Consider the following 49,920-nt stretch of genomic DNA (forward strand, 5'->3'; position numbering starts at 1 on the left):
TACTGCAGGGGGGACCCTGTGGGAGAGTAGGACGCCGCCGAACAATCATTGTGGGGGAGCCCCGCACCTTATGGTGCGGGGCTTTTCTGCGTTTAGGGTCGGGGCATGACCTATGACCTCGTCATCTTCGACAACGACGGTGTGCTCGTGGACAGCGAGCCCGTTGCGAACACCATCCTCGCGGCCTACCTCACCGAACTGGGCCACCCCACCAGCTACGAGGACTCCCTGCGGGACTACATGGGGGCCGCCGTCCACCGCGTCCACGACCTCATCGGCGAACGCACCGGACAACGACTGCCGGCGGACTTCGACGCCACCCTGCACGCCCGCACCGCCGCCGCCTTCGCGCGGGAGCTGCGGCCCGTGGAAGGCGTGGTCGAGGTCCTCGAAGAACTCCGCGCCCGCGGCGTCCCCTACTGCCTGGCCTCCTCCGGCAGCCACGCGCGGATCCGCGTCGGACACCGCAGTGCCGGACTCACCCCCTGGTTCCCGGAGGCCCTCATCCACAGCGCCGAGGACGTCGGCAAGGGCAAGCCCGCCCCCGACCTGTTCCTGTACGCGGCAGAGCGGATGGGCGTGGAGCCCGCCCGCTGCCTCGTCGTCGAGGACAGCGCCCTCGGGGTGCGGGCCGCCGTCGCCGCCGGCATGGACGTCGTCGGCTACACCGGCATGACCCCGCCGGCCGAACTGGCCGGTGCCACCCACCTCTTCGGGCACATGAAGGAACTGCCCGCGCTGATCCGAGGCTGACCCGCACCCGGCTCCGGCCCGCCCCCGGGCCCACCCGGGACCGGCGGCCGAACCCGCCGGATCCGGCCACGTCCGGGACCTACCCACCGGTAGTGGCGGGGCCTACGCTGTGCGGCCATGACAGACGTGCGCCTGCGGCGCGGCCGGGCAGCCCTGGCGTTCAGCTTCTTCGTGCAAGGGGTCACCTTCGCCCTGCTCGTCACCAGGATCCCGGCCATCCAGGACCGGTACGGGATATCCGACGGGCTGCTGCCCGTCTTCCTGGCGGCCGTGCCCGTCCTCGCCGGGGTGGCGAGCGTCGCCACCGAGAGGCTCGTCCGCAGGACCCCGCCCAGCGTCGTCCTGCGCTGGTCCCAGCCGGTCGTCCTGCTGTCCCTCCTGGCCGTCGGCGCGGGCGGGCGGCTCTGGCAGGCCGCGGCGGCCCTGGCCGCCTTCGGCCTGGCCGTGGGCGCCCTCGACGCCTCCATGAACATGCTCGGCGTCAGCCTCCAACGGCAGTACGGGCGCAGCATCATGCTGGGCTTCCACGCCGCCTACAGCCTCGGCGGGATCGCGGGAGCCTCCGCGGCCTGGGCGGGGGCGCACTGGAAGCTGCCGCTGTTCACCGGGTACCTGCCCGCCGTGGCCCTGCTGCTGCCGCTGGCCCTCCTGGCCAGTCGGCGCTACGCGGACGCCCCCGGCACGGTCCCCGCCCCCGGGGGGAAGGCCGGAGACCCCGAGGGGGTCGGAGGGGCCGGGAGGGCGCCGGAGGCCGCCGCGCGGCCGTCCGGGGGTCCCGCGGTCCCCGGGCCGGGCTCCGCCGGGTTCTTCCGGCCGCTGCTGCCGCTCTGCCTGGTGATGGCCTGCGCGTACATCGGGGACTCCACCGTGGCCAACTGGAGCGCCAAGTACCTCCAGGACGTGCTGGGCAGCTCCGAGCAGCTCGCCACCGTCCCCTACACCGTGTACATGGTCACCACGCTGCTCGGTCGGGCCGTCGGCGACCGCGGGGTGCGGCGCTTCGGGGCGGTCGCCGTCGTGCGGGCCGGCACCCTGCTCGCGGCCGCCGGGTTCGGGGTGGTGGCCGCCGCCCGGGGGCCGTGGTCCGGGATGCTCGGCTTCACGCTGCTGGGCTTCGGGCTGTGCGTGATCGTGCCGCAGACCTTCGCGGCCGCGGGCCGGCTCTTCCCCGGGCACTCGGACGCCGCCGTGGCCCGGCTCAACATCTTCAACTACGTCGGCTTCCTGATCGGTTCCCCGCTCGTCGGCGCCCTCGGCGACGCCTTCGACTACCGGCTCGCGATGCTCGTCCCCATGGCGCTCGTACTTGGGACTCTCGTCCATGCCCCCTCGTTCGCCGCGGAAGGCGACCGCTACCGTGGCGGGCATGAGCGGGCGCGGACTGTTGATGTGGGACGAGGCGGTCACGGGGTATGACTTCGGACCGAGCCATCCGATGGACCCGGTGCGACTGGCACTGACCATGGGGCTGGTGCGGGCCTTCGGCCTGGACCGGGAGATCGAGGTGCGCGCCGCGCCGCCGGCCGGGGACTCCACCCTGCGGCTCGTCCACCGCGAGGACTACGTGGCCGCCGTCCGGGCCGTCTCCGCCGACCCGGATTCCGCCGACGGCTCCTACGGACTCGGTACCCCCGACGACCCGGCGTTCGCCGGGATGCACGAGGCCTCCGCGCTGATCGCCGGGCAGTCCGTGGCCGCCGCCGAAGCCGTCTGGCGGGGCGAGGCCCGGCACGCGGTGAACTTCGCGGGCGGACTGCACCACGCGATGCCCGGCGGCGCCGCCGGGTTCTGCGTGTACAACGACGCCTCCCTCGCCATCGCCCGTCTCCTCGAACTCGGCGCCGAACGCGTGGCGTACGTGGACGTGGACGTCCACCACGGGGACGGGGTGCAGGCCGCCTTCTGGGACGACCCCCGCGTCCTCACCGTTTCCCTGCACGAACACCCCCGCACCCTCTTCCCGCAGACCGGCTGGCCCGAGGAGACCGGCGGGCCGGGGGCCGAGGGCACCGCCGTCAACGTGGCCCTGCCGGCCGGCACGGGCGACGAGGGCTGGCTGCGGGCCTTCCACGCCACCGTGCCCGAACTCCTCGCCGAGTTCCGGCCGCAGGTGCTGGTGACCCAGCACGGGGCCGACACCCACATCGAGGACCCGCTGGCCCACCTCGCCGTGACCGTGGACGCCCAGAGGCTCGTCCAGGAGGCCTGCCACGAGCTGGCCCACGAGCACGCCGACGGGCGCTGGCTGGCCCTCGGCGGGGGCGGGTACGCCGTCGTGGACGTGGTGCCGCGCTCCTGGACCCACCTGGTGGGGATCGCCGCCCACCGGCCGGTGGACCCGGCCGCGGAGACCCCGGACAGCTGGCGGCACGAGGTGTACGCCCGGACCCGGCAGCCCGCCCCCGCCCGTATGACGGACGGCCGGACCCCCGCCTGGCGGGACTGGGAGGCCGGGTACGACCCCGCCGACCGCACCGACCAGGCCGTCCTCGCCACCCGCCGCTCGGTGTTCCCGCTCCTCGGCCTGTTGGCCTGAGGCCCGCCCGGACCGGGGCGCCGGCCGTCCGCCGAACGCGCCGGTATTAGCCCGACGGTGGGGAGTGCGGGCGGATGCCGGGCCGTACCGGCGGGGATGCGTCAGCATCGGAGGGTGTTGAGCACCGGCGCCCTCCGCGCCCATCTGCTGGCCGCCCGGTTGGCCGGTCCCGTGGCCACCACCCGGGAGGAAAGCCTGCGCAGCTACCGGCTGTTCGCCGCCCGCGACCCGCGGGTGCTCCTCGGGCTCGACCCCGACCGGCCGTGGACGGAACGGGACCTGCTGCTGCTGATGGCCGACAAGTGCGGGGTGCCCCCCGAGCCGGACCGGGTCACCGGCCCCGACCTCATCGACCCCGGGCGGACCCTGGACCGGCTCGACGCCTTCGCCGCCCGGTTACGGGACGTGGTCGCCCGGCGGGCGCCCGTTCTGATCGGCACCGGCCACCCGCACCGGCTGCTCGGCTTTTACGCCGGGTTGGCAGACGCGTTGTCGGCGGCGGGATGTGAAGTGCTCACCCCCGCGCAGGGTGTCGCACTCGACGTGACGGCCCGGTTCGGCGTACGCCGGTACACCCTCGATTACGTACGGGGCGTCGCACTGGTGCGAGAACCCGGCGCCCGGCCTCCAGGAGGCGCCACCGGCGCACACTCCCATTCCCCGCTCCCGGTTCGGCTCGCGCTGGACGCCCTCGCGGCGGCCGGAGGGCCCCTGCCGGAGCTGGTCATCGGGGACCACGGCTGGGTCTGCGGTGCAGGTCAGCTGGGCTTTGAGGCCATCGGGCTGGCAGATGCGGATGATCCCGCCCTGTTCGTGGGAGAGGCCGAGGGGCGGGTGTCGGTGGCCGTTCCGCTTGATGATGCCGTGCGCGCCGATCACTACCTGCCCCTGGTGCGCTTTGTCCTCAATAGGGCATGTATGCCGGGGTAATTCCTGTGGAATTCGATGTCCGCTGCTCCTCTTCCCCACTCGTACCACCCGCCCCTACTCTGGGGAGTGAGCGTGCGACGACGGGGAGTAACCGGAGGGGAAGCCGGTTGCCCGTCATGCGCGGAAGGTCAAGGTGTGACATGGCTGCTGGCGAGAGGCCTCTCAGTGAGGTCGTGTTCCTGACCGTGGCGGAGGTCGCCTCGGTGATGCGAGTGTCGAAGATGACCGTGTACCGACTGGTGCACAACGGTCATCTGCCCGCGATCCGGGTGGGCCGGTCCTTCCGGGTGCCCGAGAACGCGGTCCACGAGTACCTCCGAGAGTCCTATGTGGGGGTGGAGTCGGCCTGACCGTGACCCCCCGGGGCACCCCCGGTGGCACTCGGATTACAAGCACGGCTCCGCGGCGGGTAGGCTAGGCCGACGTAGGTCGTGTGGGCCCAGACAGCCCCGCACCGAGATGTCCCCGCCAACGCGGGGGTTGACCAAGTGAGCGAGGGTAGTCGTGGGCTCTGTTATCAAGAAGCGGCGTAAGCGGATGGCCAAGAAGAAGCACCGCAAGCTGCTGAAGCGCACCCGCGTCCAGCGTCGTAACAAGAAGTAAACGGCAGCTGTACGTGTTCTCCGCAGCCCCTCCGCCATTCTGTGGTGGGGGGGCTGCGGTGTATCCAGGACCGTGTGCGGGGTACCGCGGACGGCCGGCAGTGAAGGGGAGGCGCTGATCGTGGGGAAGGTCGTGCTGGTGACCGGGGCCGCCCGGCCGCTCGGCAGCCGCTTCGTGCGGAAGGTCGTGCAGGATCCGGGGGTGGACCGGGTCATCGCCGTGGACCTCGTGGAACCGCCCCGTCCGCTGGAGGGGGCCACCTTCCTCCGCGCGGACATCCGACAGCCGTCCATCGGCCGGATCCTCGCCGAGCACGCCGTGGACACGGTGGTGCACCTGGCCGTCACGGCCACCCCGGTCTCCGGCGGCGGACGGACCTCCGTGAAGGAGGCCAACGTCATCGGGACCATGCAGCTGCTCGGAGCCTGCCAGAAGTCCCCGACCGTCCGCCGGTTCGTGGTGAAGTCCTCCACCCACGTGTACGGGGCCGCGGCCCGGGACCCCGCCGTGTACACCGAATCCACCCAGCCCAAGACCCTGCCCTCCGGCGGCTTCGCCAAGGACGTGGCCGAGGTCGAGGGGTACGTGCGCGGGTTCGCGCGGCGCCGCCCGGACGTGGCGGTCTGCGTGCTGCGCTTCGCGAACATCCTCGGACCGCGCGCCGACTCCCCGCTGGCGGCGTACTTCTCGCTCCCGGTGCTGCCCACCGTGCTGGGCTACGACCCGCGCCTGCAGTTCGTCCACGAGGACGACGTGGTCGACGTGGTGGCCCTGGCCGCCGCGGAACCCCGGCGCGGCACCCTCAACAGCGGCACCTTCAACATCGCGGGGGACGGGGTCCTCACCCTCTCGCAGTGCTCGCGGCGGCTGGGACGGCCCACGGCCCCGCTGCTGCTGCCCGCCCTCACCTGGGTCGGGGCGGCCCTGCGGACCGTCCGGGCCCTGGACTTCTCCCCGGAGCAGATCCGGCTCCTCACGCACGGGCGGGTCGTGCAGACCACCCAGATGCGGGAGGTGCTGGGCTTCACCCCCCGCTACACCACCGCCGGGACCTTCGCGGACTTCGCCGCGAGCCGCGGCACCGGGCTGCTGCCGCCCGCCGCGCTGGCGCGGACCGTGGACCGGTTCGCGGAACTGCTGGACACCGATGCCCCGGCGGCCGGGTCCGCCGCCGGCACCCGCCGGGCCGACGAGGGAGCGCACAGATAATGGCCGACGCCAAGGTCATCCCGTTCGACGAGGACCGGGACCGCAGCCGCGGCGCGGCCGCCCCCCGGGTGCCCCGGCGGCGCACCGGCACCGGCCGGCGGCCCGCGGCGGAGACCCCGCCCGTGGCGGCCGTCCCGGACGGGCCCGCTCCCGAGGAGACCTCCCCGGAGTCGGCGGGGTCCGCGGAGCCGGGCGGAACGCCCGCCGCCGGTCCGGCCGGGGCCTCCTGGGACCGCCGGCTCGCGGGCGGCCTGGCCTTCCTGCGGCGCCGGGTCACCGGCGAGTACCCGGTGGACGAGTTCGGGTACGACGAGGAACTGACCGACCAGGTCCTGATGACCCTGATGCGGCCCCTGTACGAGAAGTACTTCCGGGTCGAGGTGAAGGGGATCGAGAACATCCCGACCGAGGGCGGGGCGCTGATCGTGGCGAACCACTCGGGGACCCTGCCCCTGGACGGGCTGATGCTTCAGGTCGCCGTGCACGACGAGCACCCGGCGCAGCGGCACCTGCGCCTGCTGGCGGCGGACCTGGTGTTCATGCTGCCGGTGGTGAACGAGCTGGCGCGGAAGGCCGGGCACACCCTGGCCTGCGCGGAGGACGCGCAGCGGCTCCTGGAGGCGGGGGAGCTGGTGGGCGTGATGCCGGAGGGCTTCAAGGGGATAGGGAAGCCGTTCGGGGACCGGTACCGGCTGCAGCGCTTCGGTCGGGGCGGGTTCGTCTCCACGGCCCTGCGGGCGGGGACGCCGATCGTGCCGTGCTCCATCGTGGGCGCGGAGGAGATCTATCCGATGGTCGGGAACGCGAAGACCCTGGCGAGGCTGTTGGGGCTGCCGTACTTCCCGGTGACGCCGACCTTCCCGTGGCTGGGTCCGCTGGGCATGCTGCCGCTGCCGACGAAGTGGACGATCCAGTTCGGGGAGCCGATCGTGACGGACACCTATCCGCCGGAGGCGGCGGAGGATCCGATGCTGATGTTCAACCTGACCGATCAGGTGCGGGAGCAGATCCAGCACACCCTGTACAAGCTGCTGGTACAGCGGCGGTCGGTCTTCTTCTGAAGTCCGACCGCCGCCGCCGCACCAGCGGGGTCAGCCCACGTCCTCCGACTTGAGCCCCAGTCCGGGCAGGATGCCCGGGAGGAGCGGGGGGAGCGTGATCTCGGGTGCCGCCGGCTCCGGGCTGGGAGAGGCGGGGTTGCTCGGTCCGGGCTTCGGCGGGTCGAGGATGTCGCCGAGACCGCCGTCCTCCTCGCCGTCGTCCTCGCCCTGGTCCGGGGCGCCGTTGTCCGGAGGCGTGCTCGGTTCCGGACGTCCGGGGGCCGGTTGGCCGCCGGGGGCGGGGGTGGCGCTGGGCTTCGGGGCCCGGTCGTCCCCGCCGGTACCGCCCGGGTGGGCGTCGGAGGGGCTGCCGGAGCCGGACCCGTTGCGGCTCTGTTGGGGAGCCTTCGGGAACAGCGACTCCAGCGGGGCCACTTCTTCGTCTATGGCGTCGAAGACCGAGTTCACCTGGTCGCCCACGTCGGTGAGCTGGGCGGGCAGTCGCTCGCGCAGCTTGCCCCAGGCGTCCCGGTGGGAGCGGGAGAAGGAGGACAGGGTCTGGATCGGCCCGAGCGAGCCGTCCCTCTCGTAGGCCGTGTGGAGGAGCCGGTGGCCCTCCTCGGCATCGTGTTTCACGCTGGACAGCGCGCGCCTGATCTCGCCCAGGGATTCGTGGTCGAGGGCCCCGGCCCGGTCCCGTTCCATGAGGCGACGGGCCTCGTGGAGCCGGGTGGAGGCCTGGTCGAGGTACAGCTCCCCGCGGTCGCCCTCGTCGTCGGCCATGGTGAGCCGGATGTCCTCCATGCCCCGTTTCACGGGGTAGAGGGAGTCACCCGGCAGGGCGTCCGTGCTGGCAGCGGCCACTCCGCTGAAGGCCCCGGCCGCCACACCCACGGTGAGGCCGCCCGCTGCGATGCCCTTGGACCAGCGGGAGCGGGGCCGCAGTTTCCGGAGCGAGGTCGCCCGGTGGGCGCCGCGGCCGGTCCGCTGTTCGGGCAATTGAGGGTCCGCCGGGGCACCGCCCAACGATCCCTCCATCACCATGGCCTCCATGGCGGCCACGAGCTGTGCTCGCTGCACCACTTTGACCTCGGGGTCCAGCATCGGGCGCGGCAGCTCGCCGAGTCCGTTCGCCAGGGCCAACAGCCGGTCGTGCTCGCCCGGTTCGGCAGCTCCGGCCGGGGCCTCGGGCTGTTCGGCCGCCGTCTCCGCAGGGTCGGACGGGGTCCGATCCTCCAGGGCCTGGGCGAAGGCGTTCGCCCGCCGGTGCGTCGGAACGTTCGCGATCACTGGCGGCACCTCCTCTCGTCATGACGATCGACTCCGCTATGTGCCCGGAAGGTTGCCTTCCAAGAGCGCATGCACTCTTTCGAGTGAGTTGCTGCGGGCATGGCGTGTCCACAGGGAGTCTGCAATCCGCACAACGAGCGGCGCGGCAGTTGGGTTACGGACGAAGGATGATCGGACCACAGCGTCATGGGTTGGGGTATCGCTACTTGTCGGTCGTGGGTCAGCGGGCGTCGTCCGGGAGCAGCCGGGCCAGGGTGCGTACGGCCCGGTACTGGAGGGTCTTGATGGCGCCCTCGTTCTTGCCCATCACCCGGGCGGTCTCGGCCACCGAGAGGCCCTGCAGGAAGCGCAGGGTCACGCATTCCTGCTGTTGGGGATTGAGCTTGCGGACTGCCTCCAGCAGGGCGGCGTTGGAGAGGGACTCCAGGACGGAGTCCTCGGGACTCCGTTCGACCTCGTTGGCGTCGAGCATCTCGCCCGTGGTCACCTCCAGCCGGAACCGGCTGGATTTGAAGTGGTCGGCGACCAGGTTGCGGGCGATGGTGACGAGCCAGGCGCCGAAGTCACGGCCCTGCCAGGTGAAGGTGGAGATGCGTCGGAGGGCGCGCAGGAAGGTCTCACTGGTGAGGTCCTCCGCGGTGGCCTTTCCGCCGACGCGGTAATAGATGTAGCGGTAGACCGTGTCGCTGTACTGGTCGTACAGCCGACCGAAGGCCTCGGCCTCGCCGGCCTGGGCCCGCTCGACGAGGTCCATCATGCGGGCGCTGTCGCTGTCCGCGGTGGGGCGGCGGGCGGTGGACGTGGCTGCGGTCCCTCCGGACTCGGTCCGGTGGGACCCGGAACCTCCGCCGCGGCCGCGTCTGCCCACCGTCGCGCCCCCGTCGGTCAGGGCGTAGCAAGGACCGGCAGGACCGAGGCCGGCAGGGACCGCGGCGGCGAAGGCGGGGACGGCGTACGCGGTGGGGACGAAACCGCGCAGGTGGTCGATGACCACCGCGCGGAGCGTAGCCAGGCCCGAGGCGTCAACCCCGACAGGTGGGTACACGGGACTCCCAGAGGCAGAGCTTCCATCACGTGCAGTGCGGGACCGTTGCCTCGTCCGCCGGTTCGGTGCCGGGGAGGAGGGGTGCCCGTATGCGTTTGAGGAGAATAACGCTTCGTACAGGCAGCGCTACACCCAGTTGCTCAAATCATCGCTTCCGACACTTCTGTTGCGTGTCGAGGGCATATTCAGTCGCTGTTCGTGATCGCTTGCTGATCACTTCTGCGTGCGGAATGGCTGGTTCCGATGTGGGAACTGGCCGAGTGGAGGCATGCCGAGTGGCCCGCCCGGAGGGCGGGTAGAGCTCGGAGAATGTGCGGCGGGAGCCGGGCCGCGGTTACTTGCGGCGGCGGTGCAGGGCCACTGCGGCGGCCGTACCGCCTGCCAGGGCGCCCACCCCGGCGGCCGCGGGGATGCCGACCTTCGCGGCCTTGCGGCCGGTGCGGTAGTCGCGCAGCCGCCAGTCGTGGGCCCGGGCGTGCTTGCGCAGTTTCGTGTCGGGATTGATCGCGTACGGATGTCCGACCAGTGACAGCATCGGGATGTCGTTGTGCGAATCGCTGTAGGCCGCGCAGCGGTCGAGGTCCAGGCCCTCGGCGGCGGCCAGGGCGCGGACCGCCTCCGCCTTCGCGGGGCCGTGCAGCGGCTCGCCGACCAGTCGCCCGGTGTACACCCCGTCCACGGATTCGGCGACGGTGCCCAGAGCGCCGGTCAGGCCGAGCCGGCGGGCGATGATCGTGGCGGTCTCCACCGGGGCGGCGGTCACCAGCCAGACCTTCTGTCCGGCGTCGAGGTGGGCCTGGGCCAGGGCGCGGGTGCCGGGCCAGATCCGCTCGGCCATGTACTCGTCGTAGATCTCCTCGCCGATGTCCATCAGTTCGGAGACCCGGTGGCCCTTGACGATGGACAGGGCGCTGTCGCGCGCGTCCTGCATGTGCTCCGGGTCCTCGACCCCGGCCAGGCGGAACCACGCCTGTTGCCAGGCGAAGCGGGCCAGTTCGCGGCGGCGGAAGAACTCGCGCTTGTACAGGCCCCGGCCGAAGTGGAAGATCGCGGCGCCCTGCATGACGGTGTTGTCGAGGTCGAAGAAGGCGGCGGCGAGGTCGTCCCCGGCCACCGGGAACTCCGGTTCGACGGGGGCTTCGGGCGCGTCGGCGGCGGGTGCGTGCTCCGCTTCGGCGGGGCCGGGTGGGGTGTCCGTCCCGGCCGTCGTCTTGCGGGCGGCTTCGGCCGAAGCCTCGCCTGCCAGCACGCTCCGGGCGGTCGCCGGGCGCTTACCGGGTGTGAGCCATCGCAGAGCGGCCATGGGGCGAGCATAGTCAACCTGTTCGGAAGGTTCCGAACCGCGCGGATGCCGGGGCGTGAACTCTGCGGGGCGGCGGTGTTACGCGCCCGGCGCGGGAGAATGGGGGCATGAGCCCCCTGCTGCGTCGCAAGGAAAAGCGGAACCCCGCCGAGCGGGTCGTCACCTTGATCGGGAAGCCGGGCTGTCACCTCTGTGACGAAGCCCGGGAAGTCGTCGGGAAGGTGTGCGCGGAGACCGGTTCCGCATGGGAGGAGAAGGACATCTCCCGGGACGAGGAGTTGTATGCCCGGTATTGGGAGCAGATCCCGGTGGTGCTCGTGGACGGGGAGCAGCACACCTTCTGGAGGGTGAACCCGGAGCGGCTCCGTCGGGCATTGGTCGGCTGACCGGCCGCCCGGTTACCATCGTGGGCGTTTTGAGCGGTATCGGGGGCCTATGACAGAGGAGTGTGTTCCGCTTTGCCCCCTTCGGCACGTGGACGCGCGCGGCGCGCCGGCAGTTCCCGCGCCGCGGGCCCGCAACGCGTGACCCCGGTCACTTTGGTCGGACAAAGCGGACACAATCTTTGTGCACACGTTCACAAAGGCATAGCCTGCACTCGACGGGGCGGTCCTGGGACATGTGGCCGCCTGCAGCCCCGCTCATCCCGCAGGAGCATCGTGGCAACTGGCCGAACCCACCGACCGGCGACCCGCAGCCGAGGCATTCCCGAGGCCACCGTCGCCCGGCTCCCGCTGTACCTGCGGGCCCTCACCGCGCTGTCCGAGCGCTCGGTGCCGACCGTCTCCTCCGAGGAACTGGCCGCCGCCGCCGGCGTCAACTCGGCCAAGCTGCGCAAGGACTTCTCCTACCTCGGCTCCTACGGCACCCGCGGGGTCGGCTACGACGTCGAGTACCTCGTCTACCAGATCTCCCGCGAGCTGGGCCTCACGCAGGACTGGCCCGTCGTCATCGTCGGCATCGGCAACCTGGGCGCCGCCCTGGCCAATTACGGGGGCTTCGCCTCCCGAGGCTTCCGCGTGGCCGCGCTCATCGACGCCGACCCGGCCATGGCCGGCAAGCCGGTGGCGGGCATCGCCGTCCAGCACACCGACGAGCTGGAACGGATCATCGAGGACAACGGCGTCTCCATCGGCGTGATCGCCACCCCCGCCGGAGCCGCGCAGCAGGTCTGCGACCGCCTGGTGGCCGCCGGCGTGACCTCCATCCTGAACTTCGCGCCGACCGTGCTGACCGTCCCGGACGGTGTGGACGTGCGCAAGGTGGACCTCTCCATCGAGCTGCAGATCCTCGCCTTCCACGAGCAGCGCAAGGCCGGCGAGGACGCGGGAGCCGCCCCCGCCGTGCCCGTCCCGCCCCGCGAGGCCGCGCCCCGCAAGGCCGCCGGTGACACCGGCAACGACGGCGACGTGCCGGCGGTGATGCCGGCATGAGCCTCCTCGTCGTCGGACTGAGCCACCGCAGCGCGCCCGTCAGCGTGCTGGAGCGGGCCGCGCTGACCGCGGACGCCAAGGTCAAGCTGCTGCACGACACCCTCGCGGCGGAGCCCGCCGCCGAGGCCGCCGTGCTGGCCACCTGCAACCGCATCGAGCTCTACGCCGACGTGGACAAGTTCCACGCGGGCGTGGCCGAGCTCTCCACCCTCCTCGCCCAGCACAGCGGGGTCGCGCTGGAGGAGCTCACCCCCTACCTGTACGTGCACTACGAGGACCGCGCGGTCCACCACTTCTTCTCCGTGGCCTGCGGCCTCGACTCGATGGTGGTCGGCGAGGGCCAGATCCTCGGCCAGATCAAGGACTCCCTGGCCCTGGCCCAGGAGCTGCACACCGCCGGCCGGCTGGTCAACGACCTGTTCCAGCAGGCCCTGCGGGTCGGCAAGCGCGCCCACTCCGAGACCGGCATCGACCGCGCCGGGCAGTCCCTGGTGACCTTCGGCCTGGAGCAGCTGGCCGTGGACCTGCCGGTGGACGCCTGGGCCGCGGGCAAGCGCGCCCTGGTCATCGGCGCCGGCTCCATGTCCTCCCTCGCCGCGGCCACCCTGGCCCGCGTCGGCGTGACCGAGGTCGTCGTCGCCAACCGCACCATGGACCGGGCCGAGCGACTGGCGGAGATCCTCACCGCGGGCGGTACCGGCGTCCTGGCGCGCGCGGTCCCCATGGACCGGGTCGCCGCCGAGCTGACACGAGTCGACCTCGTGGTCTCCTGTACCGGGGCGACCGGACTGGTGCTCACCGGCGAGGACGTGGCCGCCGCGGTGGCCGCCCCCGCCCCGCACGCCCCCGCACCGGTCGCCGAGATCCTGTCGGCGGTGCCCCGGCCCGCCGAGGCCCCGACCGTTCCCGCGCTGGAGCCCGCCGCCCTGGCCGCCGTGGCCCGGCTGGCCGTCGCGGCCCGGACCCACGGCCGGATCGCCGACGCGGGGGCCGCCCGTACGATCACCGCGGTCGGCACCGAGGACCGGGACGGCTGCCCCGTGGGGCTGGACTCCCTGACCGAGGCCCCCGGCCGCACCGCCGACGGCCGCTCCGCGCTGACCGGCGTGGACGCCGGCTCCCTCGAACTCCACGGCACCTGGGCCGACCAGGGCGAGGCCGCCGCGCAGGGCCGGCCCCGCCGCGGCACCCGCGCCGGGCTCGCCGCCGGCAGCCCGGTCCGGCTGGCCCTCCTCGACCTGGCCATGCCCCGCGACATCGACGCCGCCGCCCACCGGATCCCCGGGGTCCGGCTGGTGGACATCGAATCCCTCGCCGAAGCCTCCGCGGACGCCCCGATGGCCGCCGACGTGGAACTCGTCCGCGAGATCGTGGCCGCGGAGGTGGCCGCCTTCGGCGCCGCCCAGCGCGCGGCCCGCATCACCCCGACCGTCGTGGCCCTGCGCGCCATGGCCGCCGAGGTGGTGGCCATGGAGGTGGCCCGTCTCGACGGCCGGCTGCCCGACCTCGACGACCGGCAGCGCGCGGAGGTCACGCAGACCGTGCGCCGCGTCGTCGACAAGCTCCTGCACGCGCCGACCGTGCGCGTCAAGCAGCTCGCCAGCGAGCCCGGCGGCGCCGGGTACGCCGAGGCGCTGCGGGAGCTCTTCGACCTCGACCCGGGGACGGTCGCCTCCGTCAGCCGGGCCGACCTGACCGACGGTGACGTGCAGAGCGTCAAGAACACAGGACGGGCATCATGAATTCAGCCCCCCAGCAGCCGCTGAAGCTCGGGACGCGGCGCAGCAAGCTGGCGATGTCGCAGTCCGGGCACGTCGCCGAGGCGGTGCGCGCCGTCACCGGCCGACCCGTCGAGCTCGTGGAGATCACCACCTACGGGGACGTCTCCCGCGAGAACCTGGCGCAGATCGGCGGCACCGGCGTGTTCGTCACCGCCCTGCGCGAGGCCCTGGTGCGCGGCGAGGTCGACTTCGCCGTGCACTCCCTCAAGGACCTGCCCACGGCCCAGCCCGCGGAGCTGGTGCTCGCCGCGATCCCGCGGCGCGAGGACCCCCGCGACGTGCTGGTCGCCCGTGACGGGCTGACCTTCGAGCAGCTCCCGGACGGCGCCCGCGTCGGCACCGGCTCCCCGCGCCGGATGGCCCAGCTGAACGCCTACGCGCGCCAGCTGGGCAAGACCATCGAGACGGTGGCCATCCGCGGCAACGTGGACACCCGCATCGGGTTCGTCCACAGCGGCGAGCTGGACGCCGTGGTGCTGGCCGCCGCCGGACTGAACCGGATCGGCCGCAGCGCCGAGGCCACCGACCACCTTCCGGTCGACTACGTACTTCCGGCCCCCGGCCAGGGGGCCCTGGCGGTGGAGTGCCTCGCGGACGACGCGGAGCTCATCGCCGCGCTCGGCCGGCTCGACGACCCGCTCACGCGGGCCGCCGTGTACGCCGAGCGGTCCCTGCTCGCCGCCCTGGAGGCAGGCTGCAGCGCGCCCGTCGGCGCCCTCGCGGACCTGATCTCCGACGCCGCGACCGGTACCGGCGACGCCGGTGCCGGGCAGGTTGTCAACGAAATGCGCCTGCGCGGTGTGGTCGGCACGACCGACGGCGCCACGCTGGTGCAGCTGTCCACCACCGGTCCCGTGCCCGGGTCGTACGAAGAGGCGGCCCGGCTCGGGCGCGAGCTCGCGGACGAAATGCTGGCCAAGGGCGCGGCCGGTCTGATGGGGGAGCGAGCACTTTGAGCCCCACACGTCCCACCACCTCCGCCCTTCCGGCCGTGGCCTTCCAGGGGCACGTCACCTTCCTCGGCGCGGGCCCCGGCGATCCCGGGCTGCTCACGCTGCGGGCCGTCGAGGCCCTCGCGGCCGCGGACGTACTGATCGCGGAGCCCCAGGTGCTCGACGTCGTACGGACCCACGCGCGCGCGGGTGTCGACACGCCGCAGCTGACGGTCGCTGACGAGGCGTCAGCAGCCGCCGGGGTCCCGGTCATCCGGGATGCCGCCAATCTTGTCATGGAGTCCGCACGCTCCGGCAGGCGGGTGGTGCGTGCGGTGACCGGCGACCCCGGCCTGGACGGCTGCGCCGCCGAGGAGATGCTGGCCTGCGCCTCCGCCGGGATCCCCTTCGAGGTGGTGCCGGGCGTGGCCACCGCGGTGGGCGTGCCCGCCTACGCGGGCGTGCCGTTGCGCGGCGAACAGGGCGCGGACGTGCGGTTCGTGGACGCCCGGACCGCTTCGGCGCGCTGTTGGACCGAGAGCGGCGGCAGCGACTGCACCGTGGTGGTCTCGGCGACGCTGGAGACGGTGTCGGCGGCCGCCGCCGAGCTGGTCTCGGCGGGCCGCAAGCCCGACACCCCGCTGACGGTCACCGTCGCGGGCACCACCACCCGGCAGCGCACCTGGTCGGCGACGCTGGGCACCATCGCGCAGGTCTTCAAGCAGGGGAAGGTGTTGCCCTCCCCGGAGGGGCACCAGCCGGTCATAGCCGTGGTCGGTGAGCACAGCGCCGCCGCGCGCCGTGACGAGCTGGCCTGGTTCGAATCGAAGCCGCTGTTCGGTTGGCGGGTCCTGGTCCCGCGGACGAAGGAGCAGGCGGCCTCCCTCTCCGACCAGCTGCGTTCGTACGGCGCGGTGCCGCACGAGGTGCCGACCATCGCGGTCGAGCCCCCGCGGACCCCGCAGCAGATGGAGCGGGCGGTCAAGGGCCTGGTCACCGGCCGGTACGAGTGGATCGCCTTCACCTCGGTGAACGCGGTGAAGGCCGTACGGGAGAAGTTCGAGGAGTACGGGCTCGACGCGCGCGCCTTCGCGGGCATCAAGGTCGCCGCGGTCGGCGAGCAGACCGCGGCCTCGCTGGTCGAGTTCGGTGTGAAGCCTGACCTGGTGCCGAGCGGCGAGCAGTCCGCGGCCGGGCTGCTGGAGGACTGGCCGCCGTACGACCCGGTCTTCGACCCGATCGACCGGGTGTTCCTGCCGCGGGCGGACATCGCCACCGAGACCCTGGTCGCCGGGCTGATCGAGCTGGGCTGGGAGGTGGACGACGTCACCGCCTACCGGACGGTGCGCGCCTCGCCCCCGCCGGCGGACACCCGGGAGGCCATCAAGGGCGGCGGTTTCGACGCGGTGCTGTTCACCTCGTCGAGCACGGTCCGCAACCTGGTCGGCATCGCGGGCAAGCCGCACAACGTGACCGTGATCGCCTGCATCGGACCGGCCACCGCCAAGACGGCGGAGGAGCACGGGCTGCGGGTGGACGTGCTGTCGCCGGAGCCCAGCGTGAGCCGGCTGGCGGAGGCGCTGGCCGAGTACGGCGCGGCGCGCCGCGAGGCGGCCAAGGAGGCGGGGGAGACGGTGTCCCGCCCGAGCGAGCGGCGTCCCGGCGCCCGGCGCCGCCGCACCACCTGAGCCCGAGGGTGTGAGACGGGCCCGATCCCCGCGAGGGGGTCGGGCCCGTCGGCGTGTGCGGGGGCGAGGGGGCGGGGCGCGGGAGTTCGGTGCCCGGTGCCCGTACGAGCGGGCGGGGGCGTGCGCGGGGTGGTGGGTCCGGTGGGTCGGCAGGGGGGTGCCGGGCGGGCCTACCCTTGGGGGGACTGCTGTCGAAGCTCGAAGAGGCGACTGAAGATGAGCGCGTACGGTTCCTTCCCCGGCTCGCGGCCCCGCCGGCTGCGCACCACCCCGGCGATGCGGCGGATGGTCGCGGAGACCCGGCTGCACCCCTCGGACCTGATCCTGCCGGCCTTCGTCCGCGAGGGGATCAGCGAGCCGCTGGCCGTCTCGGCGATGCCCGGGGTGGTCCAGCACACCCGGGACACGCTGCGGAAGGCGGCCGCGGAGGCCGTGCAGGCGGGCGTGGCGGGGATCATGCTCTTCGGCGTGCCCGCGGACGAGAACAAGGACGCGTTGGGCACGGCGGGCACCGAGCCCGACGGCATCCTCCAGCTCGCCATCCGCGACGTGAAGGCCGAGGTCGGCGACGACCTGGTGATCATGTCGGACCTCTGCCTGGACGAGTACACCGACCACGGGCACTGCGGGGTCCTGGACGCCGACGGGCGGGTGGACAACGACGCGACCCTGGAGCGGTACGCGGAGATGGCCCAGGTGCAGGCGGACGCGGGCGTCCACGTGGTGGGCCCGAGCGGGATGATGGACGGTCAGGTCGGCGTCATCCGGGACGCGCTCGACGAGACCGGGCACGAGGACGTGGCGATCCTCGCCTACACGGCGAAGTACACCTCCGCCTTCTACGGGCCCTTCCGCGAGGCAGTGGCCTCCTCGCTCCAGGGCGACCGGAAGTCGTACCAGCAGGACCCGGCGAACGCCAAGGAGTCCCTGCGGGAGCTGGCGCTCGACCTCGAAGAGGGCGCCGACATGGTGATGGTGAAGCCCGCGGGCCCCTACCTGGACATCCTGTACCGGGTGGCGCAGGCCGTGGACGTGCCGGTGGCCGCGTACCAGATCTCCGGGGAGTACGCCATGATCGAGGCGGCCGCGGAGAAGGGCTGGGTGGAGCGGGACCGGGCCATCCTGGAGACCCTGCTCGGCATCAAGCGGGCGGGCGCGGACACGATCCTGACGTACTGGGCGACCGAGGTCGCCGGTTGGCTCCGCCAGGACTGACCGCCCGGCCCCGCCCGGCCCCGCGCGCGCCGTTCGTCGAAGAACCACCCCGGTGCCCCCGGACCCGATGACGGGGTTCGGGGGCACCGGTGCGCGGGGCCCCGATCGGCGGCGGGGCCCTACGCGTTCCGGGTGGCGGGTGCCTCGGCGGTGTCGAGCGCGGTGGCGGTGGACAGGGCTGCGGTCGACGTGAGCACGGTGACCGTGTGGAGGCGGCCGCGCACCGCTCAGGTCCAGATGATGTCGCCGAGGGGGGTGGCGCCCGGCTTCGGGGTGGTGGGGGTGGGGGCGCCCCAGGGGGCGCCGTCGAGGGCCGCGGAGCGGGTCGAGGGGTGGTGCGCGGAGGGGGTGGCGGCCGTGGCGGTCGCGGCGAGGCCGAGGGTGAGGGCGGCCGTCAGGGCGAGGGCGGCGGTGGCGCGGGCTCGGGTGGTGTTCATGGAGTGAGGGTGACGGCGCGGGGGCGTCGGAAGGGACCTTTCCGTCCTGGCTTAAAGGGAGTTGGGCCCTCCTGTCGCACCCGTCCCCACCGGTAAGGGGTGGGTTCCGGACACGGGGCCTACAGGGCGGGGTGTTCGCGCGGGGGCGGGGCGGGGTCGTCCGTGACCGGGGCGGGCGGCTGGTGGTCGCCGTTGCCCGGGGGGCAATGGCAGGGATCTGCCGAGGTGGTGGGGCCGGTTCGGGGCGGGTTCGGGGGTCGGGGCGGGCGCGGGGGCGAGACGTCGTGGTGGGTGGCGGGTGCCCGGGGTGGGGGCGGAGTCGGCCACTCCGGATCGGTGACCGGATTTCGCAACACGACTGTCTTCAAGCGCCCTTTACCCCCACTCATTCGAGGCATTGCGCACTTCTCCGACTGATCCTTTTGCTGCTTCGTATCCAATGTGAACGGCGTGTAACACCAATGATGCAGAGGTCTTGCACCGGCTTTTCCTTCATTCCTTTGTCACCTTGGCTGAAAGTCGTCCTTGTGTCGTGTTCTCTCCCCTTGGTCAACTCGAAGCCACTGACCGGGAACCGCCCTCGTGGAGCGGCCCGGAACCGACGGGGGGACTTCCATGCAGCATCCTGCGGACCCGGCGCCGTCCGGGCGCCCCGTGGGCGTCGCGGGCACCGGGGCGATGGGCACCGGCATCGCCGAAACGGCCCTGCTCGCCGGCGAACACGTGGTGCTGTACGGCCGCCGCCCCGAAGCCGGCCGCGAGGTCGAACGCACCCTGGGCGAACGGCTGCGCCGCCGCGAGCGCGCCGGCCGGCTCGGCGACCGCACCGCCGAGGAGCACCTGGCCCGACTGCGGACCACCACCGAACTCGGCGAACTCGCCGGTGCCGCCCTCGTCATCGAGACCATCGCCGAGGACCCGGCGGCCAAGACCGCCCTGCTCCGCGCCGTCGAGGCCGTCGTCGCCCCCGACTGCGTGATCGCCACCAACACCTCCGCCCTCTCCCTGCCCGCCCTCGCCCGCGTCCTGGAGCGCCCCGGCCGCTTCGCGGGCATGCACTTCTTCAATCCCGTGCCCGCCATGCGCCTCGTGGAGGTGGTCGCCGGGCCCGCCACCGACGAGGACACCGCCGAACTCCTCGCCGCGACCGCCCTGCGCTGGGGCAAGATCCCCGTCCGCTGCGCCCCGCACCCCGGCTTCGTGGTCAACCGCGTGGCCCGGCCCTTCTACGGCGAGGCCCTGCGGGTCCTGGAGGAACGGGCCGCCGAACCCGCCGAGATCGACGCCGTCCTGACCGGCTCCGGCGGCTTCCGGCTCGGACCCTGCGCGCTCATGGACCTCATCGGCCACGACGTCAACGAGGCCGTCACCCGCGAACTGTGGCGGGCCTTCCACCACGACGCCCGGTACGTGCCCTCCCTGGTGCAGCGCCGCCTCGTGGAGGCCGGCCACCTCGGCCGCAAGACCGGGCGCGGCTTCTACCGCCACGAGGCGGGGACCCCGACCTCCGTCCCCGCGCCGGAGGACCGGTACGCCCCCGGCGGCCCCGGACCGGAACACCCGTACCGGGACCGGCCCCTGTACCTCACGGGCGGGCTCGGCCCCGCCGCGGCCCTGCCCGGGCTGCTGGCCGCCGCCGGGAGCACCGTACGGCCGGGACCGGTGGACGGGCCCGAGGGGCTGACGCTGCCCGACGGGACCCTGTTGCGGACCACCGACGGCCGGACCGCCGCCGCCCACGCCGCCGAGACCGGGCGCCCCGTGGCCCTCCTCGACCTCGCCCTCGACTACGCCGGCGCCGACCGCCTCGCCGTCACCTTCGACGAGGGCGCCCCGAAGGAGTCCCGGGAGGCCGTCACCGCCCTGCTCCGCGGGCTCGGCAAGGAGGTCACCGTGGTCGGGGACACCCCCGGGCTGCTGGTCTTCCGCACCGTGGCCATGCTCGTCAACGAAGCCGCCGAAGCCGTCCACCAGGGCGTCGCCGACGCCGCCGACGTGGACACCGCGATGCGCCTCGGCACCAACTACCCCGAGGGCCCGCTGGCCTGGGGGGACCGGCTCGGCGCGGACACCGTCCTGCGGTTCCTCGACAACCTCGCGCACCACTACCGCGACGGCCGCTACCGGCCCTCCCTGCTCCTCCAGCGCCGCGCCCTCTCGGGCCTGCGACTGGCGGCCTGAACCGACCGGCCCCGCCGCCGGGGCCGCCGTCCGCGCACCCTCCCGCGCGCTCCCCGCGCGCACCGCCTCCCGATCCTCCCTCCTCCCCGACAAGGGCACACCGTGACCGTGAACACGACCGTGAACGTGACCGCACTCCTCGAAGCCGAACTCGACGCCGTCAAGGCCCAGGGCCGCTACCGCGACTACCTCCACCTGGAGCGCCGCACCGACCTCGCCCCGCGCGCCCTCGTCCACCGGCCCGACGGCGACACCGAGGAGATCACCATCTGGTGCTCCAACGACTACCTCGGCATCAGCCACCACCCGCGCGTGGCCGAGGCCGTGGCCGAGGCCGTCCGCACCGTCGGACTGGGCACCGGCGGAGCCCGCAGCATCTCCGGCACCAGCACCTACCACCAGGAGCTGGAGACCGAACTCGCCGCCTGGTACCGCAAGGAGAAGGCCCTCCTCTTCACCACCGGCTTCGGGGCCAACGACGCCGCGCTCGGCGTCCTCGGCCGCAAGATCCCCGGCCTGGTGGTCTTCTCCGACGAGCTCAACCACGCCTCGATGATCCAGGGCATCCGCGGCGGCGGCGCCGCCAAGCGGATCTTCCGCCACAACGACACCGCCCACCTGCGGGAGTTGATCGCCGAGGTCGGACCGGACGTCCCCAAGCTGATCGTCTTCGAGTCCCTCTACTCCATGGAGGGCGACTTCGCCCCCATCGAGGAGATCGTCGAGATAGCCGAGGAGGCCGGGGCCCTGACCTACCTCGACGAGATCCACTCCGTCGGCATCTACGGGGCCACCGGGGCCGGATACGCCGAGGAGAAGGGCCTCCTCGACCGCATCACCCTCATCCAGGGCGGCTTCGGCAAGGGCCTCGGCGGCGCGGGCGGCTACCTCACCGGACCGCGGGTCATCGTGGACCTCGTCCGCTCCTTCGCCGTCCCCTTCGTCTTCTCCACCTCCGGCCCGGCCCCCGTCATCGCCGGCGCCCTGGCCGCCGTCCGGCAGGTCCGCGAGGACTCCGCCGAACGCGACCTGCTCGCCGCCCGCAGCGCCGAGGTCAAGGCCGGACTGCGCGACCGCGGCATCCCCGCCCTCTCCTACGACAGCCACATCGTGCCCGTGCTCGTCGGAGACCCCCACAAGAACAAGGAGCTCAGCGCCCTGCTGGTGCGCGAGCACGGCATCTACGTCCAGCCCGTCAACGCGCCCACCGTGCCCGCCGGCACCGAACGGCTGCGGGTCACGCCCACCACCCGGCACACCGCCGAGGACGTGCAGACCTTCATCCGAGCCCTCGACAAGAGCTGGTCGGCCCTCGGCCTGCCGCGCACCGTCTGACCGGCCGCCGCGCTCCGGAACCCGGACCGCGCCCGGCTCCGCCCCCGATCCCAGAGGAACCACGTGTCCGCCCGTCCCACCCTGCCGCCCGTCCTGTGGCTCATGGCCATCGGCACCTTCGCCATCGGAACCGACGCCTTCGTCGTCGCCGGTGTCCTGCCCGAGATCGCCCGGGACCTGGACGTCTCCACGGCGGCGGCGGGCCAGACCATCACCCTCTTCTCCCTGACCTACGCCGTCTTCGCGCCGGTCAGCGCCACCCTCACCGGCTCCCTGTCCCGGCGCACCGTCCTGCGCCTGGCCCTGGTGCTGTTCATCCTCGGCAACGTCCTCTCGGCCGTCGCCGCCTCCTACGGCTGGCTGCTCGCGGGCCGGGTGGTCGCCGCCCTCGGCGCCGCCTCCTTCACCCCGCAGGCCAGCGCCGCCGCCTCGGCCCTCGTCGAGGAGAAGGTGCGCGGTCGGGCCCTGGGCGTGGTCATCGGCGGGCTCACCGTGGCCACCGCGCTGGGTGTGCCGCTCGGCACCTTCCTCGGCGACGCCTTCGGCTGGCGGGCCACCCTGGTGGCGGTGGCCGTGCTCGGCGCCGTCGCGCTGGCGGGCGGCTTCGCCCTGCCTCGTCTGGAGCCGGCGGGCCGCCACACGCTGGGCGAACGACTGGGTGCCCTGCGCAGCCTGCCGGTGCTGGCCACCCTGCTGGTCACCCTCCTCGGGGTGATGTCCGAGCACGTGCTCTACGCGTACATCGGTCCCGTCCTGGAACCCGCGACCGGTGGGGACGGCGCCAAGCTGTCCCTGCTCCTGCTGGTCTTCGGCATCGGGGCGGTCGCCGGGAACGCCGTCGCCGGCCGGGCCACCGACCAGTACGGGCCGCGCCCGGTGCTGCTGCTGGCGCTGGGCGGCATGGCCGTGGACCTGGCGCTCACCCCGCTGTGGGCGCAGAGCTTCCCGACCGCGGCCGTCGCCCTCTTCGTGTGGGGCGCGACGGGCTGGATGTACCTGGTCCCGCAGCAGCACCGGCTGCTGGAACTCAGTGCCGCGAACGGCCCGTTCACGGTCGCCCTGAACAGTTCGGCCCTCTACCTGGGCATCGGCGTCGCCGGTGCCGCGGGCGGTGCGGTGGTCTCCGGAGCCGGGGCGGACTGGCTCCCCCTGCCCGCCGCGCTGCTCGGAGCGGCGGCCGTGGTCCTGGCCGTCCTGACGTACCGGAGCCGCGTGTCCCCCGTCCCCGTGCCCGAGACCCAGAAGGCGTGAGAACCGTGTCCCTCCCTCCGCACACCGACGAGCCGGTGGTCGTCACCGGCATAGGCGTCCAGCTCGCCGGCACCACCACCCAGGAGCAGTTCTGGGAGAACGTCTCCGGGGGCCGCTCGCAGATCGGCCGGCTGACCCGGTTCGACGCGGCCGCCGCGGGGCTGCCCGTGCACGCGGCCGCCGAGATCACCTCCTTCGACGCCGCCCGCTTCCTCCCCGACCTCGACCCCCGGCACGCCGCCAAGTACAGCCGGGAGATCCTGGTGACCATGGCGGCGGTCACCCAGGCCCGCGAGGACGCGGACCTGAAGGACTCCGCCGTCGACCCGCGCCGGCTCAGCGTGGTGATGTCCTCTTCGCGGGGCCCGCTCGCCTGGTGGCAGCCGGTGCTGCGCGGCGAGGACCCGACGGCCTTCGCCGACAAGGGCGCCATGTTCCGGGGCCTGCCCGGCTGCCCGGCCTCCCTCTCGGCCATCCACACCGGGGCCCGGGGGCTCGTCACCACCGTCAGCAACGCCTGCGTCGGCGGCCACCAGGCCATCGGGGTGGCGCTGCGGGAACTGCGGGCGCACAGCAGCGACGCCGTGCTCGTCGGCGGCCACGAGTTCCCGATCGTGCCGGAGGTGGCCCAGTGCTACCACGCGGCCGGCAAGGGCGTGATGTCCACCGAGTCCGAGGTGCCCGGGCGGGCGGTGCGGCCCTACAACGCCGACCGGGAGGGCTTCGCGCTCGGCGAGGGGTCCGTGGTGCTGTGCCTGGAGCGGGAGTCCTCGGCGCGGGCCCGCGGGGCCCGGATCTACGCGAGGATCCTCGGCCACCAGTCCCACAACGAGGCCGCCCACCCGACCACGATGGACCTCACCGGGCACGTCACGGCGGGCCTGGTGCGGGAGGCGCTGGCGGATTCCGGGCTGGGCCCGGAGGACGTGGACTACTACTGCGCCCACGGCACGGCCACCCGCTACAACGACCTGGCGGAGAGCCGCGCGCTGCGGGCCCTCTACCCCGGCCGGTCGGACGACCTGCTGCCGCCGATCAGCTCCAACAAGCCGATCTACGGGCACACCTTCGGCATCGCGGGGATCATCAACGCGGCCGCGACCAGCCTGATGCTGCACCACCAGACGCTGGCCCCGACCATCAACCTGACCGATCCGGATCCGGAGCTGGACCACGACCACGTGGCGGAGGGGGCGCGCCGGACGCAGGTCCGGCGGGCGGTCTCGTTGTCCTTCGCCTTCGGCAGCCAGAGCTCGGTGCTGACCCTGGAGGCCGCCGACGTGTAGGGCGAGTCCTCAGGAGCGGGACCCCGGCCGGTGCTCAGGTGCGCCGGTGCGGGGTCCGGCGTGCGGCGCCCGAGGTGTGCGGGTGCCGCACGTGGCAGGACGGACGTGGCAGGGGTGCGCGGCCGTCAGCGGCCGTCCCCGGCCGTCACCGGTTGTCGACGGTGACGGCCGGGGCGGTGGCGTGTTCGCCGAGGGTGACGGCCGGGGCGGCGGCCCGTACGGCGCGTCCGGTGCGGCGGGGCGGGCCGTCCGGGCCGTAGCCGGGGGCCGGCACCGCGGGGGCTCCCGGTATCGGGCCGGGGGCGCCGCCGGGGCCGTCCGGGGTGCGGGCCTGTCGGTAGCGGGCGGCGAGGGCGCTGACGGTGGCGGCCATGCGGGTGCGCAGGGCGGCCGGGGCGAGGACCTCGACGGCGGTGCCGAGGGCGAGGAACTCCCGTTCGGCCTCGGCGAGGGAGGCCACGGGGAGCAGGGCCCTGGTCCAGCCGGGGAGCTCCGGGTCGGGGCGGCCGGTGGTGGCGAGGGCCTTGGCCTGGCAGCCGCTGAGCGCGGCGGCGCCCTGGGGGGAGACGCGGACGAGGACCTCGGTGCGGGCCTCGTGGGCGCGGCTCGCGGCGTCGCTGGTCTCCCAGTGCGCGGCGAGGTCGAAGCCCTCGGGGTAGGGGAACTCCTCGGTGGTGTCGGTGAGGGCGAGGATCCGGTCCACCCGGAGGGTGCGCGGGCCGGGTCCGGCGACCAGGTGCCAGTGGCCGTCCTTGAGGACGAGTCCGTAGGGCTCCAGGCGGTGTTCGGCGCCGCCGGAGTCCGGTCCGGTGGGCTCGCAGAGGCGGACCCTGACGGCGCGGCCCCGCCAGACGGCGTCGGCGACCTGTGGCAGGAAGGGCACGTCGGCGTCCTCGGCGTACCAGCCCGGGGCGTCCAGGTGGAAGCGCAGGCGCATCTTGTCGGACTGGGCGCGGAGTTCGGGCGGGAGCGCGGAGCGCAGTTTGAGTTGGGCGGCCGACAGGGCCTGGCCGAGGCCGGGTTCGCCGGTGCGGCCGGGCATGCCGGTGAGGAAGAGGGCGTCGGCCTCGCCGCTGCTGAGTCCGGTGAGGCGGCTCTGGTAGCCGTCGGTGAGCTGGTAGCCGCCGCTGTGTCCGGCGTCGCCGTAGAGCGGGACCCCGGAGGCGGTGAGGGCCTCGGCGTCGCGGTAGATGGTCCGTACGGAGACCTCCAGCTCGCGGGCGAGCTCCGCGGCGGTCATCCGGCCGCGGGTCTGGAGCAGAAGGAGGATGGCGAGCAGACGACTGGATTTCATGGCGGTTCCCCTGGTCCTCTGGACGTCCGGCCCAGCCGCGGGGCAGGCCGGTCGCATCCCGTGATGAACGTCTGCTCTGGGCCCGAGCGAGAATCAGTATGGACGCGGACATCCCGCGAACTTTCGCGGATTTCCACTCTCTGACCGGAATTGCTCGCCTTCTGGGGGAGCGGGCCCGGGAACGGGCCGGTCCTGATGACCAGGGGTCCTGTCGACGGGATGAACATGCCTGTGGCATATGGGCTTTGCGGGGGATGGCCGAAACGGAATCCCCCCGGGGGGCCTCTCTTGAAGGGTGCCGGGTTTTGGTTCCGGAAAATCATGCAAGCGTGCTTGATTGTTTTCCGGAGCGCCGGCACGCTGCCTTCGCCGGGCCCGCCGCACCGCCGGCCGGTCCGTCCGCACCGCACGTGTCCCGCCGTAACTCCCGCCCCACGGGGCGGTGTTCCCGCATCCGCCCGAGGAGCGCCCGTGTCCGGACCCGCCGCACCCGCCCCCGATCCGGCAGCCGCCGGCCCCGCCCCCGACCCGGCTTCCGGGAGCGACCCCGGGGCCGCGGTCCGCGCCGACCTGACCGAGGAGGGCCGGGAGCTCGAAGTCCTCGTCGCCGGGATCCCGGGCGCGGACTGGGCGCGGCCCACCCCGGCCCCCGGGTGGAGCGTGGCCCACCAGATCGCGCACCTCGCCTGGACCGACCGGGCCGCGCTGCTGGCGCTCACCGACCCCGCCGCCTTCGCCGGCGAGGTGGGAAAGGCCCTCGCCGACCCCGACGGCTTCGTGGACGCGGGCGCGGCCGAGGGCGCCCTGCTGCCGCCCGCAGCGCTCCTGGACCGCTGGCGCACCGGTCGCCTCGCCCTGGACGCCGCCCTCGCCGCGGCCTCACCGGCCGACCGCTTCCCCTGGTACGGACCCCCGATGAAGGCCGCCTCGATGGCCGGGGCCCGGCTCATGGAGACCTGGGCGCACGGCCAGGACCTCGCCGACGCCCTCGGCGTCCGCCGGGAGCCCACCGCGCGGCTGCGGCACGTGGCCCGGATCGGCGTCCGCACCCGCGACTACGCCCACCAGGTCAACGGACTGCCCGCCCCCCGGGAGGAGTTCCGGGTGGAGCTGACCGCCCCCACGGGCGCCCCGGCCGGGCTCTGGACCTTCGGGCCCCCCGAGGCCGCCCAACGGGTCACGGGCCCCGCCCTCGACTTCTGCCTGCTGGTGACCCGGCGGGCGCACCGCGCCGACCTGGCCCTGCGCGCCGAAGGCCCGGACGCCGAGCGCTGGTTGGACCTCGCCCAGGCCTTCGCCGGCCCGCCCGGCCCCGGCCGCGCCCCCCGCGGGGAGGGCCGGTGACCGGCGGCGCCGGCCGGTCCCGGCCCGCGGACCGCGGGAGCCGCCCGCTGCGCGTCGGCAACGCCTCCGGCTTCTACGGGGACCGCGCCTCCGCCCTCCGCGAGATGCTGGAGGACGGCCCCCTCGACGTCCTCACCGGCGACTACCTCGCCGAACTCACCCTGCTCATCCTCGGCCGGGACCGCCTCAAGGACCCGGGCCTCGGCTACGCCAAGACCTTCCTGCGGCAGCTGGAGGACACCCTCGGCACGGCCCTGGAACGCGGGGTGCGGATCGTCACCAACGCCGGCGGCCTCAACCCGGCCGGACTGGCCACCGCCGTCCGCGCCCTCGCCGCCAAGGCCGGACTGACGGTCTCCGTGGCGCACGTGGAGGGCGACGACCTGCTGCCCCGCTTCGGCCCCGCGGGCGCCCTCACCGCCAACGCCTACCTGGGCGGCGCCGGGATCACCGCCTGCCTGCACGCCGGCGCCGACGTGGTCGTCACCGGCCGCACCACCGACGCCGCCCTGGTCAGCGGGTCCGCCGCCTGGTGGTTCGACTGGGCCCCCGACGCCTGGGACCCGCTCGCCGGCGCCGTCGCCGCCGGCCACGTCCTCGAATGCGGCACCCAGGCCACCGGCGGCAACTACGCCTTCTTCCGCGAGCACGGGGACGCCGCCCTCCGGCCCGGCTTCCCGCTGGCCGAGATCGCCGCCGACGGCTCCGCCGTCATCACCAAGCACCCCGGCACCGGCGGCTTCGTCACCACCGGCACCGTCACCGCCCAGCTCCTCTACGAGACCCAGGGCCCCCGCTACGCCGGCCCCGACGTCACCGCCCGCCTGGACACCCTGCGCCTCACCCAGGAGGGCCCCGACCGGGTCCGGCTGCACGGCACCCGCGGCGAGGCACCGCCCGACACCCTCAAGGTGGGCGTCACCCGGATCGGCGGCTGGCGCAACGAGACCGTGTTCGTGCTCACCGGCCTCGACGTCCCCGAAAAGGCCGCCCTGGTCCGCGCCCAACTCGCCCCGGCCCTGGCCGGGATCGCGGAGGCCCGCTGGACCCTGGCCCGCACCGACCACGAGGACGCCGACACGGAGGAGACCGCGAGCGCCCTGCTCCGGCTCACCGTCCGCGACCGCTCCGCCGAGGCCGTCGGCCGCTCCTTCACGGCCGCGGGCATCGAACTGGCCCTGGCCGGCTACCCTGGCTTCCACGTCACCGCCCCGCCCGGCCCCGCCCAGCCCTACGGGGTCTTCGCGGCGGAGTACGTACCGGCCGCCGAGGTGCCGCACACGGCGGTCCTCGACGACGGGACCCGTGTCCCGGTGCCCGCACCGGAACGGACCGCCGCCACGGACCCGGCGCCCGCCGCCCCGACCGTCGCCGCCGCCCCGAGCGACCCCGACGCCGCACCGTCCCCCGCCCCCGACTCCACCGACGGGCCCGTCCGCCGGGTCCCCCTCGGCCGGCTCCTCGGCGCACGCAGCGGGGACAAGGGCGGCGACGCCAACCTCGGCGTGTGGGCCCCCACCGACGAGATCTGGCACTGGGCCGACCACGCCCTCACCACCGAGGCGCTGCGCGCCCTGCTCCCCGAGATCGGCCCCCTGGCCGTCACCCGCCACCGGCTGCCCAACCTGCGCGCCCTCAACTTCGAGATCCACGGACTGCTCGGCGACGGCGTGGCCGCGCAGCACCGGTTCGACCCCCAGGCCAAGGCCCTGGGGGAGTGGTTCCGCTCCCGGCACGCCGACGTCCCCGTCCGACTCCTGCCCCCGGAGGTGCGCCGGTGACCCGGCTCGGCACCCTGACCGACCCCCAGGACCCCGCGTACCGCGCCCACCGCGCCACCGCGCTCGAACGCCTGGACTCCCTCGCCGCCGAACACGCCAAGGCCCTCGCGGGCGGCGGCCCCAAGTACACCGACCGGCACCGCTCCCGCGGCAAGCTCCTCGCCCGGGAACGCGTCGAACTCCTCCTCGACCCGGACACGCCCTTCCTGGAGCTGTCCCCGCTCGCCGCCTGGGGCAGCGACCACCCCGTCGGCGCCTCCATGATCACCGGCATCGGCACGGTCTCCGGCACCACCTGCCTGATCACCGCCAACGACCCCACCGTCCGGGGCGGCGCCTCCAACCCCTGGACCCTCAAGAAGGCCCTGCGCGCCAACGAGATTGCCTTCGCCAACCGGCTCCCCGTGATCAGCCTTGTGGAATCCGGCGGCGCCGACCTGGCCTCCCAGAAGGAGATCTTCATCCCCGGCGGGGCGATCTTCCGCGACCTCACCCGGCTCTCCGCCGCCGGCATCCCGACCGTCGCCGTGGTCTTCGGCAACTCCACCGCCGGCGGGGCCTACATCCCCGGCATGTCCGACCACACCGTCATGATCAAGGAACGCTCCAAGGTGTTCCTCGGCGGCCCGCCCCTGGTCAAGATGGCCACCGGCGAGGAGAGCGACGACGAATCCCTCGGCGGCGCCGAGATGCACGCCCGCACCTCCGGCCTCGCCGACCACCTCGCCCTCGACGAACAGGACGCCATCCGGCAGGCCCGGCGCATCGTCGCCCGCCTCAACCACCGCCGGGCCACCCCCGAACCGGCCCCCGCCCCCGCACCCCTCCACGATCCCGAGGAACTCCTCGGGATCGTGCCCGCCGACCTCAAGACCCCCTTCGACCCCCGCGAGGTCATCGCCCGCATCGTCGACGCCTCCGAGTTCGACGAGTTCAAGCCCCTCTACGGCCCCAGCCTCGTCACCGGCTGGGCGAGCCTGCACGGCTACCCCATCGGCATCCTCGCCAACGCCCAGGGCGTCCTCTTCAGCCCCGAATCCCAGAAGGCCGCCCAGTTCATCCAGCTCGCCAACCAGCGGGACATCCCCCTGCTCTTCCTCCACAACACCACGGGCTACATGGTCGGCCGCGCCTACGAACAGGGCGGCATCGTCAAACACGGCGCCATGATGATCAACGCCGTCTCCAACTCCCGGGTCCCCCACCTCTCCGTCCTGATCGGCGCCTCCTACGGCGCCGGGCACTACGGCATGTGCGGCCGGGCCTACGACCCCCGCTTCCTCTTCGCCTGGCCCAGCGCCAAATCCGCCGTCATGGGCCCCCAACAACTCGCCGGCGTCCTCTCGATCGTCGCCCGCCAGTCCGCCGCCGCCAAGGGCCTGCCCTACGACGAGGAGGCTGACGCCGGCCTCCGCGCCCTGGTGGAACAGCAGGTCGAAGCCGAATCCCTGCCGGTGTTCCTCTCCGGCCGGATCTACGACGACGGCATCATCGACCCCCGCGACACCCGCACCGTCCTCGGCCTGTGCCTGGCGGCCGTCCACAACGCCCCCGTCGAGGGCGCCCGTGGCGGCTTCGGCGTCTTCCGGATGTGAGAGCCGTGACCGAAACGACCCCCGCCCCCGCCGGCCGCCCCGGCGGGATCCGCTCCCTCCTCGTGGCCAACCGCGGGGAGATCGCCGTACGGATCTTCCGCACGGCCCGCGCCCTCGGCCTCGACACCGTCGCCGTGTACGCCGACCCCGACGCCGAGGCCCTGCACGTCCGCGAGGCCGACGCCGCCGTCCGCCTCCCCGGAGCCGCCCCCGCCGACACCTACCTGCGCGGCGACCTCCTCGTGAAGGCCGCCCTCGCCGCCGGAGCCGACGCCGTCCACCCCGGCTACGGCTTCCTCTCCGAGAACCCGGCCTTCGCCCGCGCCGTCCTCGACGCCGGACTCCACTGGATCGGCCCGCCCCCCGCCGCCATCGAGGCCATGGCCTCCAAGACCCGCGCCAAGGACCTCATGCGGGCCGCCGGAGTCCCCCTCCTCGAACCCGTCGACCCCGCCCGCGCCACCCCCGCCGACCTGCCCCTCCTGCTCAAGGCGGCCGCGGGCGGCGGCGGCCGCGGCATGCGGGTGGTCCGCCGTCTCGACGAACTCCCCGCGGAACTCGCCGCCGCCCGCGCCGAAGCCGCCGCCGCCTTCGGGGACGGCGAGGTCTTCGCCGAGCCCTACGTCACCCACGGCCGGCACGTCGAGGTCCAGGTCCTCGCCGACACCCACGGCACCGTATGGGCCCTCGGCACCCGCGACTGCTCCCTCCAACGCCGCCACCAGAAGGTCATCGAGGAGGCCCCCGCCCCCGGCCTGCCCCCCGCCCTGCGCGCCACCCTCCACCAGGCCGCCACCGCGGCCGCCCGGGCCGTCTCCTACGAAGGCGCCGGCACCGTGGAGTTCCTCCTCACCCCCGACGGCCGCCCCCACTTCCTGGAGATGAACACCCGCCTCCAGGTGGAACACCCCGTCACCGAAGCCGTGTACGGCCTCGACCTCGTCGCCTGGCAGCTCCGCGTCGCCGAGGGCGCCGCCCTGCCCCCGCACCCGCCGGAGCCCACCGGACACGCCGTCGAAGCCCGCCTCTACGCCGAGGACCCCCGCCACGACTGGCGCCCGCAGACCGGCACCCTGCACACCCTCGACGTCCCCGACTCCGTCCGCCTCGACACCGGCTTCACCTCCGGCGACCGGGTCGGCGTCCACTACGACCCCCTCCTCGCCAAACTCACCGCCCACGCGCCCACCCGCGCCGAGGCCGTCCGCGCCCTCGCCCGCGCCCTGGCTCGCACCCGCATCCACGGCCTCACCACCAACCGCGACCTGCTCGTCCGCTCCCTGCGCCACCCCGAGTTCGAAGCCGCCCGTCTCGGAACCGACTTCTACGACCGCCTGCTCGACGAGCTCACCGCCCCCGGCCCGGAGACCGCGCACGTCCCCCTGGCCGCCCTCGCCGCCGCCCTCGCCGAAGCCGCCCCCGACCCGGCGGGACCGCTGCCCCGCCGCCTGGGCGGCTGGCGGAACCTCCCCTCCGCACCCCAACGGCGCGCCTACCGGCACGGGGAGGACACCCACGAGGTCCGGTACCGCCCCACCCGCCAGGGCCCGCCCGAACCCGTCGACCACCCCGGCGTCCGCGTCCTCGCCGCCGGCCCCGACCGCGTCCTCCTCGAATCCGAGGGAGTCCAGCGGACGTTTCACGTGAAACAGGACCCCGACGCCCCCGAGGTGTACGTGGACTCCTCCCTCGGCGCCGTCACCCTCACCCGGGTCCCCCGCTTCACCGACCCCCAGGACCGCACGGCCCCCGGCTCCCTGCTCGCCCCCATGCCCGGCACCGTCGTCCGCCTCGCCGAGGGCCTCGCCCCCGGCAGCGCCGTCACCGCCGGCCAACCCCTGCTCTGGCTGGAGGCGATGAAGATGGAACACCGCGTCCTCGCACCCGCCTCCGGCACGCTCACCGCGCTCCACGCCGCCCCCGGCCACCAGGTCGAGGTCGGCGCCCTGCTCGCCGTAGTCCAGGAGGAAACGCCGTCATGAGCTCCGCCCCCACCGTCGAAACCGATGAGCACCGCGCCCTGCGCACCGCCGTCGCCACCCTCGGCAAGCGCTACGGCCGCGAGTACCTGGCCCGCACCGCCCGCGAGGGAGGCCGACCCGAGGAACTCTGGTCCGAGGCCGCCAAACTCGGCTACCTCGGCGTGAACCTGCCCGAGGAGTACGGCGGCGGGGGCGGCGGCATCGCCGAACTCTCGATCGTCCTCGAAGAACTCGGCGCCGCCGGCTGCCCCCTCCTCATGATGGTCGTCTCGCCCGCCATCTGCGGCACCGTCATCGCCCGCTTCGGCACCGAGGAACAGCGCCGCACCTGGCTCCCCGGCCTCGCCGACGGCAGCCTCACCATGGCCTTCGGCATCACCGAACCCGACGCCGGATCCAACTCTCACCGGATCACCACCACCGCCCGCCGCGACGGCGAGGACTGGGTGCTCACCGGCCGGAAGGTCTTCGTCTCCGGAGTGGACATCGCCGACGCCACCCTGATCGTCGGCCGCACCGAGGACGCCCGCACCGGCCGCCTCAAGCCCTGCCTGTTCATCGTCCCCCGCGAGACCCCCGGCTTCTCCCGCTCGTACATCGAGATGGAACTCCAGGCCGCCGAGAAGCAGTTCGAGCTGGTCCTCGACGAGGTGCGGCTGCCCGCCGCCGCCCTGGTCGGCGACGAGGACGCGGGCCTCCTCCAGCTCTTCGCCGGACTCAACCCCGAACGGGTCATGACCGCCGCCTTCGCCATCGGCATGGGCCGCTACGCCCTCTCCCGCGCCGTGGAGTACGCCAAGACCCGGCAGGTCTGGAAGGAGCCCATCGGCGCCCACCAGGCCGTGGCCCACCCCCTCGCCCAGGCCCACATCGACCTCGAACTGGCCCGGCTGATGATGCAGAAGGCCGCCGCCCTCTACGACCTCGGGGACGACATGGCCGCGGGCGAGGCCGCCAACATGGCCAAGTACGCTGCCGGTGAAGCCTGCGTACGGGCCGTGGACCAGTCGGTGCACACCCTCGGCGGCAACGGCCTCACCCGCGAGTACGGACTCGCCGCCCTGGTCACCGCCGCCCGGGTGGCCCGGATCGCCCCGGTCAGCCGCGAGATGATCCTCAACTTCGTCTCGCACCAGACCCTCGGCCTGCCAAAGTCCTACTAGTCGTACCGCGTCACCGCACCACCTCCGTACCGCCCCGGCACCCGCCGGACCCCTCCGGACGGCGGCCGCCCCACCGCGGCCGCCGCCCGGAACCCCAGACCGCAACGAAAGGAGCGGCCGTGACCACCGACGGGACCCCGGTGACCGCCGTGCACGCGGACGGCACCGCCACCCTCACCCTCGACGCGCCCGCCCGCCGCAACGCGCTCTCCGCCGCGCTGGTCACCGCCCTCCGGGCCGCCCTGGCCGACGCCGACGCCGACCCCGCGGTCCGGGCCGTGGTCCTCACCCACACCGGCGGCACCTTCTGCGCGGGCGCCGACCTCAAGTCCCCGGCCCCGCCCGAGGACTTCCTCGCCCTCCTCGACGGGATCGCCGCCCTCTCCAAGCCCGTCGTGGCCCGCGTCACCGGACACGTCCGCGCCGGCGGCCTGGGCCTCCTCGGGGTCTGCGACATCGCGGCCGCCGGCCCCGGCGCCACCTTCGCCTTCACCGAGTCCCACCTCGGACTGGCCCCCGCCGTCATCTCGGCCCCGCTGCTGCCCCGCCTCGACCCGCGCGCCGCCGCCCGCTACTTCCTCACCGCCGAGACCTTCGGCCCCGCCGAGGCCACCCGGATCGGCCTGCTCACCCTGCACGCCGAAGCGGACCGCCCCGGTGAGGGCACCGACCCGGTGGACGTCGTCCTCGCCCCCGTCCTCGCCGGGCTCCGCGCCGCCTCCCCGCAGGGCCTCGCCGAGTCCAAGCGGCTGGTCGCCGCCCCCGTGCGGGAGGCCCTCGCCCGCGACGGGGCCCGCCTCACCGCCCTCTCGGCCCGGCTCTTCGCCTCCGACGAGGCCCGCGAGGGCATCACCGCCCGCCTGGAGCGCCGGGAGCCGTCGTGGCGCTCGTGAGCCGGGAGACCAAGGAGCCCAAACAGGACCGCAGCCGGGTCACCCGACAGCGCCTCTTGGAGGCCGCCGTGGCCTGCCTCGCCGAACACGGCTGGGCCGGCTCCACCGTCTCGGTGGTCGCCGAACGCGCCGGCGTCTCCCGCGGCGCCGCCCAACACCACTTCCCCACCCGCGAGGACCTCTTCACCGCCGCCGTCGAGTACGTGGCCGAGGAACGCTCCGCCGCCCTCCGCGGCCTCTTCCCCGACGGCCCCGCCGCCCGCCCCGCCGTGGTCGGAGCCCTCGTGGACCTGTACACCGGGAACCTCTTCCGGGCCGCCCTCCAGCTGTGGGTGGCCGCCTCCAACGAAGAGCAGCTGCGCCCCCGCGTCACCGAGCTGGAGGCCCGGGTCGGCCGCGAGAGCCACCGGATCGCCGTGGAGCTGCTGGGCGCCGACGAGTCCGTGCCGGGGGTCCGCGAGACCGTGCAGGGCCTGCTCGACATGGCCCGGGGCCTGGGCCTGGCCAACATCCTCACCGACGACGCGGCCCGGCGGGCCCGGGTCCTCGCCCAGTGGTCCCGGCTCCTGGACACCGCCCTGGACGGCCCCCGGGACCCCGACCGCCCCTGAGACGCCGGAGCGCGCCCGCCCCCGAGGGGACGGACGCGCTCCGGAGGACGACCCGGCGGCGACCGGGCCGGGGCTCAGCCCCGCGTGCCGGCCCCGCTGATGTCGGTGATGTCGGTGTAGCCGCCGATCTCGCGCGGGTCCCGGGAGCCCGGACCGATGTAGCGGGCCGAGGGGCGGACCAGCCGGCCGGTGCGCTTCTGCTCCAGGATGTGCGCCGACCAGCCGGCCGTGCGGGCGCAGGTGAACATCGAGGTGAACATGTGCGCCGGGACCTCGGCGAAGTCCAGGGTGATGGCCGCCCAGAACTCGACGTTGGTGGCGAGCACCCGGTCGGGGCGCCGCGCGTGCAGCTCCTCCAGGGCCGCCTTCTCCAGGGCCTCGGCCACCTCGTAGCGGGGCGCCCCGAGCTCCTTGGCGGTGCGGCGGAGCACCCGGGCGCGCGGGTCCTCGGCGCGGTACACGCGGTGCCCGAAGCCCATCAGCCGCTCGCCCTTGTCCAGGGCCTTCTTCACGTAGGCGACGGCGTCACCGGTGCGCTCGATCTCCTCGATCATGCCGAGGACCCGGGAGGGGGCGCCGCCGTGCAGCGGGCCCGACATGGCGCCGACCGCGCCGGACAGGGCCGCGGCCACGTCCGCGCCGGTGGAGGCGATCACCCGGGCGGTGAACGTGGAGGCGTTCATGCCGTGCTCGGCCGCCGAGGTCCAGTAGGCGTCCACGGCCTTGACGTGCTTGGGGTCCGGCTCGCCGCGCCAGCGGATCATGAACCGCTCGACCACGGACTCGGCCTTGTCGATCTCGCTCTGCGGCACCATCGGCAGTCCCTGGCCGCGGGCCGACTGGGCCACGTAGGAGAGGGCCATGACGGCGGCGCGCGCGAGGTCGTCGCGGGCGGTCTTCTCGTCGATGTCGAGGAGGGGTTTCAGGCCCCACACCGGGGCGAGCATGGCGAGGGCGGACTGCACGTCCACCCGGATGTCCCCGGAGTGCACGGGGATGGGGAAGGGCTCCGCCGCGGGCAGGCCGGGGTTGAAGGCACCGTCGACCAGGAGGCCCCAGACGTTCCCGAAGGAGACGTGGCCGACCAGGTCTTCGATGTCGACGCCCCGGTAGCGCAGCGAACCGCCTTCCTTGTCGGGCTCGGCGATCTCCGTCTCGAACGCGACGACCCCTTCGAGCCCGGGTACGAAGTCGGACATCAGGCGGCTCCTCTGTGTAGTGCGAGGTACGGCTATGACCATGCGTCAGTTGGGCGGGTGCGTACATCTTTGTACGCTTCCACGCGCTTCGCGGATCGGCCCGGCCGAGCGGGGTCACATCCCGTCATGCCCCGTGCGGCCGTCGTCGAACGTCGTCCCGTCGGCGGACGTCGGACGGGGCCGGGGTCGCGCCGGAAGGATTTCGGCGGCCACCGCGGCTCGGCCCCAAGATTTTGTCGTTTCGCGCGGGCGCGGGGAAGCGTGACGTCCGGCACACCGGATCCGCCCCTCCGGCAGGGCGTGCGCGGGCCCCGGACGGGGTAGGAGGGGTCCGCTGCGGCAGGATGGCGGTGTGCCGAACCAGGACCTTGACCCCGCCGTCATGCGCAAGCAGTACCGCTCCGAGATCGTGACCGAGGACGGCCTCGACGCCGAGCCGATGGACCAGTTCGCCCGCTGGTTCCGGCAGGCCGCGGAAGCGCACCTCTTCGAGCCGAACGCCATGGTCGTGTCCACCGCGGACGCCGACGGCCGCCCCAGCTCCCGCACGGTGCTGCTGAAGGGATTCGACTCCCGCGGCTTCGTCTTCTACACGAACTACGGATCCCGCAAGGGCCGGGAGATCGCCGGGAACCCGTACGTCTCGCTGCTCTTCCCCTGGCACCCCATCGCCCGCCAGGTGATCGTCACGGGCACCGCGGCCCGGGTCGGCCGGGACGAGACCGCCGCCTACTTCCGCTCCCGCCCGCACGGCTCCCAGCTGGGCGCCTGGGCCAGCCGCCAGTCCTCGGTGATCGACTCCCGGGAGGAGCTGGACCACCGCTACGCCGAGCTGGCCGCCCGCTACCCCGAGGGCGAGCGGGTGCCGGTGCCCACGGAATGGGGCGGCTACCGGGTCACCCCGGAGACGGTGGAGTTCTGGCAGGGCCACGAGAACCGGCTGCACGACCGGCTGCGGTACGTGCGCGGGGCGGGCGGGGAAGCCGGGGAGGGCTCCGCGCGCGGCGTCGGGGACGGCCCGTGGCGGGTGGAGCGCCTCTGCCCCTGAGGGGGCCGGGAACGCAGGCGACCCGCGGGCTCGGGTCCTCTTCTGCAGTAAGAGGAGCCGGCCGGACGTACCGGCGAGCCCGCGGGTCGGGTGACTGCTGGGATTGGCCGACGCTGACGTCGGCGCTGCACTGGGTGCGTGCGACGAACGGGCGTCAGCCCGCAGTCACCTCACGCGTCCGGTTGCCGTACATTTCCGGAACCACCTCCCTTCTCGTGTGCCCCACACGTTAGGACGCCCCCCGAAGCCCCGCAAGCAATTAATTTCCGGGCTCCCCGACCGGGCCCATACGGGACGGAACGCGGGCGCGGACCGTTTTCCCCGAACCCGGTGTGGGCTGGGTCACGTTGGAGTTGAATGATCTGACGTGCCGCACACGCGAACACCTGCGGGGGGTACCAGGTGAGTGCTTCCGGAGCCGGCGAGACCAAGGACGACCTCCTCGCCGCCCTGCTGGACGGGATGGACGCGGCCCTCTGCGCGCTCGACGCGGAGGGCGTGGTCACCCACTGGAACCGCGAGGCCGAGCGGATCCTCGGCTGGACGGCCGCCGAGGCCGTGGGCCGCCGCGGCTTCGCCGGCTGGGCCGCCAGACCGGCCGACGCCGAGGACGTGGTCCGCCGACTGATGGCCGCCCAGGAGGCCCCCGGCCGGCAGGTCCACGAGTTCGCCCTGCTGACCAAGGACGGCGGGCGGGTCCTGGTCCGCACCCAGTCCGCCCGGGTGCCCGGGGCCGACGGCCGGCCCGCGGGGGTCTACTGCGCCTTCAGCGAGGTGCACGCCCAGATCGACCTGGAACGGTCCATCGCCCTCAGCGAGGCCCTGATGGAGGACGCCTCCTGGGGCGTGGTCCTCGTCGACGTCGACCTGCGGCCCGCCCTGGTCAACGCCCACGCCGCCCGCGCCCTGGGCGCCTCCCGCACGGTGCTGCTCGGTCGCCCCCTCGGGGACCTGATCGAGCAGGGCGTGGAAGAGGTCGAGGGCGCCCTCGCGCACGTCCTCGCCGAAGGGGCGCCGCCCGCCCCGGTGGAGCTGTGGGTCACCGTCCGCACGGGCGAAGGGGTCCGGCGGCGCTGCCTGCGCTCCGGATTCCTGCGGCTGGCCTCCCCGCTGGCCGGGGAGCCGGTGCCGCTGGGGGTGGGCTGGTTGTTCCAGGACATCACCGAGTCCCGGCAGGCGGAGCTGGACACCGCCCAGCTGAAGTTCCGCACCAGCCAGCTGCACCGGGCGGCCCGGGCCGCCGCCGAGTGCGAGAGCCCGCAGGAGGCGGTGGGCGTCCGTCTGGAGTTCGCCCTCGCCGGATTCGCGGACCACGCGCTCGTCGACCTCGTCGCGGGGGAGGAGGGCCGACTCGTACGGGCCACGGCCTCGCCGCCCCTCGCCGACACGGCGGGCCCGGCCGGGGTCGCGGGCACCGGCACCCAGGGTCTCGCCCTGGCCGCCGGGGCCCCCGGACTGCCCGGCACCGGAGCCCTGCCGCTGCGGTACGGCTCCGGGCACCCGGCCCTCCAGGCGCTGGACCGGCTGGGCTCGGTCCGGGTCACCGCACCCGAGCGGGTGCCCGAGGGGTGGCCCGCCGGGGTCGTCCACGGGCTGTGCACCGTGCTGCGGAGCCGGGGGCGGACCCTCGGGGTCCTGACCTTCCTCCGCGCCGGGGCGCGGCCCCCCTTCGAACGGCCCGACGCGATGCACGCCGAGGAAGTCGCCGCGAGGGTCGCCGCCGATCTGGACCTCACGGAAGCGCTCCGCCGCTAGGCGCTTCCGGGGGCGCCCCGTCCTCCGCCTCAAACGCCGGCGGGGCTGGAGGGGGTCGACGTCCGCGTCCACCCGCGGCTCCAAGACCGCCTCAAGCGCCGGCGGGGCCGGCATTGCGACCGTCCTCGGCCACCCTCCGGCCCGCGCGGCGTGTGAGCGCGTCGGTGAGCCGCACTCGACCACGAGCCGCACCCCAGCCCCGCCGGCGTTTGAGGCGATCGGGAAGCCGCGCCCGGCCACGAGCCGAACCCCGAGCCCGTGCGGCGATCGAGTGCGTCGGGTCGGGGGTGGGGCGGGCCCGGCGGCCGGAGCCTAGTGGCGGTAGAAGATCCGGTCCCGGTACTCGGTCATGACCCGGCCGTTCCACTCGTGGCCGCCGTCGACGTTCCCGGAGCGCAGCAGCGGCGGTTCCACCCCGCGGCCCACCAGTGCCTCCGCGGCCGCGGCCATCACGGTCTGCATGATCGCGCTGGTGACCACGGTGGAGGCCGGGGCGAAGGGCGCCTCGATGCCGTCGAGGGTCAGCTCGGCGTCCCCGACGGCGATCTTGCTGTCGAGGACCAGGTCGCAGTGGTCCTTCAGGAAGGATCCGGACGCGTGCCGCGACCTCGTGTCGGTGGCGTACGCCACCGAGGTCACGCCGATGACCTTGAGTCCCAGGGCGCGCGCGTTCATGGCCATCTCCACGGGCAGGGCGTTCCGCCCGGACAGGGAGATGATCACCAGGACGTCGCCGGAGGCCGCGGGGGAGCTGTCGAGTACCGCGCCGGCGAGGCCGTCCACCCGCTCCAGGGCGCTGCCGAGCGTGGCCGGCATGACGTCCACCCCGGCGGTGCCGGGTACGGCGAGGAAGTTCATCAGGGCCAGGCCGCCCGCCCGGTAGACCACGTCCTGGGCGGGGAGGGAGGAGTGTCCGGCGCCGAAGGCGAACAGCCGGTTCCCCGAGGCCACGGCCTCGGCGATCAGCTCACCGGCGGCGGCGATGTGCTCGGACTCCTCGTCCCGCACCCGTTGCAGCAGTCCGATGGCGGCGTCGAAGAACTGACCGGCCAACTTGCTCTCGCTCATGCGCGAAGGACCCTTCCGAGGGGTGGGGTGCGTCCGTGTCGCCGCTCACGGTGCGGTCTGGACCATAGGGCTGTCAATACGCCGCGACGGGCCGTGGAAAGTCCGGCATGCGGCGGCGCGGGACGGTTGTCGGCGGCATGCGTCAGAATTGGTGACAGGGCCAGCGCAAGGATTGAGGGGCACGGATGTCCGGACTGATCGATACCACGGAGATGTATCTCCGCACCATCCTGGAGCTGGAGGAGGAGGGTGTGGTCCCGATGCGCGCCCGGATCGCCGAGCGCCTCGACCAGAGCGGACCCACGGTCAGCCAGACGGTGGCGCGGATGGAGCGCGACGGTCTGGTGGCGGTGGCCACCGACCGACACCTGGAGCTGACGGAGGAGGGGCGCCGGCTGGCGACGCGCGTGATGCGCAAGCACCGCCTGGCCGAGTGTCTCCTCGTGGACGTCATCGGTCTGGAGTGGGAGCAGGTCCACGCCGAGGCGTGTCGCTGGGAGCACGTGATGAGCGAGGCAGTGGAGCGCCGCGTGCTGGAGCTGCTGCGCCACCCCACCGAGTCCCCGTACGGGAACCCGATCCCGGGCCTGGAGGAGCTGGGCGAGAAGGCCGAGGCGGACCCGTTCCTCGACGAGGGCATGGTCAGCCTGGCCGATCTGCAGCCGGGCGCCGAGGGCAAGACCGTGGTCGTCCGTCGGATCGGCGAGCCCATCCAGACCGACGCGCAGCTGATGTACACGCTGCGGCGGGCCGGGGTGCAGCCGGGCGCGGTGGTCAGCGTCACGGACTCGCCGGGCGGGATCCTCGTGGGCTCCGGTGGCGAGGCCGCCGAGCTGGAGGCGGAGATCGCCTCGCACGTGTTCGTCGCCAAGCGCTGAGGATCCCCTTCCGGATCGTTCGTGCCGTCGGCGCCGCCCGCGGTGCCGACGGGAGCTCGGAGCGCGGTGCGGTCTGCCCGCGCACGCCGGGTGGGCGGGGTCGCGGGAGCGGTGCGTACCGGCCGCCGTCGGTGATTCTGGCGGAATCGCACACCTGCGAGCGGTGTGCGTGCCAGGCTGGACGGGATGGCTTTCGTACGTCTCCCGCGCGGCCGGGTCTTACGGGAAGGTCCCGGCGCCTTGCGGCGCCGGGACCCGTCCTCCCCTTGGCTGACCCGGAGCCCCGAGCTCCCAGGGTCAATCCCCTCGGACCGTCTTCCCCGAGCGGCCCGCCTCCCGTTGAAGATCTCCCCTCGGCAGCGGCCGTCAATCCTTGAGCAAGGTCACTCGAAAGAGCGGTGTTGCCGCGGCGGACCCGGTTTTCGAATGCGGGTTCGATACTCTGGCCGGGATCGAAGGGGGGTGCATCCACCGTGGTACGGCGCTTCGACCTGACGGGAGCCGGCGGCCTGCGGCTGGCGGCCTGGGAATTCACTGAGGGCCCGGCCGCCCGCTCCGGACCTCCGGTGCCCGCGGCCCGCAGCGGCCCCGAGGGGCCCGCCGCCCCCGCACCGGAGGGCCGCGAGGGCCACTGCTCCCCGGTGCTCTTCCTGCACGGCCTGATGGGCCGCGCCGCGCACTGGGCCGGCACCGCCCGCGGCCTCGCCGCCGCCGGTCCGCCCCGCCGGATGTTCGCCCTCGACCAACGCGGCCACGGCCACAGCGACCGCCCCGCCGACGGACTGCCCGGCGGCGGCTTCAGCCGCGAGGTGTTCGTCGCCGACGCCGCCGCCGCCATCGAACAGCTCGACGTCGGCCCCGTCACCCTCGTCGGGCACTCGATGGGAGCGCTCACAGGCTGGCAGCTCGCCGCCCGTCGCCCCGACCTGGTCCAGGCCCTCGTCATCGGGGACATGCGGGCCTCCGCCCTCGGCGCCGCCTCCCAGCGCCACTGGGAGGAGTGGTTCCGCACCTGGCCCCTGCCCTTCCCCGGGCCCGAGGCGGTCCGGCGCTTCTTCGGCGAACAGGACCTGTGGCTGGAGCGGCCCAGCCCGGCCCGCGGCGAGTACTTCGCCGAGATGATGACCCAGGGCCCGGAGGGGTGGCGGCCGGTGTTCTCCCGCCGCCAGATGCTCCGCGCCCGCGAGACCTGGGTCCACGACGCCCACTGGGAGGAGCTGGCCCAGGTCCGCTGCCCCACCCTCGTCGTCCGCGGCCTCGACGGCGAGCTCGGCCGCGCCGAGGCCCAGGAGATGGTCCGCGTGCTTCCCCGCGGGGAGTACGCCGAGATCCCCGACGCGGGCCACTACCTCCACTACGACCAGCCGGCCGCCTGGCAGGCGGTCCTCCTCGACTTCCTCGAAGGCGCCCGCGTCTGAGCCCGGCGGGGTCCGCCCGGACCCCGCCGCCCGGCGGTCAGCCCTTGCTGACCGCCGCCAGGATCTCCGGCAGTCGGCGCGCCACCACGGGAGCCGACGAACGCAGCCCCGCCCAGGCGGCCAGCAGCCCCCAGACCGCCCCGACCGGCAGCACCAGCCACAACAGACCCGAACCGTTCACGTGCAGCACCACGGTCAGGACGATCACCGGCGCGCACACCAGCCCCGCCACCAGAAGCCCGACCAGGATGCTCAACCAGGCCAACCCGGCCTGCCCCGGGGCCACGTTCTTGAACGCCCCCTCCGAGGGGATCGAGTACGGCATCCGCGCCGAGCCCACCGCCCCCGCGCACAGCATCCCGCCCAGCAGCGCCAGCGACAGCCCCAGCACCTCCGGCAGCTTCTCCCAGTCCCCGACCATCGCCGCCGTGACCACCACCACCAGCAGCGTGTACGGCACCGTCACCAGAGCCAGCGCGTACGCCCGCGCCCGCAGCTCCGCGTACGCGTCCGCGGGCCCCGCGATGGTCTGCGCCACCATCCAGAACGCCGAGGTGTCCTGCCCGAACTGGTTGTACATCTGCACCCCCAGCATCCCCGCGCCCATACAGGCCAGGTACACCGAACCGGTCCCCTGGAGCGCGTTGAACACCGGCACGATCAGACCCACCGCCAGCGAGGTCACCCACGCCGACTTCGTCTTCGGGTCCCGCCACACGTACCGCAGGGTCCGCAGCATCACGGCCCCCGTCCGCCCGCCCGGCAGCAGCCGCGACAGGCCGGAGACCCGCCGGTCCCGCTCCGGACCGGCCGCCGCCAGCGTCGAACCGTCCGGGCTCACCATCAGCCGGGTCAGCGAACGCTGCCAGGACCACGCAAGCCCCGCCACCCCCGCCACGGCCAACAGCAGCTGCGCCGCCGCCACCCCGTACGAACCCTCCGAAGCCGCGTCCACCGAGCCCATCGCACTCGCGGGCGGCAGCCAGCGCACCACCGCCACCACCGGCTCCAGCACGTCCAGACCGCCCTGCTGGGCCAGCCGCTGCGAGGCGAAGTTCACCCCCTGCGCCCCGACGGCCACGAACAGACCGCTCAGGATCGCCAGGTCCCGGCCCTTCCGACTGCTCAGCAGCCGGACGTTCGCCGTGGCCACCGCGCGGGCCAGCACCACACACCCCAGCAGCAGCACCGGCACGGCCGCCACCGCGAACACCGCGCCGCCCGCACCCCGCGCCAGGGCCACGGCCGACCCCACCGCGAGGGACAGCGTGAACAGCGGCCCCGTCCCCACCAGCGAGGACACCAGCAGGGCCCGGGTCAACGGCCCCGGCCGCAACGGCAGCATCACCAGCCGCGAGGGGTCCAGCGTCTCGTCCCCGCTCGGGAAGAACAGCGGCATCACCGCCCAGCCCAGCGCCAGCATCCCGGCCAGCAGCACCACCACCGTGGCCGCGTCGCCGTTCCCGCGCAGCAGCACCAGCGACAGCGTCAGCGCCGCCGCGAACAGCAGCGTGAACACCACCGACAGCACGTAGGCCACCCGCCGTTTCGCGGACTGCCTCAACCCGTTCCGCATCAGGGCCAGCTTCAGCCCCACGAACACCGGCACCAGCGAGCCCCCGGAGGCACCCGTCCCGCCGCCCGGGGCCACCGGCCCCGCGACCGTCACCCCGCTCATCGGGCCCCGCCCAGCCAGTCCAGGGAGTCGCCCTGGCCGCGGTCCTGCGCTCCGACCAGCTCCAGGAAGGCGCTCTGCAGCGAGGGGGCCGTACCGCGCACCTCGGCCAGCGGGCCCGCCGCCCGGATCCGGCCGGCCGCCATCACCGCCACCCAGTCGCAGAGGGACTCCACCAGCTCCATCACGTGGGAGGAGAACACCACCGTGGCGCCCGAGGCGGTGTAACGTTCCAGCACCCCACGGATGATCTGCGCCGACACCGGGTCCACGCCCTCGAACGGCTCGTCCAGGAAGAGGACTTCGGGATTGTGCAGCAGGGCCGCGGCCAGGCCGATCTTCTTCCGCATGCCGGTCGAGTAGTCCACCACCAGCTTGTGCTGCGAACCGGCCAGGTCCAGCACGTCCAGCAGCTGCGTGGCCCGCTTCTCGGTCTCGTCGGCCGGCAGCCCCCGCAACCGGCCGACGTACACGAGCAGTTCGCGGCCCGACAGGCGCTCGAAGAGGCGCAGTCCCTCCGGCAGCACCCCGATCCGCGCCTTCACCGGGACCGGGTCCCGCCACACGTCGTACCCGACGACCTCGATCCGCCCCTGGTCGGGCCGGAGCAGCCCCGTCACCATCGACAGGGTGGTGGTCTTGCCCGCGCCGTTCGGTCCGACGAGCCCGACGAACCGGCCCGCGGGCAGCTCCAGATCGATCCCGGACACCGCGATCTGCTCGCCGAACCGCTTCCACAGCCCCGAGATCCGGACGGCTGCGGGCGGACCGGGCGCGGTCCCGCCCGCGGCGCCTTCGTAACCCTGCTCAGGCACGTACCGCACCTTTCGTAGTTCCCCGTTGGTCGATTTCAGCCTACGAGGCGAAAGGGCAGGTCAAAAGGGGTGAGGCGGACCCGGTCAGGTCACGCGTCGCGGGAGCGGGCCGCGGCCGCCTCCCGGCCGCAGGCGTAGGCCAGCGGGTTGATGAGCTCCTCGGCGTCCGGCAGCCAGCGGTTGGCCGGGGTGGGCTTGCGGGCCCACTGCACGGCCCCGCGGCCCCCGTAGCGGGTCGGCGGCGCCGCCACCCAGTCGCCCTCGCCGCGCGCCTTCAGGTCGATGGAGGAGGGGGCCCAGCCCAGCTTGCGCACGAGGTCGGGGACCTTGGCGGAGGCGCCGGGCAGGACGAAGAAGAGCATCCGGCGGTCCGGGGTGAGCGTCACCGGCCCGAGGGTCAGCTCCCAGCGTTCCATCCGGGCCAGGGCCAGGAAACCGGCCGTTTCGGGCACGTCGATGGCGTCGAAGGTGCGACCGGTGGGGAGCAGGACGGAGGCCTGCGGCTGGCGCTGCCAGCTGCGGCGGACCTGCACCGCGCTGCCGGTGGCCTGGGCCGCCCAGTCGTCACGGGTCGGATGGGCGCCCGGGACGGCGCACTCGGGCGCCCCGCAGGAGCAGACCTCCTTGCCCTCATCCGCCTCCAGCCAGGTGCCGGGGAACACGTCCCAGTGCCGTTCTTCCGTGTACCGCACGGCCGCGTCCAGCAGTAGTTCGCCGCGCTGCTGGGGGATCTGTGCGGCTTCCGTGACTCCCATGGTCTCTTCCACGTCCTTCACAACTCCCCCCGTCACCTGGGGTTACGGGGAGGGCCACGGGCGGGGCGCGGGATGTGCGCTGCATCGATCCTGCACGCGGGGCGCACGGGTGCACGGGCGGGGGCGCGCGCGGGGCCGGGATCCGGGGAGTGGGTAGCGACTCCGGTGGACCGTACGGCAAATCCGACCACACACGGCAACGGCAGACAACACCCGGCAACCCCCGGCAAGCAGGAACAAGGACCACGCCTTCCGGGCAAGCGAGGCATTCTCCGCAGTCCTGCCGGGCATTGATGACGTGCACGTTCGCAGCGTCTCCCGCCGCCACAGGGGGTTTCTTCATGGCAGCCAGGCCACTCGTCGCCCGTCAGCCCAACGAACGGCTTCAGGCCCTCATCCAGGAAGCCGGTTGTTCCAACGCCGGGTTGGCCCGCCGCGTCAACATGTGCGGGGCCGAGCACGGGTTGGACCTCCGGTACGACAAGACCTCGGTGGCCCGTTGGCTCCGCGGGCAGCAACCACGCGGCCGGGCACCGGGGATCATCGCGGAGGCCCTGGGGCGCAAGCTCGGCCGGACCGTCACCATCGACGAGATCGGCATGGCCAACGGCAAGAACCTCGCCTCCGGCGTGGGGCTCCAGTTCTCCCCGACGGTGCTCGGGGCGATCGAGCAGGTCTGCGAGTTGTGGCGCAGCGACGTGGGGCGGCGGGACTTCCTGTCGGGATCCACCGTCGCGGCCTCGGCGCTGGTGGAGCCCAGCCGGGACTGGTTGATCACGCAGGCGGACCCGCAGGTGGCCCGTACCGCCGGTTCCCGGGTCGGGGCCTCGGACGTGGCGGCCGTACGGGCCACCACGGACGCCCTGGTGGAGCTGGACCACCGGTTCGGCAGCGGGCACGTGCGACCGGTGGTGGTGCACTACCTGAACAGCGTGGTGTCGGGGCTGCTGGGCGGCTCCTACCGGGAGCCGGTCGGGCGGGCGCTGTTCGCGGCGGTGGCCCGGCTCACGGAACTGGCCGGGTACATGGCCGTGGACACCGGGCAGCCGGGGCTGGCCCAGCGCTACTACATCCAGGCGCTGCGGCTGGCGCAGGCGGCCGGGGACCGGGCCTACGGCGGGTACGTGCTCGCCGCCTCCATGAGCCACCTCGCGGCGGAGCTGGGCAACGCCCGGGAGATCGCGCAGTTGGCGCGGGCCGCGCAGGAGGGGGCGCGGGGGCAGGTCACCCCGCGGGTGCAGGCCATGTTCTTCGCGGCGGAGGCCCGGGGGCACGCGCTGATGGGCGACGTCCGCGCCACCCAGGTGCTGGCCGGGCGGGCGGTGTCGGCCCTGGAGCGGGCCGAACCGGAGTCGGGGGACGACCCGGTGTGGATCGGCCACTTCGGCGAGGCGTACCTCGCGGACGAACTGGCGCACTGCCACCGGGACCTGGGGCAGGCCGAGGGTGCGGCGCGGCGGGCGGAGGAGGCCCTGCGCGGGCTGCCCGAGACGAAGGCCCGGCGGCGGGCGATCGGTCTGCTGCTGCTGGCCGCGGCCCGGGTGCAGCAGCGGGAGGTCGAGGAGGCGTGCCAGACCGGCCTGCAGGCCGTGGAACTGCTCGGCACGCTGCGGACCAGCCGGGGCGCGGAGTACCTGGAGGACTTCCGCCAGCGGCTGGAGCCGTACCGGGAGGAGGCCGCGGTGCGGGAGTTCTCCGCGCGGCTGGAGGTGAGGGTGGCCTGAGCGGGCCCCCGGCGGGGCGGGGCCGAGGGCTCCGGGGTGGGGTGCGGGCGGCTCGGGTCGGCCGATTCTCGTCCCGCGGCCCGTCCCGCGGCCCGTTCCGGTGGCCGGGCGGGCCGCGGGGTGCCCCGGCGCCGCTGGTCAGGGGGGTGCGGACGGAGTCAGGGGGGTGTCCCGTACGAGAGTTCACCCGGTGTGTTCCGGCGCGTCCGCTTGAATTCGATCATGGGTGCGTGGCAGTGCGTCAGAAGGACCCGGTAGCGTGAACCGACGGTTCCGTAGGTAGGACGTAGGGAGTCCCGGTGACGCAGAGCGGCCAGGGGGGCGAGCCGCAGTACCCGGCGGAGCCCCCGCGTGAGGGCATCGTGCTGCCCGCCGACGGTTCCGGCCCCTGGCCGCCGCCGCCCGCCCCCGAGGGCGGTCGGCCCTGGGGCGAGGCCCCGGCCTGGGACGGCGACCGGACGCCCGGCCCGGTACCGCCGCAGCCGCATCCGCAGCAGCAGGGCTACGGGGACCACGCGGGCGATACGGACCCCTACGGGCAGCACACCGGTGGATCCGGGTACGGACAGCCCGCCCCGGGCTCCTGGACCGGCACGGACGGCGCGGGCGCCCAGGGCGGCGACCCCTCCTACGGCGGGCCGCAGGCGTACGGCGCGGGCCCCGGCGGCGCCGGGTACGGCACCCAGGGCTACGGCGGCGACGGCTTCGGCGGCGACGGGCACGGGCACGCGGCGCACGGGACCGCCGGCTACGGCGAGGGCGGCCACGGCGCCGAGTCCGGCTCCGGCGCGCAGCAGTACGGCAGTGGTCAGCAGGGCTTCCCCGGCGGGGAGTTCGGGGCGGACCAGGGGACCGGCGGCGGGACCGGTGGCTTCGGCGACGGCGCGGCCGGCGGTACCGGCGGCGGGACCGGCGTGCGCTTCGGGCGGCAGCCCGGACCGGGCACGGACGGCGGGGCGTACGGCACGGAGTCCGGTGCGTCGTACGGGTACGGCACCGGGCAGACCCCGACCCCCGGCGCGCAGCCCGGCCCCGAGTACTACGGCGGCACCTCGACCCCCGGAACCGGGTACGGGACGGACGCCTCCTTCGGCGGGAGCTACCAGGACCCGTACGCCCGGCCCGGGGCCCAGGGCTTCACCGGGCCGTCGACTCCGTCCGACCCGTACGACCCGTACGGGCAGCGCCCGCCGGCGCACGGAGCCGACGCCGAGGCCACGGCCCTGATCCCACCCGTGCCCGGCGGCCCGAGACCCGGCTCCGCCCCCGACGCCGAGGCCACCGCCCTCATCCCGCCCTACCGGCCGGACCCCGCGGGCGGCTCCGACGCCGAGGCGACCGCGCTGATCCCGCCCGTCCCCGGCACCGGCGGGCCCGTGACCCCCGTACCGGGAACGGGAGCCCCGACCGGCTCCGACGCCGAGGCCACCGCACTGATCCCGCCGTTCCGCGGGGACGCGGGGGAGGCGGCGACCCAGTACATCCCGCCGGTGCCCGCGGGCCCGGTGACCCCGCCGGCCGGCGTCCGCCCGCCGACCGGCCCGCCCGCCGAGTTCGACGGACTCTTCCGCAAGGACGACGAAGCCGGATCGACCGCGCAGATGCCCCGCATCGAGGACCCCGGCGGCCCGGCCGCCCCGCAGCGCCCCGCCCCGAGGAGCGGTTACGGCTACCCGCAGCCGCCCGGCCCCGCCGGATACCACCCGCAGGGCGGCGGATACGGCTACCCGCCGCAGGCCGGGCACCCCACCGGACCCGGCTACCCCGCGGGCCCCGGCCACCCGGGCGGTCCCGGAGCCGGACCGGCCCCCGCCCCGGGCGATCGTCCCAAGCGGACGCCGGTGGCGCTCATCGCGGCCGGGGTCGTCGGGCTGGCCGTGGTCGGCCTGGGCGTCGGCGCCCTGCTCGGCGGGGAGAAGGGCTCCAACAGCCCCACCCAGTCCGCCGCCGTGTCCGACTCGGCGAGCCCCCGCGCGGGCAGCAGCGAGGCCCCCGCGGAGAAGCCCGTGGACCCGGCCAAGGCGCAGGCCGTCCAACTCGACAAGCTCCTCGCGGACAGCGGCGACAGCCGCGAGGCCGTCATCCGCTCCGTCGAGGACATCAAGGGCTGCGACAACCTGGACCAGGCCGCGGACGACCTGCGCGACGCCGCCCGCCAGCGGGAGGAACTGGTGACCCGGCTGGAGGAGCTGGAGATCGACAAGCTCCCCGACCACGAGCGGCTCGCCGGACAGCTCACCAAGGCGTGGAAGTCCTCCGCCTCCGCCGACACCCACTACGCGCAGTGGGCGGAGCAGGTCGACGGCAGCAAGAAGCTGTGCAAGGGCGGCAAGGCCCGGAGCACCGACCACGCGCGGGCGGGCAACAGGGCGAGCGGCGAGGCGACCAAGGCCAAGCAGGCGGCCGCGGCGCTGTGGAACGACATCGCGGGGAAGTACGGGCTGACGAAGCGGGACCGCAGCCAGCTGTAGCCCCGGCGGGCGGGGGCCCGGGCGGGGGCCCGGGCGGGGGCCTGGGCGGGGGCCTGGGCGCGGCCGGGGGAGGGGCCGCTGCGCGGAGCCCTTCCCCACCCCGCCCCTTCCCGAACCCCGGGGGGGGGGGGGCCCGCCCGCCCCCCCCGGGGGGGGGGCGCCGCGCCCCCGGGGGCGGGCGCGCGGCCGCCCGCCGGGGCGGG

At 74.2% G+C, this 49,920-nt stretch carries 41 protein-coding genes; 31 read left to right on the top strand and 10 right to left on the bottom strand.

Annotation, left to right across the window (positions count from 1 at the left end; all coding sequences use genetic code 11):
• The first annotated feature begins 105 nt into the window (after window positions 1-105).
• From ABTZ17_RS16025 to ABTZ17_RS16060, 8 genes are all read left to right on the top strand, one after another.
• On the top strand, window positions 106-753 hold the full coding sequence (locus ABTZ17_RS16025) for an HAD family hydrolase (RefSeq protein ID WP_352196224.1): 648 nt from the start codon (window positions 106-108) through the stop codon (window positions 751-753).
• 117 nt (window positions 754-870) lie between these two features.
• Window positions 871-2,169 (top strand): MFS transporter, encoded by a 1,299-nt coding sequence (locus ABTZ17_RS16030; protein WP_352196225.1) that lies wholly within the window; start codon window positions 871-873, stop codon window positions 2,167-2,169.
• Window positions 2,120-3,289, top strand: coding sequence for an acetoin utilization protein AcuC (locus ABTZ17_RS16035; RefSeq protein WP_352196226.1), 1,170 nt, complete (start codon window positions 2,120-2,122; stop codon window positions 3,287-3,289). Before ABTZ17_RS16030 ends, ABTZ17_RS16035 begins: the two co-directional genes overlap by 50 nt.
• A gap of 114 nt (window positions 3,290-3,403) precedes the next feature.
• On the top strand, window positions 3,404-4,219 hold the full coding sequence (locus ABTZ17_RS16040) for a phosphatase (protein ID WP_352196227.1): 816 nt from the start codon (window positions 3,404-3,406) through the stop codon (window positions 4,217-4,219).
• A gap of 140 nt (window positions 4,220-4,359) precedes the next feature.
• The gene (locus tag ABTZ17_RS16045; RefSeq protein ID WP_158708561.1) at window positions 4,360-4,569 is read left to right on the top strand and encodes a helix-turn-helix domain-containing protein; all 210 of its coding nucleotides are present in this window, start codon (window positions 4,360-4,362) and stop codon (window positions 4,567-4,569) included.
• 154 nt (window positions 4,570-4,723) lie between these two features.
• Window positions 4,724-4,822, top strand: coding sequence for a 30S ribosomal protein bS22 (locus ABTZ17_RS16050; RefSeq protein ID WP_003948845.1), 99 nt, complete (start codon window positions 4,724-4,726; stop codon window positions 4,820-4,822).
• Window positions 4,823-4,942: 120 nt separating this feature from the next.
• Window positions 4,943-6,031, top strand: a complete 1,089-nt coding sequence (locus ABTZ17_RS16055; RefSeq protein WP_352196228.1) for an NAD-dependent epimerase/dehydratase family protein — start codon at window positions 4,943-4,945, stop codon at window positions 6,029-6,031.
• Complete coding sequence (locus ABTZ17_RS16060) at window positions 6,031-7,092, top strand: lysophospholipid acyltransferase family protein (protein WP_352196229.1); 1,062 nt, start codon at window positions 6,031-6,033, stop codon at window positions 7,090-7,092. Before ABTZ17_RS16055 ends, ABTZ17_RS16060 begins: the two co-directional genes overlap by 1 nt.
• Before the next feature lie 30 nt (window positions 7,093-7,122).
• On the opposite strand, the gene ABTZ17_RS16065 is transcribed toward ABTZ17_RS16060, so the two are convergent.
• The 3 genes from ABTZ17_RS16065 to ABTZ17_RS16075 all read right to left on the bottom strand — a co-directional run bounded on the left by ABTZ17_RS16065 (window position 7,123) and on the right by ABTZ17_RS16075 (window position 10,709).
• Entirely contained in the window at window positions 7,123-8,361 is a 1,239-nt protein-coding gene (locus ABTZ17_RS16065; RefSeq protein ID WP_352196230.1) for a DUF5667 domain-containing protein, read from the bottom strand.
• A gap of 220 nt (window positions 8,362-8,581) precedes the next feature.
• Entirely contained in the window at window positions 8,582-9,406 is an 825-nt protein-coding gene (locus ABTZ17_RS16070; protein ID WP_352196231.1) for an ECF subfamily RNA polymerase sigma factor, BldN family, read from the bottom strand.
• A gap of 334 nt (window positions 9,407-9,740) precedes the next feature.
• Window positions 9,741-10,709, bottom strand: a complete 969-nt coding sequence (locus ABTZ17_RS16075) for an HAD family hydrolase (protein ID WP_352196232.1) — start codon at window positions 10,707-10,709, stop codon at window positions 9,741-9,743.
• A gap of 107 nt (window positions 10,710-10,816) precedes the next feature.
• On the opposite strand from ABTZ17_RS16075, the gene ABTZ17_RS16080 reads away from it, so the two are divergent.
• From ABTZ17_RS16080 to hemB, 6 genes are all read left to right on the top strand, one after another.
• Window positions 10,817-11,095 (top strand): glutaredoxin family protein, encoded by a 279-nt coding sequence (locus ABTZ17_RS16080; protein WP_352196233.1) that lies wholly within the window; start codon window positions 10,817-10,819, stop codon window positions 11,093-11,095.
• Window positions 11,096-11,368: 273 nt separating this feature from the next.
• Window positions 11,369-12,142, top strand: a complete 774-nt coding sequence (locus ABTZ17_RS16085; RefSeq protein ID WP_352196234.1) for a redox-sensing transcriptional repressor Rex — start codon at window positions 11,369-11,371, stop codon at window positions 12,140-12,142.
• Window positions 12,139-13,884 carry a glutamyl-tRNA reductase gene (locus tag ABTZ17_RS16090; protein WP_352196235.1) on the top strand — a complete coding sequence of 582 codons (1,746 nt, stop codon included), beginning with the start codon at window positions 12,139-12,141 and terminating at the stop codon, window positions 13,882-13,884. Before ABTZ17_RS16085 ends, ABTZ17_RS16090 begins: the two co-directional genes overlap by 4 nt.
• Complete coding sequence (hemC, locus tag ABTZ17_RS16095) at window positions 13,881-14,879, top strand: hydroxymethylbilane synthase (RefSeq protein WP_352196236.1); 999 nt, start codon at window positions 13,881-13,883, stop codon at window positions 14,877-14,879. The genes ABTZ17_RS16090 and hemC overlap by 4 nt, the downstream gene beginning before the upstream one ends.
• Window positions 14,876-16,543, top strand: coding sequence for a bifunctional uroporphyrinogen-III C-methyltransferase/uroporphyrinogen-III synthase (locus ABTZ17_RS16100; protein ID WP_352196237.1), 1,668 nt, complete (start codon window positions 14,876-14,878; stop codon window positions 16,541-16,543). The genes hemC and ABTZ17_RS16100 overlap by 4 nt, the downstream gene beginning before the upstream one ends.
• A gap of 216 nt (window positions 16,544-16,759) precedes the next feature.
• Window positions 16,760-17,758, top strand: a complete 999-nt coding sequence (gene hemB, locus ABTZ17_RS16105) for a porphobilinogen synthase (RefSeq protein WP_352196238.1) — start codon at window positions 16,760-16,762, stop codon at window positions 17,756-17,758.
• Window positions 17,759-17,985: 227 nt separating this feature from the next.
• Here the strand turns inward: hemB and ABTZ17_RS16110 are convergent, their stop codons facing one another.
• Window positions 17,986-18,195: a hypothetical protein gene (locus tag ABTZ17_RS16110; RefSeq protein ID WP_352196239.1), complete on the bottom strand. Its 210-nt coding sequence runs from the start codon at window positions 18,193-18,195 to the stop codon at window positions 17,986-17,988.
• A 615-nt stretch (window positions 18,196-18,810) separates the two neighbouring features.
• Here ABTZ17_RS16110 and ABTZ17_RS16115 point away from each other — a divergent pair.
• The 4 genes from ABTZ17_RS16115 (at window position 18,811) to ABTZ17_RS16130 (ending at window position 24,248) form a co-directional block, all read left to right on the top strand.
• Entirely contained in the window at window positions 18,811-20,376 is a 1,566-nt protein-coding gene (locus ABTZ17_RS16115; protein WP_352196240.1) for a 3-hydroxyacyl-CoA dehydrogenase, read from the top strand.
• Between the two features lie 108 nt (window positions 20,377-20,484).
• The gene (gene hemA / locus ABTZ17_RS16120; RefSeq protein ID WP_352196241.1) at window positions 20,485-21,711 is read left to right on the top strand and encodes a 5-aminolevulinate synthase; all 1,227 of its coding nucleotides are present in this window, start codon (window positions 20,485-20,487) and stop codon (window positions 21,709-21,711) included.
• 63 nt (window positions 21,712-21,774) lie between these two features.
• A complete protein-coding gene (locus ABTZ17_RS16125; protein WP_352196242.1) occupies window positions 21,775-22,962 on the top strand; it encodes an MFS transporter in 1,188 nt (395 codons plus the stop codon).
• A 5-nt stretch (window positions 22,963-22,967) separates the two neighbouring features.
• Window positions 22,968-24,248 (top strand): beta-ketoacyl-[acyl-carrier-protein] synthase family protein, encoded by a 1,281-nt coding sequence (locus tag ABTZ17_RS16130; RefSeq protein ID WP_352196243.1) that lies wholly within the window; start codon window positions 22,968-22,970, stop codon window positions 24,246-24,248.
• A 145-nt stretch (window positions 24,249-24,393) separates the two neighbouring features.
• Here the strand turns inward: ABTZ17_RS16130 and ABTZ17_RS16135 are convergent, their stop codons facing one another.
• The gene (locus tag ABTZ17_RS16135) at window positions 24,394-25,542 is read right to left on the bottom strand and encodes a helix-turn-helix transcriptional regulator (protein WP_352196244.1); all 1,149 of its coding nucleotides are present in this window, start codon (window positions 25,540-25,542) and stop codon (window positions 24,394-24,396) included.
• A gap of 570 nt (window positions 25,543-26,112) precedes the next feature.
• On the opposite strand from ABTZ17_RS16135, the gene ABTZ17_RS16140 reads away from it, so the two are divergent.
• The 7 genes from ABTZ17_RS16140 to ABTZ17_RS16170 all read left to right on the top strand — a co-directional run bounded on the left by ABTZ17_RS16140 (window position 26,113) and on the right by ABTZ17_RS16170 (window position 34,911).
• On the top strand, window positions 26,113-26,886 hold the full coding sequence (locus tag ABTZ17_RS16140; RefSeq protein ID WP_502994697.1) for a TIGR03084 family metal-binding protein: 774 nt from the start codon (window positions 26,113-26,115) through the stop codon (window positions 26,884-26,886).
• Window positions 26,887-26,990: 104 nt separating this feature from the next.
• Window positions 26,991-28,667 carry an acyclic terpene utilization AtuA family protein gene (locus tag ABTZ17_RS16145; protein WP_352196260.1) on the top strand — a complete coding sequence of 559 codons (1,677 nt, stop codon included), beginning with the start codon at window positions 26,991-26,993 and terminating at the stop codon, window positions 28,665-28,667.
• Window positions 28,664-30,262, top strand: a complete 1,599-nt coding sequence (locus tag ABTZ17_RS16150) for an acyl-CoA carboxylase subunit beta (RefSeq protein WP_502994695.1) — start codon at window positions 28,664-28,666, stop codon at window positions 30,260-30,262. The genes ABTZ17_RS16145 and ABTZ17_RS16150 overlap by 4 nt, the downstream gene beginning before the upstream one ends.
• A gap of 5 nt (window positions 30,263-30,267) precedes the next feature.
• On the top strand, window positions 30,268-32,244 hold the full coding sequence (locus ABTZ17_RS16155; protein WP_352196246.1) for an ATP-binding protein: 1,977 nt from the start codon (window positions 30,268-30,270) through the stop codon (window positions 32,242-32,244).
• Window positions 32,241-33,407, top strand: coding sequence for an acyl-CoA dehydrogenase family protein (locus ABTZ17_RS16160; protein ID WP_352196247.1), 1,167 nt, complete (start codon window positions 32,241-32,243; stop codon window positions 33,405-33,407). Before ABTZ17_RS16155 ends, ABTZ17_RS16160 begins: the two co-directional genes overlap by 4 nt.
• A 119-nt stretch (window positions 33,408-33,526) precedes the next feature.
• Window positions 33,527-34,300 (top strand): enoyl-CoA hydratase family protein, encoded by a 774-nt coding sequence (locus ABTZ17_RS16165; protein WP_352196248.1) that lies wholly within the window; start codon window positions 33,527-33,529, stop codon window positions 34,298-34,300.
• On the top strand, window positions 34,288-34,911 hold the full coding sequence (locus tag ABTZ17_RS16170) for a TetR/AcrR family transcriptional regulator (RefSeq protein WP_352196249.1): 624 nt from the start codon (window positions 34,288-34,290) through the stop codon (window positions 34,909-34,911). Before ABTZ17_RS16165 ends, ABTZ17_RS16170 begins: the two co-directional genes overlap by 13 nt.
• Window positions 34,912-34,985: 74 nt before the next feature.
• Here the strand turns inward: ABTZ17_RS16170 and ABTZ17_RS16175 are convergent, their stop codons facing one another.
• Complete coding sequence (locus tag ABTZ17_RS16175) at window positions 34,986-36,110, bottom strand: citrate synthase 2 (RefSeq protein WP_352196250.1); 1,125 nt, start codon at window positions 36,108-36,110, stop codon at window positions 34,986-34,988.
• A 382-nt stretch (window positions 36,111-36,492) separates the two neighbouring features.
• On the opposite strand from ABTZ17_RS16175, the gene pdxH reads away from it, so the two are divergent.
• Window positions 36,493-37,158 carry a pyridoxamine 5'-phosphate oxidase gene (gene pdxH, locus ABTZ17_RS16180; protein WP_352196262.1) on the top strand — a complete coding sequence of 222 codons (666 nt, stop codon included), beginning with the start codon at window positions 36,493-36,495 and terminating at the stop codon, window positions 37,156-37,158.
• Between the two features lie 402 nt (window positions 37,159-37,560).
• Window positions 37,561-38,913 carry a PAS domain-containing protein gene (locus ABTZ17_RS16185; protein ID WP_352196251.1) on the top strand — a complete coding sequence of 451 codons (1,353 nt, stop codon included), beginning with the start codon at window positions 37,561-37,563 and terminating at the stop codon, window positions 38,911-38,913.
• Window positions 38,914-39,225: 312 nt separating this feature from the next.
• Here the strand turns inward: ABTZ17_RS16185 and ABTZ17_RS16190 are convergent, their stop codons facing one another.
• The gene (locus ABTZ17_RS16190) at window positions 39,226-39,981 is read right to left on the bottom strand and encodes an SIS domain-containing protein (RefSeq protein WP_352196252.1); all 756 of its coding nucleotides are present in this window, start codon (window positions 39,979-39,981) and stop codon (window positions 39,226-39,228) included.
• A 185-nt stretch (window positions 39,982-40,166) separates the two neighbouring features.
• Here ABTZ17_RS16190 and ABTZ17_RS16195 point away from each other — a divergent pair, with 185 nt between their 5' ends.
• Together ABTZ17_RS16195 and ABTZ17_RS16200 are read left to right on the top strand one after the other, a co-directional pair.
• The gene (locus ABTZ17_RS16195; RefSeq protein ID WP_352196253.1) at window positions 40,167-40,859 is read left to right on the top strand and encodes an iron-dependent transcriptional repressor DtxR; all 693 of its coding nucleotides are present in this window, start codon (window positions 40,167-40,169) and stop codon (window positions 40,857-40,859) included.
• A 473-nt stretch (window positions 40,860-41,332) separates the two neighbouring features.
• Complete coding sequence (locus ABTZ17_RS16200) at window positions 41,333-42,277, top strand: alpha/beta fold hydrolase (RefSeq protein WP_352196254.1); 945 nt, start codon at window positions 41,333-41,335, stop codon at window positions 42,275-42,277.
• 37 nt (window positions 42,278-42,314) lie between these two features.
• Here the strand turns inward: ABTZ17_RS16200 and ABTZ17_RS16205 are convergent, their stop codons facing one another.
• The 3 genes from ABTZ17_RS16205 to ABTZ17_RS16215 form a co-directional block, all read right to left on the bottom strand.
• Window positions 42,315-43,955 (bottom strand): transporter, encoded by a 1,641-nt coding sequence (locus ABTZ17_RS16205; protein ID WP_352196255.1) that lies wholly within the window; start codon window positions 43,953-43,955, stop codon window positions 42,315-42,317.
• Window positions 43,952-44,767: an ABC transporter ATP-binding protein gene (locus tag ABTZ17_RS16210; RefSeq protein ID WP_352196256.1), complete on the bottom strand. Its 816-nt coding sequence runs from the start codon at window positions 44,765-44,767 to the stop codon at window positions 43,952-43,954. The genes ABTZ17_RS16205 and ABTZ17_RS16210 overlap by 4 nt, the downstream gene beginning before the upstream one ends.
• 89 nt (window positions 44,768-44,856) lie before the next feature.
• Window positions 44,857-45,522, bottom strand: a complete 666-nt coding sequence (locus ABTZ17_RS16215) for a bifunctional DNA primase/polymerase (protein WP_502994696.1) — start codon at window positions 45,520-45,522, stop codon at window positions 44,857-44,859.
• A gap of 341 nt (window positions 45,523-45,863) precedes the next feature.
• Here ABTZ17_RS16215 and ABTZ17_RS16220 point away from each other — a divergent pair, with 341 nt between their 5' ends.
• Window positions 45,864-47,246 (top strand): NsdA family TPR-like regulatory protein, encoded by a 1,383-nt coding sequence (locus tag ABTZ17_RS16220; RefSeq protein WP_352196258.1) that lies wholly within the window; start codon window positions 45,864-45,866, stop codon window positions 47,244-47,246.
• A gap of 299 nt (window positions 47,247-47,545) precedes the next feature.
• A complete protein-coding gene (locus tag ABTZ17_RS16225) occupies window positions 47,546-49,717 on the top strand; it encodes a hypothetical protein (protein WP_352196259.1) in 2,172 nt (723 codons plus the stop codon).
• The last annotated feature ends 203 nt before the right edge of the window (window positions 49,718-49,920 follow it).

The sequence above is a fragment of the Streptomyces sp. NPDC097619 genome, from assembly GCF_040302735.1.
Lineage (GTDB): Bacteria > Actinomycetota > Actinomycetes > Streptomycetales > Streptomycetaceae > Streptomyces.

Coding starts and splice junctions, on each gene's coding strand:
- ABTZ17_RS16025 (WP_352196224.1), top strand. CDS start 106: ATGACCTATGACCTCGTCATCTTCGACAACGACGGTGTGCTCGTGGAC.
- ABTZ17_RS16030 (WP_352196225.1), top strand. CDS start 871: ATGACAGACGTGCGCCTGCGGCGCGGCCGGGCAGCCCTGGCGTTCAGC.
- ABTZ17_RS16035 (WP_352196226.1), top strand. CDS start 2,120: ATGAGCGGGCGCGGACTGTTGATGTGGGACGAGGCGGTCACGGGGTAT.
- ABTZ17_RS16045 (WP_158708561.1), top strand. CDS start 4,360: ATGGCTGCTGGCGAGAGGCCTCTCAGTGAGGTCGTGTTCCTGACCGTG.
- ABTZ17_RS16060 (WP_352196229.1), top strand. CDS start 6,031: ATGGCCGACGCCAAGGTCATCCCGTTCGACGAGGACCGGGACCGCAGC.
- ABTZ17_RS16075 (WP_352196232.1), bottom strand. CDS start 10,709: ATGGCCGCTCTGCGATGGCTCACACCCGGTAAGCGCCCGGCGACCGCC.
- ABTZ17_RS16080 (WP_352196233.1), top strand. CDS start 10,817: ATGAGCCCCCTGCTGCGTCGCAAGGAAAAGCGGAACCCCGCCGAGCGG.
- ABTZ17_RS16090 (WP_352196235.1), top strand. CDS start 12,139: ATGAGCCTCCTCGTCGTCGGACTGAGCCACCGCAGCGCGCCCGTCAGC.
- hemC (WP_352196236.1), top strand. CDS start 13,881: ATGAATTCAGCCCCCCAGCAGCCGCTGAAGCTCGGGACGCGGCGCAGC.
- hemB (WP_352196238.1), top strand. CDS start 16,760: ATGAGCGCGTACGGTTCCTTCCCCGGCTCGCGGCCCCGCCGGCTGCGC.
- ABTZ17_RS16110 (WP_352196239.1), bottom strand. CDS start 18,195: ATGAACACCACCCGAGCCCGCGCCACCGCCGCCCTCGCCCTGACGGCC.
- ABTZ17_RS16115 (WP_352196240.1), top strand. CDS start 18,811: ATGCAGCATCCTGCGGACCCGGCGCCGTCCGGGCGCCCCGTGGGCGTC.
- ABTZ17_RS16135 (WP_352196244.1), bottom strand. CDS start 25,542: ATGAAATCCAGTCGTCTGCTCGCCATCCTCCTTCTGCTCCAGACCCGC.
- ABTZ17_RS16145 (WP_352196260.1), top strand. CDS start 26,991: ATGCTGGAGGACGGCCCCCTCGACGTCCTCACCGGCGACTACCTCGCC.
- ABTZ17_RS16160 (WP_352196247.1), top strand. CDS start 32,241: ATGAGCTCCGCCCCCACCGTCGAAACCGATGAGCACCGCGCCCTGCGC.
- ABTZ17_RS16175 (WP_352196250.1), bottom strand. CDS start 36,110: ATGTCCGACTTCGTACCCGGGCTCGAAGGGGTCGTCGCGTTCGAGACG.
- pdxH (WP_352196262.1), top strand. CDS start 36,493: ATGCGCAAGCAGTACCGCTCCGAGATCGTGACCGAGGACGGCCTCGAC.
- ABTZ17_RS16190 (WP_352196252.1), bottom strand. CDS start 39,981: ATGAGCGAGAGCAAGTTGGCCGGTCAGTTCTTCGACGCCGCCATCGGA.
- ABTZ17_RS16195 (WP_352196253.1), top strand. CDS start 40,167: ATGTCCGGACTGATCGATACCACGGAGATGTATCTCCGCACCATCCTG.
- ABTZ17_RS16205 (WP_352196255.1), bottom strand. CDS start 43,955: ATGAGCGGGGTGACGGTCGCGGGGCCGGTGGCCCCGGGCGGCGGGACG.
- ABTZ17_RS16215 (WP_502994696.1), bottom strand. CDS start 45,522: ATGGGAGTCACGGAAGCCGCACAGATCCCCCAGCAGCGCGGCGAACTA.
- ABTZ17_RS16220 (WP_352196258.1), top strand. CDS start 45,864: ATGGCAGCCAGGCCACTCGTCGCCCGTCAGCCCAACGAACGGCTTCAG.